This is a genomic window from Betaproteobacteria bacterium, from assembly GCA_016713305.1.
Taxonomy (GTDB): domain Bacteria; phylum Pseudomonadota; class Gammaproteobacteria; order Burkholderiales.
The window spans coordinates 800,980-858,650 of the sequence record JADJPK010000004.1 but is presented as its reverse complement, the minus strand read 5'-3'; the positions used below and the strand labels follow the sequence as shown (position 1 = coordinate 858,650).

The window sequence follows — 57,671 nt, the reverse complement described above, 5'->3', positions numbered from 1 at the left end:
CATCAGGAAGTGCGCGGAGCACGTGAACAACGCGCGGTAACCGGCGACGATCAGCGGTTCCATGTCGTCCGCGATGCCGGCGGGCCGCTGGTAAGGCGGTGTCGCCGACGCGGCACTGCCGAACGACAGCCCCAGGAACAGCGTAAGACCCCACATCCGCTTCGACATCCTGCCTCCGTTCATCGCCGTGATGGCGGTTTCAATCGTGCACGCCGAGACGGCGTGCGAAGGTGGCCTCGTCGAATCCCACCCATACTTCGTTTCCGCTCTCGACGACGGGACGCTTGATAGCGGAGGGGTGCGCGAGGAGCAGCGCGACCGCGCCGGCGGGCGTGTCGGCTCGAGCCTGGACTGCGGCCTCGAGTTTCCGCCAGGTGGTGCCGCGACGGTTCACGACCGTGTCGGCACCCAGACGTTCGCACCAGCGTTCGATCGCTTCCCGCGCAGGCGGCGTCTTCTTGAAGTCGACGAACTCGTAGGCGATGCCGTGCGCGTCCAGCCACGCCCGGGCCTTCTTGACCGTGTCGCAGTTGGCGATGCCCAGCACCCGGATCATGGCGTCAGGCTTTCGGCGCGCTATGGAGGTCGTCCACCCAGTGCACCGTCTCGGGCTGTTCCACGACCGGGATGTCGAGGTTCACCACGACGGGATCCTGGCCGCTGCGGCACAGCACGCACGACAGCGGCTCGGTATCCGACGCGTTGATCTCCTGGTGCGGCACGAACGGCGGCACATAGATGAAATCGCCCGGCCCGGCTTCCGCCGTGAATTCGAGCTTGTCTCCCCAGCGCATGCGCGCCTTGCCGCTCACCACGTAGATCACGCTTTCCACCGGACCATGGTGATGGGCGCCGGTCTTGGCCTTGGCGTGGATCACCACCGTGCCGGCCCACAGCTTCTCGGCACCGCAGCGAGCGTGGGTGATGGCAGCGGCACGGTTCATCCCTTGCGTCTGAGGCGTGTTGACATCCAGGTCCGCGCCATTGACGACGCGCACGCCGTGGAATTTCCAGTCGGAGACTGCGCTGTCGGACATGTTCGATTTCCTCTCCCCGGGGGAATGTGTGATGGATGTGCGCGACCGCGCCGCGGTCAGCCTGGCAACGCGAGCTCCAGCACCCGCGCGACGTGCCAGGCCTGTCTGCCGGCGCCATCGGCGATCTGATGACGGCAGCTCGTGCCGTCTGCGACGACGAGGCAGTTCGCGTCGGCCTTGCGCACCGCCGGGAGCAGCGCGGCCTCCCCCATCGCTCGCGACACTGCCTCGTGCTCCGATTCGTAGCCGAAGCTTCCCGCCATGCCGCAGCAGCTCGATTCCACGACGGACACCTGCAGTTCCGGCACCCACGACAGCACCCGTCTTACGGCGTCGAAAGCGCCGAACGCCTTCTGGTGACAGTGACCATGCACCAGGGCCGCCCGCGGCACGGGCGTCCAGGCTGCAGCGATCCGGTCCGCTTCGTGTTCGCGCACCAGGAACTCTTCGAACGTGGTGGCCAGCAGGGCGAGCCTGCCTGCCTCCGCGCCAAGACCCAGCACCGTGTATTCGTCGACGAGGGTGAACAGGCACGAAGGCTCGAGACCCACGACGGGCAGGCCGCGGTCGAGTGCCGGACGCAATGCCTCGAGCAGCCGGACCGCTTCCGCCTTTGCCTGGTCCACGAACCCGGTCGTGAGGTAGGTCCGTCCGCAACACAGCGGCCTTTCGCCTTGCGGGGCGGCGGCCACCTCGACCGCGTAACCCAGTGCACGCAGTACGCGCAGAGCCGCACGAAGATTCTCCGGCTCGAAATACCGGTTGAAGGTGTCCGCGAACAGGACGACCGCCCGCTCAGGACTCTGGCCGGCACCGGCGGCCTCCTGGTCCCTGAACACGTCCGGACGCCAGCGCGGCAGCGGGCGGCGTGCCGAGAGCCCGACCGCTTTCTCCAGGAGCAGCGCTGCGCCGGGAAGCCAGCGCTGGGCGTTGGCCAGCAGCGGGAAACGCGCCGCCATGGGCGCGTAGCGGGGCAGGTGCGCGACGAGGCCGTCCCGCAGATCGGGTGGCGTGGCGCGGTTGCGCTGGTGGCGCCATTCGATCTTGAGTCTTGCCATGTCCACGCCCGTCGGACATTCGCGCTTGCACCCCTTGCAGCCCACGCACAGCGACATCGCCTCCGCCAGCGCGTGCGCGGTCTGGGCGTCGTCACCGAGCTGCCCCGACAGGGCGAGACGAAGGGTGTTGGCACGGCCGCGGGTCAGGTGCTGCTCGTCACGCGTCACCCGGTAGGACGGGCACATGGTCCCCGCATCGAACTTGCGGCAGTGGCCGTTGTTGTTGCACATCTCCACCGCTCCCCCCAGACCGCCCCACTCCGACCAGTCCAGCGCGGTCTCCCCGGAAAGGAACCGGTAACCCGGCTTGAAGCGGAACATCGAGCGGTCGTCCATCCTGGGCGGACGCACGATCTTGCTGGGATTGAACAGTCCGCCGGGATCGAAGAGATCCTTGATCTCGCCGAGGGCGGCGGCGAGCCGCGAACCGAGGATCGGCTCGATCCACTCGGAGCGGACGAGCCCGTCGCCGTGTTCGCCGGAGTAGGCTCCCTTGAAGCGGCGCACCAGCGCACAGGCCTCCTCCGCGATGGCCCGCATCTTCTCTGCGCCATCGGTCTTCATGTTCAGCACGGGGCGCACGTGCAATGTCCCCACCGAAGCATGCGCATACCAGGTGCCGCGTGTGCCGTGCCGCGCGAAGATCTCGTCGATGCTGCGGGTGTACTCGGCCAGGTGCTCGAGCGGAACGGCGCAGTCCTCGATGAAGGAGACCGGTTTGCCGTCGCCCTTCATCGACATCATGATGTTGAGGCCGGCCTTGCGCACTTCCCAGATGGCTCGCTGCTGCGCCGCGTCCGTCACCTTCACGACGGCCTCGGGCACGCCCAGATCCGCCAGCAGCTCTTCGAGACGATCGAGCTTCGCACGTGGAGCGGCGCCGTCTTCGCCCGCGAACTCCACGAGCAGGATCGCGTCGGGCTGGCCCAGGAAGAACCGCTCCACCACAGGCCTGAATTCGGCGTGCTCGCGCGCGAGGCCGATCATCGTCCGGTCCACCAGCTCCACCGCTTCGGGATCGAGCTTCACGATCTCCTGCGTGAGCGCCATGGCCTGGTGGAACGACGGGAAGTGCGCGACGCCGAGGACCTTGTGGGCAGGAATGGGCGCGAGTTTCAGTTCCAGACGGCGGAACCAGGCGAGCGTACCCTCCGAGCCGACCAGCAGATGCGCGAGGTTGTGCGGCAGGTGCGGCTGCACCATGTCGAGGTTGTAGCCCTGCACGCGGCGGAGCACCTTGGGCCAGCGCGCCTCGATCTCGGCCGCCTCCCTGCGCGCGATGGAATGGATGCCCTCCACGATCTCGCGAAAGCGCGCGGGCCCTGCCTCCGCCTCGTCACCCGGACCGAAGCGGCAGGCGGTGCCGTCCGCCAGCCAGGCCTCGATGCCGAGGACGTTGTGCACCATGTTGCCGTAGCGGATGGAGCGGGCACCGCACGAGTTGTTGCCGGCCATGCCGCCGAGCGTGGCCTGGGCGGACGTCGACACGTCCACCGGATACCACAGCTTGTGGCTGCGCAGCTGCGCGTTCAGGTGATCGAGAACGAGACCGGGTTCGACGCACGCCGTGCGTGCCACAGGGTCGACCTCGATCAGCCGGTTGAGATGCTTGGAGGTGTCGATGACCAGCGCCGCGCCCACGGTCTGTCCGCACTGCGACGTGCCGCCGCCTCGCGGCAGGACGGGCACGCCCGCCTCCCGCGCGATCTCCAGCGCCGCGAGCACGTCTGTCTCCGTCCTGGGCACCACGACGCCCAGGGGTTCGATCTGGTAGATCGAGGCGTCGGTGGAGTAGCGGCCGCGGCTGCCCGCATCGAACAGCACGTCGCCTTCGATGGCGCGGCGCAGCCGCGCGGCCAGCGCGCTGTCGCCGGGAAGGACGGTGCGGACGAGCGGATGCGGTGCATTCATGGGGATTCGGATGATACTCTGCGACCGATCCTTCCAAGCACTTCCAGGAGCGCGCCATGACACACCGCGCCGGCCGTCACTTCCTGCAGATTCCCGGCCCCACCAACGTTCCGGACCGCGTGCTGCGTGCCATCGACCGGCCCACGATCGATCACCGCGGTCCCGACTTCAACCGTCTCGCGCGCGAGGTGCTCGACGGTCTCAAGCCCATCTTCGGCACGCGCGGTCCGGTCGTCATCTATCCCGCTTCCGGGACCGGGGCCTGGGAAGCCGCGCTGGTCAACACGCTGTCGCCCGGCGACCGCGTGCTGATGGCGGAGACCGGACAGTTCGCGTCGCTCTGGCGCAATCTCGCCGGCCGTCTGGGTCTCGTCGTGGAATTCTTGCCAGGGGACTGGCGCCACGGCGCCGACCCGCGGCAGATCGAGGCACGACTGGCCGACGACCGCGAGCGGGACATCAAGGCCGTGTGCGTCGTTCACAACGAGACGTCCACCGGCGTGACGTCGCGCATCCCCGAGATTCGCGGCGCGATCGATGCGGCGGGGCATCCCGCGCTCTTCATGGTGGACACGATCTCCTCGCTCGGTTCGATCGACTACCGGCAGGACGAATGGGGTGTCGACGTGACGGTCGCCGGTTCGCAGAAGGGGCTCATGCTGCCGCCGGGCCTGTCGTTCAACGGCATCAGCCAGAAGGCGCTGGCGGCATCGCGCTCTTCAGGTATGCCGCGCTCGTACTGGTCGTGGGAGGAGATGCTCGCCTCCAACCGCAGCGGCTGGTTCCCGTACACCCCCGCGACCAATCTTCTCTACGGCTTGCGCGAGGCGATCGTCATGCTGATGGAAGAAGGTCTCGAGAACGTGTTTGCGCGTCACGACCGCCACGCCGAGGCAACCCGGCGCGCCGTGCGGGCGTGGGGACTGGAGGTGCTCTGCGCCGACCCTGCCGAATACAGCAGCGCACTGACGGCCGTGGTGCTTCCGCAGGGACATGACGCGGATCGCATCCGTGCGCTGATCCTCGAACACTTCGATCTTTCGCTCGGCACGGGACTGGGCAAGCTGGCCGGGTCGGTGTTCCGCATCGGCCACCTGGGCGATTTCAACGATCTCACGCTGGCAGGCACGCTGGCGGGTGTGGAAATGGGCCTGGATCTGTCCGGCGTACCCATCACGAAGGAAGGCGTGCGCGCAGCGCTGGAGTTTCTTGCGGCGGCCAGGCGTCCCTCCGCGCTTCCCCGGGTTGCAGCGTTACCATGGGGGCGGGCAGCGCGTTGCGTCTCTGTGCAGCCATCGCGCTTGCACTCACGTTTCAACTCGCTCCGGTGATGGGTGCGGATGTCGGCGCGGGGACGGTCTCCCGGACCGAGGCCCTGGAAGGCCTGCGTGCCCCTGATGTGGAAGTTCGCCGCAAGTCCTCCCTGGGTCTGGGCAGCTCCGGCGAAATGGACGACGTCCCCGCCCTGATCGAGTCACTGCGGGATGACGACGAACTCGTTCGCGCCATCGCGCAGCGGTCCATCTGGGCGATCTGGAGCCGGTCGGGCGATGCCCAGACCGATCTTCTGTTCGAACAGGGCGCGGAGGAGATGGCCAACGGCAATCTCAAGGCGGCTGTCGCCACGTTCACCCGGATCATCGAGCGCGCCCCGGCCTTCGCAGAAGGCTGGAACAAGCGGGCGACCGCGCTGTTCCTGCTCGGCGAACTGGATGCGTCGGCCCGGGACTGCGACGAGGTCCTCGCGCTCAATCCGCTGCATTTCGGCGCTCTTTCGGGCTACGGTTTGATCGAGACCCGGCGCGGCAGGCTCGAGAGCGCGCTTGCCTACTTTCAACGCGCGCTGGCACTGAATCCCAATCTGGTGGGCGTATCCGACAACGTGGACTCCGTCCGGCGGGCGCTGGCCAAGCGCCGGATGCAGGACACCTGAGGCGCCCGCCTCTCTATTGGGCGGAACGCGAGAACGTGTCGCACGCCTTGAGCGTTCCATCCTCCAGCCCTTTGCGGAACCAGCGCACGCGCTGCTCCGAACTGCCGTGCGTGAAGCTCTCCGGCACCACGTAGCCCTGTGAACGGCGCTGCAGCCGGTCGTCGCCGATCGCCGCCGCCGCGTTCAGGCCTTCCTCGATATCGCCCGACTCCAGAATCTGCCGCGAGCGGTCGGCATGGTGCGCCCAGATGCCGGCAAAGCAGTCCGCCTGAAGTTCCATGCGCACCGAAAGCTGATTGGCGCGCGTTTCATCGGCGCGTGCCCGCGCCGCCTGCACCTTCTCCGCGATACCCAGGAGATTCTGGACGTGGTGCCCGACCTCGTGGGCTATCACGTAGGCCTGGGCGAAATCGCCCGGAGCGCCGAGCTTCTGGCTCATGTCCCGGTAGAACGAGAGATCGATGTACACGCGCCGGTCGCCGGGGCAATAGAACGGACCCATCGCAGCCTTGGCGCTGCCGCATGCGGATTGGACGGCGCCGGTGAAGAGCACCAGCCGCGGCGCCTCGTAACGGGCGTTGCCCCCGGCGAAGATTCCGGTCCAGGTGTCTTCGGTGTCCGCCAGCACCACCGACACGAAATCCTTGAGTCTCTCCTCGGCGGGATCGGTCCGTACGGGTCCCCGCGCGGTCTCCGAGGGCGGAGGTGCCATCCGGCTCGCGCCTTCGAGCACGATGCGCGGGTCTATCCCGAGGAACATCGCGATCACTGCGACCACGACGACGCCGATGCCGCCGCCGATCGCGCCCCTGCCCAGCGGCAGGCCGCGCCGGTCCTCGACATTGTCACTTCGCCTTCCGCCTTCCCACCGCATGGGTGATCTCCCTGTTCGCCATCCTGGCGCCTGTTTCGTCGCGCGGCTTGCCCGCTTTCCCGCCCTGACCGGCGCCCGAGGCAATCAGCAGACCGTAGTCCGGTTCCGGTTCGTTGGAGACCGCCTCGATGGAATACCTCCGCAGCAGGCGCCGTTCGGCGGCGGTCCAGCCAGGATGGGCATCCAGGGACGCGACGGGATGATTCTGGATCAGTCCCGCCTGCGCCGCCTGCGCCAGTGTCCGCGACGTCTCGATCATCAGCAGGCGCGCGGCATACGGCGCGGCGTGATGCTGCGGATTGTTCTCCGGCAGCACCCCCAGGTGAATGCCCTGGAATGCCGCGAAGGAAGCGGCATCGCACTGCCGCAGGATCGACAGGACGACCAGGTTGGCGCGCACGCTTGTGGCTTCCTCCACGGCAAAGCTCGTGCGGTACTCGGTGAGCCCGATCACGTAGTAGACGTCATCGAGATCGTCGTGGTGGAGGATCGTTCCTTCCAGCACGGCACGCTGGCTCGCGGCGCCGAGGCTGCCCGCGCGGGTTTCGCGGTAACGCAGCATCAGCTCGTCCGCGGTCATCTCCACGAACGACACGTTCACCTGGTGCGGCACGAGATAGCTCCTGCGCAGGCAGAACATGGACCTGGGCAGGGCGCGCCGGAATCTCTCGGGGGCGCGGGTCACTCGCGACAAGGCGCCGATCGCCCTCTGCAGTCCCGATGGAGCGTCCGGTTGCGCTTCTACGAAGCCGGCGCCTTCCAGCACGGTCAGCAGCCGGCTCAACTTGGATGCGCTCAGCTGCTCGAGCGTTTCCTCCCGGGCAGCCCGATAGAAGTCGTCCTTGGTGAGCCCTTCGCGCGAGGCCGGGATCTCCACGGCGAGCAGCAGCCGGGACAGCCTTCCGTCGTGGCGCTCGCGTCCGCGGTGCAATGCCTCGAACACGCTGCGCCGCAGATGACGGGTGCGTTCGGACTGGTCCGGGGATCCCATGGAGCCGCCTTTCTTTCGCAAGGATTCGCATGGTACTGCGAAATCTTGCGAAAGAATGCGGACGAGCGCGCAACCCCTGCGACCACGGCTGCGTCCGGCAGGTCAAGCATGGCGGGCGTCTGACCGCGCTGCAGCACAGGAGCCCCTCGTCACCACCCCATTCTCGATCATCGCAGCTGCCTTCACGCCCTTCCATGCGGACGGAACTCTCGATGCCGGAACCATCGCGAGGCAGGCGGCTGCGCTCGCCGCCGATGGGGTGGACGGCGCCTTCGTCTGCGGCACCACGGGCGAGGGTGCAGCGCTCACGTCGGAAGAGCGCGGGAGGGTGGCCGAGGAGTGGGTGGCGGCGAGCGCGCCCGGGTTCAGGGTGATCGTGCATGTGGGTCATGCGTCTGCTCACGAGGCGCAGGCCCTGGCCCGGCATGCTCAGGATGTCGGCGCGCATGCCGTCGCATCCGTCGCACCGTACTTTCTGAAGCCGCGCAATGCCCAGGAAGTGGTGGATGCGCTTGCGGTGATCGCCGCGGGCGCCCCGAGGCTGCCCTTCTACTACTACCATGTCCCTGCAGTCACGGGCATCGCTGTGCCGGCGGCGGCGGTGATCGCGGAGGCGCGCATGCGCATTCCCAATTTCCGCGGCATCAAGTTCACGGACGGGGATCTCAACGATCTGGGTGCCGTCATCGAAGCGTGCGGCAGCGAACTGGAGGTGTTCTACGGCCGCGACGACTTTCTCTTGCCCGCATTGAGCCTGGGCGTCCGGCAGGCAGTCGGCATGACCTACAACTACACGGGGCCGCTCGTGCGCCGGCTCGTGGCCGCGTTCGATCGCGGCGATCTCCCCTCGGCCCGCGCGGCACAGGCGCCCATTCGCAAGCTGATCGCGGCCAGCCTGCCCCACGGGATCATCAACGCGTTGAAGGCCGTGGCTCCGCACATCGGTGTCGACTGCGGCACGGTTCGGCCGCCGCTCACCCTGCTGACGGCAGCGCAGACGCAGGAGATTCTCGACAGGACCGGTCTGCGGGAGGCGATCGTCTCTCCCTCGATCCAGCGCCGCGCCGCCTGATCGTCCGCGTCACGCCTTGCCGGTGACGGCTTCGGCGAACCGGTCACGCAGCACGTTCTTCTGGACCTTGCCCATGGCATTGCGGGGGAGTTCCGGAAGGACGTGGATGCGCTTGGGAACCTTGTAGTTCGCCAGACGCATACGCAGCAGGGCAATCGCCTCCTGTTCCACGAACGCCGCACCCGGCGCGAGGATCACGACGGCGGTCACGGCCTCGCCGAAGTCGGGATGGGGCACGCCGATGACGGCCGATTCCACCACTCCGGCCAGCCCGTCGAGTTCGATCTCGATCTCCTTCGGATACACGTTGTATCCGCCGCTGATGATGAGGTCCTTCGCGCGTCCCACGATCGACAGATAGCCGTCTGCGTCCCACACGCCGACGTCGCCGGTGCGGAACCATCCATCCATGGTGAATTCTTCGCGGGTCTTCTCCGGCATGCGCCAGTACCCCTTGAAGACGCTTTCCCCGCGAATCTGGACACTGCCGTTCTCGCCCGCGGGCAGCAACCGGTCGCCCTCGCCGGCGACCCGCACTTCCATGCCGGCCAACGGCCGGCCGACGGTCCCGCCCTTGCGATCACCCAGGAGCGGATTGCTCGTGATGACGCCTGCCTCGCTCATGCCGTAGCGTTCGAGAATGCGCTGTCCCGTACGCGCTTCGAATTCGCGGAACGTCTCCATGAGCAGGGGCGCGGAACCCGACACGAACAGGCGGACGTTGCGCGCAAGTTCGCGCGTGAAGGAGGCCTCCGCCAGCAGGCGGGTGTAGTACGTCGGCACTCCCATCATCACTGTCGCCCCGGGCAGCGCCCGCAGTGCGGCGGCGGCATCGAATTTCCGATGAAACAGCATCCGTGCGCCGCTCAGCAGAACGCAGTGCGTCGAGATGAACAGTCCGTGAACGTGGAAGAGCGGAAGCTGGTGCAGGAGCACATCGGCGGACCGGAAGTCCCAGGCACCGGCCAGGGCTTCGCCGTTCGCCCGCAGGTTGCCGTGCGTGAGCATCGCTCCCTTGGAACGTCCGGTGGTGCCGGAGGTGTAGATGATGATGGCCAGATCGTCCGCGCCGACGCAGTGCACGGGCGCTTCGTCGATCGTATGCGTCACGCGATCCCGGAAAGTGCCTCCGCCGGAACCATCCAGCGTGAGCACGGCGGACACGTGGGCTGCCCGGGCGCGCGGCTCGAGCGCCTCCAGGCTCTCCGGTCTGCAGACGAACACCGCCGGCTCGGCATCGCCCAGGAAATACGCGATCTCGGGCGGCTGATAGGCGGTATTGAGGGGCAGGTAGACGAATCCGCCGCGCAGGCAGGCGAGGTAGAGCGCCAGCGCATCGGGGGACTTCTCCACCTGAGCGGCGATTCGATCGCCGGGCCGTGCACCTTGCGCTGCCAGCACGGCCGCCATGCGTCCGGCCCGCTGGGCGATATCGCCGTAGGTGACGATCTCGCCCTCCTCGGTTTCGAGCAGCGGTGCGGAAGGAGCGGGGAACCGCTGGGCGAACAGGGCGTAGAGGTTGTGGTTCATCGGGACAAGAAGAGGTTGGCGGCGGTTCAGCCGGGCAGGCTGGGCGCGGGCCACTCCCCGAATCCGGGCGAGCGGGTCCAGCGATCGATCACCCGCGCCTCGAGCAAGGCAGAAAGCGTGGGCTTCTGTTCCTGCTGTGTACCGACGACGCGGTCGACCGCATGCGCGGGCAGCGTCTGCAGGCGAATGCCAGGCCAGGCGGTGATGGTGGTTGCCGCCGCGGCCAGCGCCACGTAGATGGCGCCCCCCGCCTCGCCGATCAGCCAGAGTTCGACGGTGCGGCCGTTATGCGTCAGCGCGTGAGCTGCTTCGGCGACGCGCGTCACGAACTCGCTGAGCAGGATCTGTTCGTTGGCCTGGTCACCTGCCTGGCCGGGGCAATCGAGCAGCAGGGTCACCGGCACGCTCGCCGGTTCGTTGCGATAGGCGCGCAGGATGTCGATCATGCGCCAGCACGAGAACGCGCCCACGGCGCGTCCGCCCACGAATCCGGCGAAGCAGGTCTCCCGCCCGTCCACCCAGCCGTCACCCCACACGACGCCATCGCCGTAGACCGCGCTCCAGCCCTGAGTGAACAGGTGATCCAGACGCGCCTCGATCTCCTGCGGCGGAGCGAGCGTGGACAATGTGGTGGGGTCGCCCCGGTACATGCGAAGCCGGCGCGTGAGAGCCGTCATCGCGGGCAAGGCCGGCGCTCGCGCGGCAGTGCGCTCTCCCAGCCACGCCTTGACGACGGCAGAGACGGCGTGGGCATCGTCGCTCACCAGCACCGCTTCTTCGTCGTGGCGCGCGCGGCTTTCCGGCCCGTAGACCGCCTGGAGCGCATGCTCGCTTTCCGGCCCGCGATCCGGCACTGCGACGGCGCGCGGGCCCGAGAGCCCGATGCGGCAGCCCCGGGGATAGATCCTGGTGTCGGCGGTGAAGGCGAGCAGGCTCGCACCACCGAAGCAGTTGCGGCCGATCACGGCGACGATGGGCACCCCGAGAGCCCGGGCCTGCAGCAGTTGCCGTTGCAGCACGCGGAACGCGCCGAGCACTCGCACGCCCTCGGTGAGCTTCGCCCCGGCCGAATCGATGAGGAGAGCGATCGGCAACCGGTGGTCGACCGCGTGTGTTATCGCGTGGCAGATCCGCTCGGCATCGCTGCGGCCGATCGCGCCGGAGGCTCTGGAGGGATCGGTTCCGATGACGACCAGAGGCCGGCCCGCGAGCGTCGCGCGCACGACCCGCGCCCCTTCGTCGGTCGCGGAAAGGCCGGGAATCTCGGCTGCCGAGTCGACCAGCGCGGCGAGCCGGTCCTGCAACGGGCTGGCCAGATAGGGCTGCGCCATCGGATCGTCCGCAAGCCCTATCGGCAGCACCAGTCCTGCATGATCTCGACGAAGGCCCGGGTTGCCGTCCGGACGCGTTCCTCCACGCAGTATTCGTCGGTCTGATGCGCCATCTGCGGCTCGCCCGGCCCGAGGATGAGCGTGGGCGGGTTGCCGTAGGCCGGCTTGAGCGCGGCTGCGTCCGTGAAGTGGGTGGCCGTGCGCCCCTCGGGTCGCACGCCCAGGTACGGCTGCATGATGTCGAAGACGCGCTGGACCCAGGCATCGTCCGGATCGGTGTAGACGGATTCCACGTCGAGCAGGGTGTGCAGATCCACGTCGGGACCGAGCACTCGCGACAGATCATTGCGGATGTGCGAGTGCTCCTGTGTCGGAACCGTCCGCATGTCGATGCCGATGACGGCCTGGTCGGGAACGGAATTGATGTTGAGCCCGCCGCTGAAGGTGCCCACGTTGAGCGTGCCCTGGCCCATCAGCTCGTGAGCCGGCGTGTCGAAGTGGTAGTGCTCCAGACAGCTCACGGCCTTCGCCGCCTTGTACACGGCGTTCACGCCTTTGTCCGGCATCGAACCGTGCGCCGTGACGCCTTGCGTGCGCGCCTGCAGCCAGAAGGCGCCCTTGTGTCCGACGTAAGGGAAGTTGCCGGTCGGTTCGGCGACCACGATGGCGCCCGCGCGGCCCAGCGCACCGGGCGTCCGCACGAGGTCGAACGCGCCCTGGCAGCCGGTTTCCTCTCCGGCCGTGATCACGATGGAGACGCCGGCGGTGCGATCGAGGTGGGCAGCGAGTTCGACGGCAGCGCACACGAATGCGGCCACACCCGCTTTCATGTCGCTGGAGCCGCGGCCATACATGCGGCCGTCGTCGGTCTCACCCGCGAAGGGATCGTGCGACCACGCCTTGGCACCGAGCGGCACGATGTCGATGTGCCCGGTGAAACAGATCGGTGGCTTGTCGGCCTGGCCGCCGATGGTGGCCACCAGGTTGGCGCGTCCGGAACCGAATCCGTGGTACTTCACGCGGAAGCCCGCCGCTTCCAGCAAGGCGCCGATGTGTCTTGCGCAGGGCTCCTCGGCACCGGGCGGATTGATCGTGTTGAATCGGAGGAGCTCCTGCGTGAGACGGAGCGCGTCGCTGGCTGCCATGGATGTTCCTGGTCCTTCGTGACTCTGTGGGGAGTATACCGGTGCAGCCTCGCCGAACCGACCGGCGGCACCGCGTTCTCAGTGCGCGGCTCCGGCTTCTCCGAAGTAAGCCGCCACGAGTTCGGGATGAGCCTTCAACTCCGCTGCGGTCCCCTCGGCGACTACCCTGCCTCCGGAGAGCAGATAGCCGCGATGGGCCACGTCCAGCGTCTGGTGGACGTTCTGTTCCACGAGCAGCACCGACACACCGGTCTCGTTGATCCGCCGGATGACCTGGAAGTTCTCCTTCACGAACCTGGGCGAGAGACCGAGCGAGGGCTCGTCGATGATGATCAGCCCCGGAGACCCCATCAGTCCCCGGCCGATGGACAGCATTGCCTGCTCGCCGCCCGACAGCGTTCCAGCGAGCTGACCACGCCGTTCGCGCAACCGCGGAAAGACGCCATACACCGAGTCGTAGCGCTCGGCGATGATGGAGGCGTCGCGCACCAGGTACGCGCCCGTCCGCAGGTTCTCCTCGACGGTCAGCTTGGGAAACACGCGCCGGCCTTCGGGGATCACGCCGATGCCCCGGGTGACCACGAGATGGGTCGCCATGCCCGTCACGTCTTCGCCGCCCAGCAGGATGCTGCCCTGACGCGGAGGCGTCAGCCCGAGAACGGCCCGGACCAGAGTCGACTTGCCGGAGCCGTTCGCGCCGAGAAGGCAGGTGATTTCGCCGGCCTTCGCCACGAGCGACACGTCCCGCAGGACATCCACCCGGTCGTACGCGACGTGGAGGGAGCGCGCTTCCAGTTGCAGGGCCCGGGTCATTCGTCGATGCCCAGGTAAGCACGCCGGACCTCCGGATCCGAGGACACCTGCGCGTAGGTGCCCTCGCAGAGCTTGCGGCCGTAATCGAGGACCACGCAGCGGTTCGTGACGCTCTCGATCACGTTCATGTCGTGCTCGATGAGCACGACAGCGAGTTCCGGGCGTTGCGCCTTCACGCTCTGAAGGTCCTGCATGAGTTCGTGCGTCTCGTCGGGGGTCATGCCGGCAGACGGTTCATCCAGCAGCAGCAGTTTCGGTTGCCCGATCAGCGCCCGGCACACCTCCACGCGCCTGCGGTCGATCATGGTGAGATTGCCGGCCGGCTCGAACAGCCGCGCGGGCAACGCCGGGCTGAACTGCCGCAGCAGTTCGCGGGCAGACGCCGCGTGCCGCTCGATTTCGAGACGCAGACGCGAGCGAGCCAGCAGGTTGGTCCAGACGCCGTGATCGAGAGAAAGATGCAGTCCCAGCACGAGATTGTCGAAGACCGACAGCTCCAGTAGAAGACGCAGGCGCTGGAACGTTCGCGCAATGCCGCGACGGGCGATCTGGCGTGGCGCCAGCGCGGTGACGTCGGATCCGTCGAAGTCGACCGTTCCTCCGGCCGGCAGGACAAAACCGGTGACGGCGTTGAAGAACGTCGTCTTGCCCGAACCGTTGGGTCCGATCAGGCCGACCACTTCGCCGTGGTGGATCGTCAGATCAAGGCCGTCGAGCGCCCGCACGCCGCCGAACCGGACCGATAGTCCCTGTGCTCGCAGCAACGGGCCGGCACTCACTGCGACTCGCCGAAGTACCGCCGTGCACGCCGGGGGACGAGCCCCCCGGGTCGCACCAGCAGGATGAGGATGACCAGCGCCGCGAAGAGGAGGAAGCGGTACTCCTGGATCATCTGGAGCTTTTCGGGCAGCACGACCACGATGACGGCGGCGGGAATCAGACCCAGCGGATTGCCGATTCCGCCGAGAATCACGATGGACACGAGAATCAGCGAGTCGCCGAATGTGAAGCTTGCCGGCGCGATGAACGACGACAGCGTCGCGTACAGTGCTCCTGCCGTTCCCGCAAGAAAGTTGCCGATGGAGAACGCGGCGATCTTCCACGCGGCAGCATTGAGCCCGAAGGCGCTGGAGGCCGTCTCGTCCAGCCGCACGGCATCGAGTGCCAGACCCAGCCAGGATCGCTCGAGCCTGCGCACCGCGGCGTAAGCCAGAAGAAGCACGCCGAGACACAGCACCGCATAGTTCACGTAGAACGACCACTCGGTCTCGTCGTCGATCTCGATCGCCGAATTGAAGTCCCATCCGAACAGGACGAACCCGGGAACCTTCATGCCCTGCGGGCCGCCGAGCCCGTCGTTCACTTCGAGGAAGGTGCGGAACAGGATGCCGAAGGCGATGGTGATCAGCGCGGCATAGTGACCCCGCGTTCGAAGCAGCGGCAGGAGAAGCGCCGAACCTACAAGGGCGCTTGCGAGCCCGGCGATCGGAACGATCAGCAGGTGCGGGAGGGCCGTTCCCGTCATGAGGACCGCCGCGGCATAGCCTCCGGTACCCAGGAAGGCAGCCGCCGCGAAGTTGACCACGCCCGCGAAACCGAACTGCACGGTGAGGCCGAGACCGGCCAGCACGTACAACATCACGGTGCAGAGCATCAGGAGCTCGAAGTTGTGCTCGCGCAGGACGAACACCACTGCGAAGGCGGTCAGTCCGGAGAGAACGGCGAGGGTGCGCGGATGGGCGGCGATGCTTTCATGTACCCGGTCACCCCAGCGGAGCCGGACTCCGGCGACGGCCGCGATCAGGCTGACGGCGAGAACCGCTCCCACCTCCCATTGCTTCTCGGCGAGCAGCAGACCCAACAGGGCCGCGACGCCGGCGACGAGCGCGGCCAGTCCGGGGAAGAGGTTCGCGTTCATCGAGGTTCAGACCCGCTCCGCCGATCTCTCGGCGAGCAGACCACCTGGCTTGATCGCCATCAGCACGATCACGGCACCGAAGGCGAAGACATCCTTGTAAGCGCTGGCGAACGGCAACGCCACCGCCCCGAGCGTCTGCAGCGCAGCGAAGATGAATCCGCCGAGGATCGCGCCGTAGACGTTGCCCAATCCGCCGATGACGGCCGCGGAGAATCCGATGGCACCGAGCAGGAGCCCCATGTTGAAGCTCACTTCACTGTAGTACAGACCGTTCACGACGCCGGCCAGGGCCGCGAGGCCGGATCCGAGCGCGAAGGTGGCGAGTACGGTTCTCCGGAAGGGGATGCCCATTGCTGCAGCGGTCTCGGCGTCCTGCGCCACCGCGCGGACGGCGAGCCCCAGGCGCGTCCGCTGGATGAGCAGATGCACGCCGGCGATCGCTCCTACGCCGATGACCAGCAGGATGGCGCTGTCGTGACGCAGAGTGAAATCACCGAACTCCCAGGCTCCCGCCGGGAGCAGCCGCGGAAACGGCTTGGGGTTGGAACCCTGGGGGTAGAAGAGCCTCACCGCCTCGCGGATGACGGTTCCGGCCATCAGCGTGATGAGAAGCACGTTGAGGGTGGGTGCCTTGCGCAGAGGCAGGACGAGGAATCTCGCCATCAGAGCACCGACGAGCGCCATCGCGCCTATGGCCGTGGCGAGCATCGCGGCCAATACCCAGGCGGAGGGCGCGTTGCCCATGCCCACCGCCGTGGCAAGAGCGGTGAAGGCCCCCAGCATGACGACATCGCCGTGCGAGAACTTGATGACGTCCAGCACGCCGAAGAACAGCGTGAATCCGACTGCCACCAGGGCGTAGATGACGCCCAGCATGGCGCCATTCAGGCCATGCTGGGCAATCAACGCCAGGTCCATGCGCGAGTATCCGGGAGGGTTACTTGCGCAGGAGGGAACGCTTGCCGGAGGCGAACTCGCTGTCCTCCCAGACGATCCACTTGCCGTCCTGGACGACGAACTTGGTGATGACCGGCACGGCGTTCTGCCGGTGGTCGTCGAAGGTGATGCGGCCGACGACGGAATCGTAGTCACGTGTCTTGTTGAGTTCGTTGCGAACCTTCTTCCGGTCGGGTCCCACCTTCTCGACGGCGTCCATGATGAGGTTCGCCGCAGCGAACGCGAAGGGACCATAGGCTTCCGGATCGTCGCTGTACTTCGCTTTGGTGTACTGCTCGAGGAACGTCTTGCCTCCCGGGAGCTTCTCGGCGGGCGCGCCTTCCCGAAAGGCCACCACGCCCTCCGCAAGGGGGCCGAGCCCCTCGATGAAGGCGTCCGATACGATGCCCGAGGTCCCCTGGAACACGGCCTTGACGCCCAGCTTGTCCATCTGGCTGCGGATGCGCACGCCCAGGGGAGTGATGCCGCCGAAGTAGATGACTTCGGGCTTGAGTTCCTTGATGCGCGTGAGCTCGGCGGAGAAGTCCTGCTGGTCGGCCGTCACACCGAAGGTGCCCACGATCTGGCCGCCGTTCTTCTGCAGATATTCGGAGAAGTACTTGTTGTGTCCTTTGCCGTAGTCGGTGGTGTCGTGAATGATGGCCCAGCGCTTGTACTTGAGCCCGGTCATGAAGCGCGCCGCGGTCTCGTTCTGGTTGATCATCGTGCCGTTGACGCGATGGATCTCCTTGTAGTCGTTCGCGTACGTCACGTCGGGCAGAACGGCCCCCCAGACCACCACGGGCAGGCCGAACCGGTGATACACGTCCACGGTTCCCATGGCGACGGTCGAGCAGTAGTGCGTCACGCCCGCGATCACGGAGTTGTCGGACGCCGCCTTGGTCGCGACCTGCACCCCGACGTTCGGCTTGCATTCGTCGTCCAGCACGATCAATTCGTACATGAACCGCGCCCTCGGATCGGCATTGCGCAGCTTCACGGCGAGATCCGCGGAGTTGCGTCCGCCGAGGCCGTTGGCGGCGACACCACCGGTGAGCGGTCCGATGAAGGCGAGCTTGACGGTGTCTTTCGCACTCGCCCCGGTCATTGCGAGCGCCAGGACCAGCGCGCCGATCCAAGATGTGTTCGTTGCGGACATGACGATTTCTCCCCGGGAGCGCGATTGCGTTTCGAGCCGGAGGGTATTGGGGCGGGCCTGGACTGTCAAACGGGCGGGAGGAGACGCTGCCCGTGGTGAAACACGGCCAGTTCTCCCGGCCGCAAGGCGGTCCAGTGTTCGTCGTCGGTCAACGGAACGGTGGCGATCACCGCGACCCTGTCCTCGGGCGTGGTGACCTCGCTGAAGTCCACGTAAATATCTTCGTCCACCAGATGAGCGGTCGTGAAAGGCGCTTCGCGGACGAGATACGCCAACCGGTCGGAACAGTGTGCGAAGAGCGCAACGCCGTTGGAGAGAAGGAAATTGAAAGTGCCATGCGCACGGACGGATTCTGCCCAGCGGGCCACGGCGGCGGTCAATCCGTCTCGTGCAGGCTGCGCGTCCCCGAATTGGATTCTGAGCACGTCCAGCAGGTGACAGAACGCCGTTTCGCTGTCCGTGGTACCTGCGGGCAGGAAAGCGCCGGTCAGGCGGGGAGCGAAATCCTTGAGGTTCCCGTTGTGCGCGAAGATCCAATAGCGCCCCCACAGTTCGCGCATGAACGGGTGGGTGTTCTCCAGTGCGATCGGCCCCTGCGTCGCCTTGCGGATGTGCGCCACGACATTCATCGAGCGGATGGGGTACTCGCGCACGAGTCGCGCAATCGGGGATTGCACGGCGGGCGCCGGGTCGAGGAACACACGGCACCCCTTGCCTTCGAAAAAGGCGATTCCCCAGCCATCGGCGTGCTGGTCGGTGCCGCCCCCACGCTTATGGAAGCCGGTGAAGGAGAAACACACGTCCGTGGGCGTGTTGCAGTTCATGCCGAGGAGTTGACACATGGGAAGCGGGCCGTGATCGCGCGTATGTCCGGCGCAATGATACTCAGGGGAGTGCGCTATCGAGCGATGCCGGAGAACTCGGCGTTGGACCGGGCGTTTGCTGTCGGAGGCTCGTAGTGCCAGGAGAGGAGAGAAGAGACGGCGGCGGCAAAGGATTCCCTCGCCGTGGTTCGGGATGCGCGCAAGCCGCGCGACCAGCGACCGGTGCGAGGGGTGCGAGGGGTGCGAGGGCCTTTGGGAGAACGGGCGTTCGGCTCTGGATCGGCCAGGGCACGGCGAACGTTCTTCGCCGCACCCTGCCGATCGAGACTCAGCGCAAGGCGAAGATGTCGTACTTCACGTACGAACCGGCACCGACCTTGACTTCCACGATGCGACCGGCGAACTGGACGTGGTTGACCCAGGCGTACTTTTCCGCGCTGGTTTGCATGGTGGGTGCGGTGGTGAAGTAGTGATCCTTCGAAGTCAGGGTCTCGCCTTTCATCAGCCGGTCCCAGCTTTCCTTGGTATGACTGATGACGCCGTTGTAGGAGACGTAGATCAGTGCCCCGTCGTCCGTCTTCAGCGTCAACCGGACATCCAGTCTCGCAGCGCCACCGGGCATCAGGCGAAGCCAGTCTCCTGCGGGCGCCACGATGCTCGCGTTCATTCCCGGGCCCTTGAACCATCCCCCTTCCTGAACGTTGTAGATGAACAACGTGTTATCGATGACCTGAGGCGCGTCGAGCGGCGCGTACATGGTACCGACGTACTCCGGTCTGATTTCGGTGGTCTGGGCCGCCACCAGAGGGGAGAAGGTCAGAAGTCCGGCAAGAATTGCAACGGCAGTACTCCACCAGCGAAGTCGTTCAGGGCACATGGGACTCTCCGAGGTTGTTGGACGTGGGTTGCCATGGCAATGCGCGTGGGGACCATGGACCAACAGTCTACGGGGGCGTGGGTAACGGATCCCTTACCGGAGAGCGCAGCAGAAGGTCGCAGAGACGAAAAAGGCGGCCGAAGCCGCCTTTTCGGGTACATGCCGGGACGGATCAGCGCTTGCGCAGCTTGCGGATCGCTGCGAGCTGGGCGGCCAAGGTGGCAAGTTCGGCTTCCACGGAAGCGATCTCTTCCTTGTCCTGGGCTTTGGCGCGCGCTTCTTCGGCCAGGCGGATGGCCTCGTTGGCCTTCGCCTCGTCCAGATCGTGGCCGCGGATCGCGGTGTCCGCGAGAACGGTGACGACCTTGGGCTGCACTTCCAGGATGCCACCGGCCACGAAGATCAGCTGCTCCTCGCCTCCCCCAGCCGGCACGATGCGAACCGATCCGGGCTTGATGCGGGTGATGAGGGGCGTGTGACGCGGATAGATGCCGAGTTCGCCCGCTTCGCCCGGAAGCACGACAAATTCCGCTTCCCCGGAGAAGATGGACTCCTCGGCACTGACGACGTCGACGTGAATGGTGTTGGCCATGATCCCTCAGTGACTCTGATGTCGAACGGACGTGACGGATGTCACTGCAGCGTCTTCGCCTTCTCGAAGGCCTCTTCGATCGTGCCGACCATGTAGAACGCCTGTTCGGGCAGGTGATCGCATTCGCCGTTGACGATCATCTGGAAGCCCTTGATGGTGTCCTTCAGGGACACGATCTTGCCGGGCGAGCCGGTGAACACTTCTGCCACGTTGAACGGCTGGGAGAGGAACCGCTGGATCCGGCGCGCGCGGCCCACGGCCATCTTGTCTTCGGGAGACAGTTCGTCCATGCCCAGAATCGCGATGATGTCGCGCAGTTCCTTGTAACGCTGCAGCGTCGCCTGGACTGCACGCGTGGTGTTGTAGTGCTCTTCACCGATGACGTGCGGGTCCAGCTGACGCGACGTGGAATCGAGCGGGTCGACGGCGGGATAGATGCCGAGCGCCGCGATGTCACGTGACAGCACGACCGTGGCGTCAAGGTGGAGGAAGGTCGTCGCCGGGGACGGGTCGGTCAGGTCGTCGGCCGGCACGTACACGGCCTGGATCGACGTGATGGAACCCACCTTGGTCGACGTGATGCGCTCCTGGAGTCGGCCCATCTCTTCGGCAAGCGTCGGCTGGTAGCCCACGGCGGAAGGCATCCGGCCCAACAGAGCGGACACTTCCGTTCCCGCGAGGGTGTAGCGATAGATGTTGTCGATGAACAGCAGGATGTCTCGGCCATCGTCGCGGAAACGCTCGGCCATCGTCAGACCGGTCAGCGCGACGCGCAGGCGGTTGCCGGGCGGCTCGTTCATCTGGCCGAACACCATGGCCACCTTGTCCAGAACCTTGGACTCTTCCATCTCGTGATAGAAGTCGTTGCCTTCACGCGTACGCTCGCCCACGCCGGCAAACACCGAGTAGCCCCCATAGGACTTCGCGATGTTGTTGATGAGCTCCATCATGTTGACGGTCTTGCCGACGCCGGCGCCACCGAACAGGCCGATCTTGCCGCCCTTGGCGAACGGACAGATCAGATCGATCACCTTGATGCCCGTGGGAAGCAGTTCAACCGAAGGAGAAAGCTCGTCGAACTTCGGGGCAGGCTGATGAATGGCACGGCGCTCGTCGCCCTTGATCGGCCCGGCTTCGTCGATGGGGCGGCCGAGCACGTCCATGATGCGACCTAGGGTGCCTTCGCCGACCGGCACGGAGATCCCCGCGCCTGTGGAACTGACCTTCATGCCACGGCGCAGACCGTCCGACGATCCCAGTGCGATGCAGCGGACGATTCCGTCGCCGAGCTGCTGCTGTACCTCGAAGGTCAGACCCACTTCGGCAAGACCCTTCTCGCCGGTGTTCTCCAGAACGAGAGCCTCGTACACATGGGGCATGTTCTCGCGGGGAAACTCGATGTCGGTAACCGCGCCGATACACTGGACGATGGTGCCTTGAGCTTGTGCCATGTTCATTCCTCGAAGAGCCTGTTTCCGGCCAGGGCCGGTCCGTTCGCTAGGCCTGTTGGAGCCCTGAATTCGTTGTCGATCCCGTTACACCGCGGCCGCGCCGCCGACGATCTCGGAGAGTTCCTTGGTGATCGCGGCCTGGCGGTTCTTGTTGTAAACGAGGGTAAGTTCGTCGATGAGCGTCGCTGCGTTGTCGGATGCCGCCTTCATGGCCACCATCCGTGCCGACTGCTCGGAGGCCATGTTCTCTGCCACGGCCTGGAAGATCAGCGCTTCCACGTAACGGGTGAGCACCTGATCGAGCACGTCCTTGGCTTCCGGTTCGTAGATGTAGTCCCACGTTCCTTCGGGGGTCCCCATCTTTTCGCCAGAGAGCGGGAGCAACTGTTCGAGCACCGGCTCCTGCTTCATCGTGTTGATGAAGCGCGTGTACGCGAGAATGACGCGATCGAAGCGGTCCTGGATGTAGCCGTCGAGCATGACCTTCACCGCGCCGATCAGCTTTTCCATCTGCGGACGGTCACCGAGCTGAACGACCTGCGAGGAAATGGACGCACCCAGCCGTTGCATGAAGCCGAGACCCTTGCTGCCGATGCAGCAGACTTCGATCTCTTCGCCCTCGCCCTGCCACGTCTTGTACTGAGTCAGCACCTGTCGCAACAGGTTGGTGTTCAGCGCGCCGCACAGCCCCTTGTCCGTGGTGACGACGATCAGACCCACCCGCTTGACGGTGTCCCGCTCGACGAGGAACGGGTGCTTGTATTCCGCGTTGGCATGGGAGATGTGTGCGGCGACGTTGCGGATCCGGTCCGAGTAGGGGCGGGCCGCCCGCATCCGTTCCTGGGCGCGCCGCATCTTGGAAGCAGCCACCATCTCCATGGCTTTGGTGATCTTGCGCGTGTTTTGCACGCTCTTGATCTTGACGCGTATCTCTTTGGTGCCGGGCATGGGGAAGCGCCTGTGTAGTCAGGGGACGGCGATTGATCAGTAGCTGCCGTTCTTCTTCCAGTCCTTCAGCGCTTCGCTGAGGGCCTTCTCGTCGTCGGCCGGAAGATCCTTCTTGTCGTCGATGCGCTTGACCAGCTCGGCGTACTTGCCCTTGAGGTAGTCGCGCATGGACTTCTCGGCGGCGAGCGCCTTCTTGACGTCGATGTCGTCGAAGAAACCGTTGTTCACGGCGAAGAGCGTCAGCGCCATCTCGTACACTTCCAGCGGCTGATATTGCGCTTGCTTCATGAGTTCCGTGACCATCCGGCCGCGTTCGAGCTGGCGGCGGGTGGCTTCATCGAGGTCGGAGGCAAACTGCGCGAAAGCGGCAAGCTCGCGGTACTGCGCCAGGGCGAGACGCACGCCGCCGCCCGTGTCCTTCCGTTTCATGATCTTGGTCTGGGCCGCGCCGCCGACTCGGGACACCGAGATACCGGCATTGATGGCGGGACGGATACCGGCGTTGAAAAGGTCGGTTTCCAGGAAGATCTGACCGTCCGTGATGGAGATCACGTTTGTCGGAACGAACGCTGTCACGTCGCCAGCCTGGGTTTCGATGACGGGCAAGGCCGTCAGCGAGCCCGTCTTGCCCTTCACTGCGCCGTTGGTGAGCTTTTCCACCCACTCTTCGTTCACGCGTGCCGCCCGTTCGAGCAAACGGGAGTGCAGATAGAAAACGTCCCCCGGATATGCCTCGCGGCCGGGAGGACGGCGCAGAAGCAGCGAGATCTGACGGTAGGCCCAGGCCTGCTTGGTCAGGTCGTCATAGATGATCAGGGCGTCCTGCCCGCGGTCGCGGAAGTACTCGCCCATCGTGCAACCCGAGTACGGCGCGATGTACTGCATCGCCGCCGATTCCGAGGCCGATGCTGCGACCACGATCGTGTAGGCCAACGCCCCGTGTTCTTCGAGCTTTCGCACCACGTTGGCAATCGTGGATGCCTTCTGTCCGATGGCGACGTAGACACAGAAAAGGTCCTTGCCCTTCTGATTGATGATCGTGTCGATGGCCACGGCGGTCTTCCCGGTCTGGCGGTCACCGATGATGAGCTCGCGCTGGCCGCGGCCGACAGGCACCATGGAGTCGATGGCCTTGAGTCCGGTCTGCACCGGCTGGGAAACCGACTTGCGCCAGATCACGCCCGGAGCCACCTTCTCGATGACGTCCGTCTCCTTCGCGTTGATGGGACCCTTTCCGTCGATGGGCTGACCGAGGGAGTTGACCACCCGTCCGAGGAGCTCGGGGCCCACGGGCACCGAGAGAATCTGTCCGGTGCATTTGACGGTGTCACCTTCCGAGATGTGCTCGTACTCGCCCAGGATAACCGCGCCGACCGAGTCACGCTCGAGGTTGAGCGCAAGGCCGAACGTGTTGCGGGGGAACTCGAGCATCTCACCCTGCATCACGTCGGAAAGCCCGTGGACGCGGCAGATGCCGTCGGTCACGGAGACCACCGTACCCTGCGTGCGCATCTGTGCGCTGGCGTCCAGATTCTGAATCCGGCTCTTGATGAGTTCCGAGATCTCGGATGGGTTGAGTTGCATGCCTGCTCCTAAGCTCTTAGGGCGCTTTCGAGCGCGGACAGCTGAGCACGCGCCGAAGCATCGATCACTTTGTCGCCCATGACGATCTTGACCCCTCCGATCAGCTGGGGGTCGACGGTCACACGGACGGTCACTTTCTTGCCGGTGTGGTTCTCGAGGCGACCGATGAGGTCGGCCTGCTGTTCCGATTCGAGCGGGAAGGCGCTGACGATTTCCACTTCCTGCACGCCTTCCCGTTCGTTCTTCAAGGCCTCGAACTGTGTTCGAATCTCGCCGAGGGCATCCATGCGGCGGTTCTCGGCAAGAATACGGACGAAGTTTTGTGCTTCGCCCGACAGCTTGCCGTCGAGAATCTTCAGATAGATGCCTGACACCTGGGCGGCCGACAGTTTCGGATCGCTGGTGAGTTCCTGCACGGTGGTGTCCTGCGACACCTGGGCAAGGGCTGCCAGGGCGCCCGACCAATCCGCAAGCTTGGCGGTTGCGTCTGCCAGCTTGTAGGAGGCTTTCGCGTAGGGACGCGCGATTGTGCTCAGTTCAGCCATGGCGCCTTAGAGTTGCTTCTTGACCGCATCGAGTAGATCGGCGTGAGCCCGGCTGTCCACTTCGCGCCGCAGGATCTTTTCGGCGCCGGCAACCGCAAGGGCTGCCACCTGTTCCCGCAACTGCTCGCGGGCACGGGAGACTTCCTGCTCGATTTCCGCCTTGGCTGCCACCTTTTCACGGTCGGCTTCGGCCTTGGCGGCGGACTTGGCTTCTTCGATCAGCTGCGCGCCGCGCTTCTCCGCCTGGGCGATGATTTCCGCTGCTCTGCCGCGAGCCTCGCTGATGGCCACATCCGCCTGCTTGGTGGACTTCTCAAGCGCGCTGCGACCTTGCTCGGCTGCCGCCAGTCCGTCAGCGATCTGCTTCTGACGCGTTTCGATGGCGCGCAGCATAGGCGGCCAGACGAACTTGACCGTGAACCAGATGAAGACTGCGAAGGCGATGGCCTGCGCAATCAGCGTGAGGTTGAGATTCATGCCGGCCTCACCGGTGAGGGGTTACGGATCAGCCTGCGGCCTGGACGACGGCGAGAAGCGGGTTACCGAACGCGAACAGCATCGCCAGACCCACGCCGATGATGAACGACGCGTCGATCAGACCGAGCAGCAGGAACACTTTGGCCTGCAGCGAGTTGGTGAGTTCGGGCTGACGTGCGGCCGCTTCGAGGAAGCGGGAGCACATGATGCCCACACCGATACACGCACCCGCGGCGCCAAGGCCGATCATGAGTCCGATACCGATACCGGTGTAGGCCTGGATCATCGCGAGAAACTGCAGTTTTTCCATGGTTGCTGTCCTTCTTTGAACGGAAGTGGAAGTGGAACGGAAACTCAGTGGCTTTCGTGCGCCATGGCGAGGTACACCACGGTGAGCATCATGAAGATGAATGCCTGGAGCACGACGATAAGAATGTGGAAGATCGCCCATCCGGCCCCGAGGATCGCACCGAATACGGTGCCGGCGAGGCCGGTCGCGGCCCACAGCCAGAGGAGCAGGAAGATGATCTCGCCCGCATACATGTTCCCGTACAGACGCAAGGAATGCGAAAGGGGCTTGGAAATGTACTCGACGAGGTTGAAGAGGAAGTTCGCCGGCCACAGCAGCGGATGGCCGCCGAAGGGAGCGCAGAACAATTCGTGGATCCAGCCTCCCAGGCCCTTCACGGAGATGGAGAAATAGATCATCAGGATCCAGACGGACAACGCCAGCGCGAAAGTGGTATTCACGTCGGCGGTCGGAACACCGCGCCAGTTGTGCAGGTGGAAGACGTGCTCGTAGATCCACGCCATGATGTCCACGGGCAGGAAATCCATGGCGTTCATCAGAAGGACCCACACGAAGACCGTCAGCGCCGCGGGAGCGATGAACTTGTGCCGATCGCCGTGGAAGATGCCCTTGACCTGTTCGTCTATGAACTCGAAGGCCAGTTCTACGAAGGCCTGCCGCTTGCCCGGCACACCTGAAGTGGCGCCTCGCGCCACCCACCAGAGGAAACCGATGCCCACGATGCCCATGAGCACGGCCATGAACAGCGAGTCGACATGCAGGGTCCAGAACGAACCTTGCCCGGTCTGCGCCGTGAAGTTTGTCAGGTGGTGCCCGATGTACTCGGTGGGGGTGAGTTGTGATTCCGCAGCCATGACCGAAGCAGCGACTCCGTTATTTGTCCCGTACGAAAAACGCCATCGACTGGATCAGCACCGCGACGATGAACGTCGCAATGAAGATCGTCGGCACCAATTGCGCATATGCCTTCATCACCAGCCACAGCAGAGCGATGATGACGAACACCTTTACAGCTTCGGCCCGAAGGACGGCCAGGAGCGCAAGACCCGCCGAATTCGCCTTGCCGAGCCGGGCAACCGCCATGAAAACGAGGGTTGCCACGACACTGATCGAGCCACCGAGCAGTGCAGAAAGCGCGGCGTTGGATCCAATGACAGCGTACGCCGCGATCGAAAACGTGACAGTGATGATGATCTGCCACCGCAGCACGACTCGCATCGGCGACCGCCCGACGGGTGCCACGTTGTTCTCTCCGCTCGACCTTCAAGCAAAGCCCGGGAGTATATCGATGGGCCCGCGGCGGGTCAACGCGGTTTGTGCAATGCAGCGTGAACTTAGCGCAGGCGCGTCAGAACCGAGTCGAGTTGAGCGAGCGAGGAAAATGCACGACAAGCTTTCCCGAACCCTTGGAACGCGAGAGGATTTCCACTCGCGTTCCGAGCAGATCGGACAACTCTTCTTCAAGTTGGCGAACATCCGTGCTGACTTTTCGCCGGGCCCCGGCCGCCGACGCGGGGGCGAGCGCGGCGGATGCGGCCCTCTCGGCTTCGCGTACCGACAACCCCTTGTGAACCACCTGGTGCGCAACCTCCAGCTGACGGGAGGGATCCAGGGGCAGCAAGGCCCGGGCGTGCCCCATCTCGATACGGCCATCCGACAGCATCGACTGGATGACGGTCGGCAGCGCGAGTAGCCGGAGCAGGTTGCTGACGGCACTTCGGGATCGGCCGACGGCGTCGGCGGCGGCTTGGTGGGTCATGCCAAACTCCTCCACAAGCCGCTGGATGCCGTTGGCTTCCTCTATGGCATTCAGATTCTCCCGCTGGATGTTCTCGATCAGCGCCATGGCCAGCGCCGATTCATCCGGCACATTCCGCACGACGACAGGCACCTCTTGCAGACCTGCCCGTTGAGCGGCTCGCCAACGGCGCTCGCCCGCGATGATTTCGTATCTGTCCTGTCCGATCTGTCGAGCCAGAATGGGTTGGATCAACCCTTGCGCCTTGATGGATTCCGCCAGCTCTGCGATCGCGTCCTCGTGCATGTTCGTGCGCGGCTGGTACTTCCCCGGCTGAAGCGCGGAGAGTCTAAGGCTGAGAAGGCGCTCGCCTTCCCCCTGTGACGGTTCTCCGCCCCCCAGAAGGGCGTCCAGTCCCCTTCCGAGTCCTCTGTTCTTGGCCATTTCGTTCAGTTCTTCGTCTTGGATTGCTTGGAGAGGATCTCGCCAGCCAGGGCCAGATATGCCAGGGCCCCCTTCGACTGGCGGTCGTACCGGAGCACCGGCATACCGTGGCTGGGTGCTTCGGCGAGCCGTACGTTTCGAGGGATGACGGTGCGGTAGACCTTGTCGCCGAAGTGCTGCTGGAGCTGATCCGAAACCTGCTGTGCAAGCGTGTTGCGCGGATCGAACATCGTGCGCAGGAGCCCCTCGATTTCGAGTGTCGGGTTGAGATTGGCTCGCACTCTCTTGACGGTGTTGACGAGGTCAGACAGGCCCTCAAGAGCGTAGTACTCGCATTGCATTGGAATCATCACGGCATCCGATGCGCACAGTGCATTCACGGTCAGAAGGTTGAGAGCCGGAGGACAGTCGATCAGAACAAAGTCGTAGGCCGCACGAACGTCCGCTATTGCCTGCTTGAGTCGCGTTTCTCGATGGTCGACCTGGACCATTTCGACCTCCGCACCTGCGAGATCGCGGTTTGCCGGAATGACGTCGTATCCCGCGGCACTTCGCACCACCACCTTCCCGAGGTCGGCTTCCCCCAGCAGAACGTCATAGATGCTCGAGACGAGCGTCCGCTTGTCGATTCCACTCCCCATGGTGGCATTGCCTTGGGGGTCCAGGTCGACGAGAAGAACACGTTGCCCTGCTGTCGCCAGGCTCGCCGCAAGATTCACCGTCGTCGTGGTCTTGCCAACCCCACCTTTCTGGTTGGTGATCGCCAGCACCCGTGCACCCGAAGTTTTTGAGTTCATTGTTTTTTTTGAAGGATCACGAGGTGTCGGGCAGCAGCCAGACCCGGCACGGACAACGGCCGAACCGCCAGGCAGGCAAAATCGTCGGGAACCTTCGTGAGTTCCTCATGGGGCAGCAGGCCTTTCATGGCAAGCAGCTGGCCGGCTGGTTTGGCAAGATGCCCTGCGAGCCGTACGAAGTCGGAAAGGTCGGCGAAAGCGCGTGAAATCACCGTGTCGAAGGCGACATCGGGGTGGAATTCCTCGACGCGCTGGCGCACGACCCGCACGTTGCGCAGTCCGAGAGTGCCCACCGCTTGGACGAGGAATGCGCTCTTCTTCTGGTTGGATTCGACCAGTACCACCTCTCGCTCCGGTTCGGTCATCGCGATCGGGATTCCCGGAAGTCCAGGACCGGTGCCCACATCAGCGAGCGTTCCCGCAGGAAGCAGTGGCACCACGCTCAATGAGTCGAGCAGGTGGTGAGTCACCATGTTGTTCGCGTCGCGAACTGCGGTGAGACTGTACACGGCATTCCATTTAGTTAATAAATTCAGATAGTTAAGAAGACCACTGCAGAGACGGAAAGAGTACTCGAGCCCTAGCTGCTGCAGGCCTGCGGCTAGAGGCTGATGAAGAGGGTCCATCAACCCACGGTCCGGGTCGAGTCGCGGCCGTACTTGCGCAGATGAACACGCAACAAGGAAAGCGCAGCCGGAGTGATGCCCGAAATTGAAGCAGCATCGCGCAGCGTCGCGGGTCGGTGTTTATTCAGTTTCTGGGTGACCTCATGGGAAAGGCCCCGCACTTCCCGGTAGTCGAGGTCAGTCGGGAGCACCCAATCGCCATGTTCGACCTGCCGTTGCACCTCCTCGCGCTGACGATCGATGTACCCGCGGTACTTGATCTGGATCTCCACCTGTGAGGCTGCTTCTTCGTCCTGAACGGCTTCGTCGGGTGTGGCCCACTGCACCAGTTCGCGGTAACGAACATCCGGACGGCGCAGCAGTTGCTCCAGCGTCGCATCGCGGTCGATGGTCTGGCCGAACAGCGCCTTCGCCTCTTCGGTTTGAAAATGCCGCGGATTGCATCGAGTGCTTCGCAAACGCGCCAATTCGACTTCGATGAGTTCCTGTTTCCGTTCGAAACGCCTCCAGCGAGCGTCGTCGATCAAGCCCAATCGCCGGCCGATGGCGGTGAGTCTCAAGTCCGCATTGTCCTCTCGAAGGCTGAGACGGTGTTCCGCTCGGCTGGTGAACATTCGGTACGGTTCCGTCACACCACGATTGACGAGATCATCGACAAGCACACCGAGGTACGCCTCGTGCCGTGCCGGAACCCACGGATCAAGCTCGTCCACGGCCCGTGCGGCATTGATCCCCGCCAGCAATCCTTGCGCAGCCGCTTCTTCATAGCCGGTCGTTCCATTGATCTGGCCGGCGAAGAATAGTCCCGCTATCGATTTGGTTTCCAAGGACTTTCGCAATTCCCTCGGATCAAAATAGTCGTATTCGATCGCGTATCCCGGACGGGTGAGATGCGCATTCTCGAGACCGGGAATGCTTTGCACCAGCGCCAGCTGAACATCGAAAGGCAGGCTGGTCGAGACCCCATTCGGATAGAACTCGTGGGTCGTCAAACCCTCCGGTTCGAGAAAGACCTGGTGAGAGTGCTTGTCAGCAAAGCGGTGCACCTTGTCTTCGATGGAGGGGCAGTAGCGGGGACCGATGCCTTCAATCACCCCGGTGAACATGGGCGACCTGTCGAGGCCCCTCGAACGATTTCGTGCGTGCGCTCGTTGGTGTGCGCGATCCAACAGGGCAGCTGTTCGGGATGCATTTCGCGGCGCCCCATGTACGAGAACACCGGTTCAGGATCATCACCGGGTTGACGTTCAAGTCGGGAAAAATCGATGGATCGTCCATCGATGCGGGGCGGTGTGCCCGTTTTCAAGCGACCTACGGGAAGGCCGAGTTCGCGCAGCCTTCCCGACAATGCAACGGAGGGGGGGTCACCGGCCCTTCCCGCCTGGTGTTGCGAGAGCCCTATGTGGATAACGCCCGCGAGGAATGTACCGGCGGTCAGAACGACCGAGGTGGTATTGAACTGGACGCCTGACTGGGTCACCACCCCGGTGATCCGATCCCCCTTCAATAGCAGGTCGTCGACCGTTTGCTGAAAGAGACTGAGATTCGGCTGATTTTCCAGAGCGGTTCGAATGCCTTTGCGATAAAGGACCCGATCGGCCTGGGCGCGCGTAGCCCGTACCGCAGGACCTTTGCTTCCGTTGAGGACCCGAAACTGGATACCTGCTTCATCGGTCGCCAATGCCATGGCTCCGCCCAGGGCATCGACCTCTTTCACCAAGTGCCCTTTGCCGATGCCTCCGATGGAGGGATTGCACGACATCTGTCCCAACGTTTCGATACTTTGCGTCAGAAGAAGCGTCGACTTGCCCATGCGGGCAGATGCCAAGGCGGCCTCTGTACCGGCGTGTCCGCCGCCGATCACGACGACATCGAATGTCTTGGGGAAAATCACGGGGTTTCCTGCCACGAAGGGGTCGAAATGATAGTTCAAAAGGCCTCATCTCGAGTGTTTCACGTGAAACATCGATCCCTGTTTCACGTGGAACACTCCAACGAGCGCAAAGATCAGATCGACATAGCGCGAGATCTACAGCGCGTCGCTCCTATCCGCTGGTGACGCCGGGATGCTCGGAATATCGTCGAAAATGCCCGCGCCGGGCCCCCAACCAACCCCAGTTGACTCTATTTTCCTATGCAGAATCTCGAAAAGATCTCGCCCAGAAGATCTTCGGGACTCGTCCTGCCAAAGATGACTTCGAGTGACGACTCTGCATAGCGCAACTCTTCAGCCAGAAGCGACTCGTCCCCCTGAAGCAAAGCGATCGCAGCCTCGATATGTGATCGCGCACGTTCCATTGCGGCCAGATGTCGTTCGCGGGCGATGAACACCCCCTCGCTCTCTCCGGATTCGCCCCAACCAATGAACCGCAGGATCGCATGCCGCAATTCGGCGATCCCGAAGCCAGTAACCGCAGAAACCAAGATTTCAGTGCCCGGCGCAGCAACCCCATCGGCAAGGGCGTCGCCGGCCAAATCACACTTGTTACGCACAATCAACTGAAGCAATGGCAATGCGGCGTGCTTCTTCACTCGGTCCACCGCATCGACCACGGGGTGCGCGCATCCACGACGACAAGTGCAAGGTCGGCGCCCAAGGACGCAGCTCGTCCGCGTTCGATACCTGCCTGTTCCACGAGGTCATCGGTCAGGCGAAGGCCTGCGGTATCGATGACGTGAATAGGGACGCCTTCGATCGACGTTTCCGCCCGAATCGTGTCCCTGGTCGTCCCGGGAATATCCGTCACGATGGCGAGATCTTCATCTGCCAGGGCGTTCAGCAGACTCGACTTTCCCACGTTGGGCTCGCCAACGATGACGATGCGCGCACCCTCCTTCAGCAAAACGCCCTGTCGCGCCACGTTGCGAATGTCCTCAAGTGCCCTCAGTGCATGGCCTAGCCGGCCGGGAATGTCATACTGGCCCAGTACATCCAAACCTTCTTCCGGGAAATCCAGACTCGCTTCGACCAAGGTGCGAAGGTCCCGCAGGCGAGAGCAGAATTCTTCCACCCTCTTGGAGAATGCCCCCGAGAGGGATCGAACAGCCGCCCGGGCCGCCACACTTGAACCTGCGTCGATGAGATCCGCGACCGCTTCGGCTTGGGCAAGATCCAACTTCCCATTGAGGAAAGACCGTTCCGTGAATTCGCCGGGCCGTGCCGGTCGCGCGCCAAGTCTGACGCAGGCCGCAACCAGATCGGCAAGGACGACGGGATTTCCGTGCGCCTGAAGTTCTAGAACGTCTTCCCCGGTAAAGGAAGCGGGCCCTGGAAAGTACAGCGCCAAGCCGGAATCGATGGTCTCGTCGAAAGCAAACCGACACTGGAAGGCCCGGCGGGGTGCCGGGACACTTCCGCAAATACGAGCTGCGATATGAGGAACGAGAGGGCCGGAGATCCGCACAATTCCGATCGCCCCCCGTCCTGGCGCAGTGGAAACCGCGACGATTGTGTCAACGCTTGCGTGCAGCAATCCCCGCCTTCTCCAGCTTTCGGGTGATATACCACTGCTGCGCGATCGAAAGGACGTTGTTGACTACCCAGTACAAGACAAGACCGGCCGGGAAGAAGAAAAAGAAGATGCTGAAGGCGACGGGCATGATCTTCATCACCTTCGCCTGAATGGGATCCGGCGGCTCTGGGTTGAGACGCGTCTGCACGATCATGCTGATACCCATGATGATGGGCAAGATATAAAAGGGATCCGGACTTGAAAGATCCTTGATCCAAAGAGCAAAGGGTGCGTGACGCATTTCCACGCTGCCAAGCAGCACCCAATAAAGCGCAATAAATACAGGTATTTGTACGACAATCGGCAGGCATCCGCCGAGTGGATTGATCTTTTCGGTCTTGTACATCTCCATCATCGCCTGATGGAGTTTCTGCCGATCATCCCCGAACTGCTCTTTGAGCTTCTGTAGCTTCGGCGCGAGGACACGCATCTTGGCCATCGATTTGTACGAGGCTGCGGACAGGGGGAAGAACAGGGCTTTGATAATGACCGTCAGAACGATGATCGCCACGCCCCAGTTCTGGACGAAAAGTTTGTAGATCGACGAAAGTGCCCAGAACAGCGGGGTCGCGATCACCGTGAGCCAGCCGTAGTCGACCGTGTATTGAAGGCCGGGCGCCAACTGTTCCAGCTTCTTCTGCTCCTGCGGGCCCACGTAAAGCGGGACGTCCACCGACCACTCGCCTTGCGCGGACGACGTCGTGGGAACAATGACTCCGGCTGCGTATAGCCCGTTCTCCAGAGACCGCGTGAAGAACTCGCGGCCTTCGGAGGCCTTGGGTAGCCAAGCGGACACGAAATAGTGCTGAACCATGGCAATCCAGCCGTCGTTCGCCGTCTTGACGTGGCTCGCCTTTCCTTTCGCGATGTCGGAGAACGTGACCTTCTGGTATTTCTCCTTTTCGGTGTAGACGGCCACGCCGTTGTACGTCGGCACCCACCGGGAATCTCCCTCAGGCGCCGTGTCGTCGCGCACAAGCTGGAAGTACGCTGCCGGCTTCAACGACGAAGGCGCACCTTCCACGCGAAAACCAACATCGATCACGTGGGAGCCGCGACGTAATCTGAAGGTCTTGAGGACGGAGGGGCCGGATCCCGCTGTACCTTGGGAGAGTTCCAGGATCAGTTCGTCTTTGCCTTCCTGCAACGTCCGCTCGCCGGTCATTGCTGCAAAGACGGACTTGTGTGTCGGAAGTCCTTCACCCAACAGACCGCTTTGCGCCAGATACGTGCGCTTTCCGCCAGTCTCCAACAGTACGAAGTTCTTGGTTGGATCCAAGGTGTCCTTTTGATCCAACAGTTCCACTCGCTGGATATCTCCACCCACCGTGGAGACATGGACCTTCATAACATCCGTTTGAAGAACAACAACCTCGCCTCCCGCGCTGACGGGCACGATCTGCTGCGGAGCCGTCGCCACGGGTGTGGCGGCCCGGGGCGTCTCCTTGCCAGCAACGATGGAGGTGGAGGTCGGCACGTCACTGACGGTCGACTCGATCCTGGAAGACGCGGGCGGGACATCCTTCTTCCCATACTGGTCTACCCACCGCTCGCCCAAGATGAACAAGGTGACACAAAAAATCACCAAGGAAACAAGGCGTATCGATTCCAGGGGCGAGTTCATTCGGATTCAGGGGACAGGATCATGGCCACCGGCATGGAAAGGATGACAACGCAGGAGCCGCTTCAAGGCAAGCCAGCCACCTTGGAACACTCCGTGCCGTTCGAGGGCTTCGATGGCATAGCACGAGCAAGTCGGATGGAATCGGCACCCCTGGCCAAAATACGGACTCAGGGACACCTGATACAGCCGGATCGAACGCTGGAGAAGGATTCGAATCATTCCAGGTTGGCGAGCAGACGCTCGAGTTCTTGACGAACTACTTGCCTGTCTCCCGGCGCAAACATCGTTTTCAGCCTGACCACCACGTTGAGTGGTGATTTGATGGCATCCGACTGCCTGTACACCTCTCGCACCATGCGTTTGACGAAGTTCCGGGCTACACCCGTCCTTGTCAAACGCTTCGGTACTACCAGACCCAGTCGACCCTGCAAGTCATTGGACGCAATCCAATGCACCGCAAAATGCCGCCCGGTCTTTCGGCGGCCGATCTTGAACGCACGATCAAATGCTGAAGCACCACACAACCGCTGGTGCTTCGCGAAACGTGCGGATCGAATCGCCGGAAGTCTTATTGGCTCAGACAGCCAGGCGAGCCCGGCCTTTGGCACGCCGAGCGTTGATCACCGCTCTGCCAGTGCGAGTTTTCATGCGGACACGAAAACCATGCGTACGCTTGCGACGCGTCACAGAAGGCTGATAAGTACGCTTCATGACTTTCCCCGAAAAAGTCTTCGATTAAACCGTTCTTTGGGAAGCTATGTCAACGGGCAGACACCTTGGCGCATAGCCTGTGGATAAGTGACCCTCCTCTTTGGTACACTTCGCGGTCTTCCGAGACGTTGATCGCGACGTCTCCCGCCTGCCGATTCCTCGAGCGAGAGAGACCGTAACCATGCCCGAACTGTGGGAGATGTGTCAGGCGGAACTGCGCCGGACCATCAGCGAACAACAGTTCCAGACGTGGATCCGGCCCCTCCTGGCTGAACAACACTCCGATTTCCTGCGACTGGCGGCACCCAATCGTTTCGTGTTGGAATGGGTGCGGGACAAGTTCCTGAAAAGCATCGAAGACACCGTTCGCCGATCGGGTCAGGAAAACATGTCCGTCGTGCTTGAACTGTCCGACCGCAAGCCTTCTTTGCCCGTTCCGGCCGATACGTCCGGTCCTGTGCAGGTGCTCCCCAAGCTTCCGCCAATCCTGCCCCGCCGGAACGTGGCCGACTGAATCCGTCGTTCACTTTCGAGAACTTCGTCACCGGAAAGGCAAATCAGCTTGCGAGGGCAGCGGCTCTCCAGATCGCCGAACACCCCGGAACAGCCTACAACCCCTTGTTCGTGTACGGCGGCGTCGGTCTCGGCAAGACACATCTGATTCACGCCATTGGAAATCACGTACTGAGAACAAACACAACCGCGAACATTCGCTATACCCATGCGGAGCAATACGTATCGGATGTGATACGCGCTTATCAGCACAAGTCATTCGACTCGTTCAAGAAGTTCTACCATTCCCTGGACCTGCTTCTTATCGACGACATCCAGTTCTTCAGCGGCAAGAACCGTACTCAGGAAGAGTTCTTTTACGCCTTCAATGCGCTCATCGATGCCCGGAGGCAGGTCATCATCACTTGCGACACCTACCCCAAGGAATTGGAAGGCATCGAGGACAGACTGATTTCTCGCTTCGGGTGGGGCCTCACGGTGGCGATCGAACCCCCGGAACTGGAAATGCGCGTCGCCATTCTGTTGAAGAAAGCAGAGGCGGAGCGAGCGGCTCTTCCTGAAGACGTGGCGTTCTTCCTCGCTACCCATATTCAATCGAACGTGCGCGAACTGGAAGGAGCACTGAAACGAGTCCTCGCCTTCACGCGGTTCGCCAACGTCCCGGTCGACATCGACTCTGCCCGCGAGGCGCTGAAGGACCTTCTTGCCGTCCAGACTCGCCAGATCTCCGTGGAGAACATTCAGAAAACGGTTGCGGACTACTACAAGGTCCGGGTCTCGGAGATGTTTTCCAAGAAGCGTTCCCGTGTCATCGCTCGTCCGCGGCAGATTGCCATGGCCCTCGCCAAGGAACTCACGACACTGAGTCTTCCGGACATCGGCGATGCATTCGGTGGCCGCGACCATACGACCGTACTGCACGCATGTCGGAAGGTTGCGGAGCTTCGCACCACCCATGCCGACATCGGTCGGGACTTCGATGCCCTTGTTCAGGTTCTGCGGGGATAACCTGTGAACACATTGTCCATAAGACGCAATATCGCTCCAAGTGAAAAACTGTCCACAGTTGGCACCCGGACTATCCCCAAGTTGTATGCAGCCCTGCATTTCTCGTTTGTCCAACAATGGCGAGGCTTCGTTCAGTTATCCACAGAAATGCCGGCCCTTCATCAATCTTCTCAATTGAATTAATCATGAACAGTCTGCAGATCGATCGCGATATCCTGCTCAAGCCGCTGCAGTCAGTGACTGGCATTGTGGAACGCAGGCAGACGCTGCCCATCCTTTCCAACGTGCTCATCGAAGGCAAAGGTGGCGTTCTCTCCCTGACTGCGACCGATCTCGAGATCCAGGTGACCGCCACGCAGGCGGGGATCTCGGCGGATACGGAGTTTGCCATCACGGTGTCGGCAAAGAAGCTCCTCGACATCCTCCGCGCACTGCCGGAGCAGACTCAGCTTGCCCTCGAGCAGAAAGACTCGAAGCTTCTCGTGAGAGCTGGCAAGAGTCGATTCAGTCTCCAGACGCTACCCGCGGCCGATTTCCCTCGCTTGCCCGAAGGACAGCCCGGGACCGCAGAGATCCGGCTTCCCCAGAGCGCGCTCAAGAAACTGCTCTCGCTCACTCAGTACGCGATGGCGCAGCAGGACATTCGCTACTACCTCAACGGTATGCTGTTCGTCGTCAACGAGAAATCCCTGACGCTCGTCGCCACCGATGGCCATCGGCTGGCACTTGCATCCAGGGAACTCCTGGAAAGCTATATCCGGAACGAGATCATTCTTCCCAGAAAGGCCGTTCTGGAACTGTCCAGGACTCTCGCCGACAACGATGACCAGGTGCTCATCACCTTGATGCCCAACCAGGTCCGCTTCGACCTCGAAGGAATCACTCTGGTCACCAAAGTGATCGACGGCAAGTTTCCCGACTATGGCAGGGTCGTTCCCTCCAACTATTCGAAGATGCTTGAGGTCGAACGGTCGATCCTTCAGGACTCGCTGCAGCGAGCGGCCATTCTGTCGAACGAGAAGTTCCGCGGCGTGCGCTGGATCGTGACACCCAACAGTCTCCGAATCCTTTGCACGAACACCGAGCAGGAAGAAGCTGAGGAGGAGATCGAGGTCTCGTACGGAGCCGATGCCATAGACATCGGATTCAACATCACCTACCTGCTCGAGGTGCTCAGCAGCGTCGACGGACAGTCGATGCAGTGTTCGTTCGGCGATGCGAACACCAGCATGCTGATGACGCTTCCCGGACGGGACGACTTCAAGTACGTCGTGATGCCCATGCGCATCTGACCGGACGGTCCGGTCGAAGCGCCCTCAGCCCATCCCGGAGCTGCGGCTCTCTCAGGAATGCAATGGAAGAAAACAAAGCCTACAACGCCGACAGCATCAAGGTTCTCAAAGGACTGGAAGCTGTCCGCAAACGGCCAGGCATGTACATCGGTGACACGAGCGATGGCACAGGTCTCCACCACATGGTGTTCGAAGTCGTCGACAATTCCATCGACGAAGCACTTGCGGGCCACTGTGACGATATAAAGGTCGTCATCCACGGTGACAACTCCATCAGCGTAATGGACAACGGTCGCGGAATCCCGACCGACATCCATCCTGACGACGAAGAGCATCGTTCCACGGCTGAAATCGTGATGACGGTTCTGCACGCCGGCGGGAAGTTCGATGGAAACTCCTACAAGATCTCCGGCGGTCTTCACGGAGTGGGCGTGTCCGTAGTCAATGCGCCATCGGAAAGCTTGAAGCTCACGATCCGGCGCGACGGCAAGGTCCACTCGATGGAGTTTCGCCATGGAGAGCCGGTCGCGCCATTGGCAGAGATCGGTACGACGGAGCGGCGCGGAACCGAGATCCACTTCAAACCGAGCACCGAGACGTTTGGAAACATCGAGTTTCATTTCGACATTCTGGCGAAGCGCCTTCGCGAACTGTCTTTCCTGAACAACGGCGTCAAGATCGAACTGCTCGATCACCGTGATGGCAAGCAGGAAAACTTCGCGTTCTCAGGGGGAGTTCGTGGCTTTGTCGAGTACTTGAATCGTCACAGGACCGTTTTGCACGGGAATGTGTTCCACGTGAGCTCGGAAAAGTCCGGAATCGGCGTGGAAGCAGCCATGCAGTGGAACGACTCCTATCAGGAATCCGTTCTCGTCTTTACCAACAACATTCCGCAGCGAGATGGAGGTACCCATCTCACAGGCCTGCGCGCTGCAATGACGAGGACCATCACCAAGTACATTGTCGCCAACGAACTCGACAAGAGGGCCAAGGTGGAGGTGTCGGGGGACGACTTGAGAGAAGGGCTCACCTGCGTTCTATCCGTGAAGGTGCCCGACCCGAAATTCTCGTCGCAGACAAAGGACAAGCTGGTGTCTTCCGAGGTGCGTCCAGCGGTGGAAGATGTGGTATCCCGAGCCTTGGATGAGTGGCTGCTCGAGCGGCCCGCCGATGCCAAGATCGTTGTCGGCAAGATTGTCGATGCAGCCCGCGCTCGGGAGGCCGCCAGAAAGGCACGTGAGATGACGCGTCGCAAGGGCGTGATGGACAGTTTCGGACTGCCAGGCAAGCTTGCGGATTGTCAGGAGAAGGATCCGACCCGATGCGAACTGTATCTCGTCGAGGGGGACTCCGCGGGAGGTTCGGCGAAGCAGGGACGCGATCGGCGGTTCCAGGCCATTCTTCCCCTGAAGGGAAAGATCCTCAACGTGGAGAGGGCGCGTTTCGACAAGCTCGTCTCGTCACAGGAGATCGCCGCGCTCATCACTGCGCTCGGGACGAGCATCGGGAAGGAGGAGTACAACCCGGACAAGTTGCGCTATCACCGCATCATCATCATGACGGATGCGGATGTCGATGGTTCTCATATCCGTACTCTTCTCCTGACCTTCTTCTACCGCCAGATGCCGGACTTGGTCGAGCGCGGTCACATCTACATTGCGCAGCCTCCGCTGTTCAAGGCGAAGCACGGCAAGGAAGAGAAGTACCTGAAAGATGAACACGAACTCAAGGAATACCTTCTGCGGCTGGCATTGAAAGACGCCTCTCTTGTGCCGTCCGAAGGAGCGGAGACTCTGAGCCGGGAAGCATTGGAGGAACTCGCCAAGGAACAGTTGTTGAGTGATGCGGTGATCGCCCGCCTGTCTCGCCGCATGGATCCGGTCGTGCTCAAGGCTCTCGAGCGAGGCGTCCGCCTCGAGTTGGCCTCGCAAGATGCCTCACAACAAGCGGCGGCAGAACTCTCGGTCTTGCTGGCGGATGATCGGGTGACGGTGGAGTGCGAGTACGACGAGAGCAGTGAAACGTACCGCCTCAGAATCTCCCGATCTGTCCATGGTCTGGAACGGGTGACGGTCTTGGATCGGGACTTCGCGGACAGCGGCGACTACACACAACTCATGCGAAGCGCGACCCTGCTGCAGGGCCTCCTGGGCGAAGGAGCTTTCGTCATGCGCGGAGAGCACCGGAAATCGATCGGCTCTTTCCGCGCGGGCCTGGAATGGTTGCTCGATGAGGCGCAGCGGGGGGTGTCCATCCAGCGCTACAAGGGGCTGGGAGAGATGAATCCCGATCAGTTGTGGGAGACCACGATGGACCCCGCGTCGAGGCGCCTTCTGCGCGCCCAGATCGAGGACACCATCGCCGCAGACGAGATTTTCAGCACGCTGATGGGAGACGTCGTGGAGCCCCGGAGGGCCTTCATCGAAAGCAACGCTCTTGGCGTTCGCAATCTGGACGTCTGACCCGGGAATCTCAGGAGCCGGCGGCCTTCTTTCGGCCGCCGGTCGCTCTCTTGGGTTTGTCGTCTCCAGCCTCCGATGCCGCAGCCTTGCCCCGAGGGGCGAATTCGAAACCCACTTTTCCATCCTGCCCCCGGACGAGGAAGGCGGAGAAAGGGCGGCCCTTCTTCGAGATGAACCGGTGGAGGAGATCGGTGCGGCCGGTGGCGAGGAGTTTGCGCATCTGTTCCGGTTCGATCTGGCGCTGCAGAATGATCTTTCCCGAACGGAAATCGCAGCTCCTGGCGGGGCCAACCGATTTTTCGCATACGAACGCCATGCCGTGATCGAACACGCGCGCGCCGCATTTGGGACAGGGACCCAGCGTGACCTGGTCGCCGAAGTCCACGGGTTCCTGGTCGGCCGCGTCACCTGAACCCTGCCCGAAATCGAACTCGGTCGTCAGGTCGTCCTTCATCCTCAACATGGCGGCAAAGGGCCGGCCAAGCTTGCTGCGAAAGCCCTGAACCGGACCGATGGATCGCTCGCGTATCAATGTCTCGATCTCCTGAGCTTCCATACGTCTTCCGGCTACCACCTTCCAAAGCGCGAAATCGCACTTCGTGCAGGCAAACTTCTTGTAATTCTCGACAATGGTGCCCCCGCATCTCGGGCACGCTGTGGAAAGCGTGGATATCGGTTCATCCGAGAGGGTTCCCTGCTTCACGCGATCGACGAGATCCTGGGTGGTCTCGACAATGTGGTGCATGAAATCGGCTCGCTTGAGCTGGCCCTGCTCCATCTGCTTCAGCTTGTACTCCCACGTTCCCGTCAGCTCCGGCGACCGGAGTTCGTCGATTCCGAACTTGCCGAGTGCATAGAGCAGGTCGAAGGCCTTGGCCGTGGGAACCAGATCGCGACCGTCGCGCAGCACATACTCCTCGAGAATGAGCCCTTCGATGATCGCCGCCCGAGTGGCGGGCGTTCCAAGGCCTTTCTCGCTCATCGCTTCGCGAAGGTCCTCGTCGTCCACCAACTTGCCGGCTCCTTCCATCGCCGACAGGAGTGTCGCCTCATTGAATCGCGCCGGAGGCTTCGTCCGGTTCGCAACAGCCTGGACCTCTGTCGCTTCGGCTTTTCCCTTGGTGACGGGGACCAAGAGGGAATCACCATCGGACTGCGCTTCCTTGCCGTAGACTTCCAACCACCCCGGATTGACCAAGACCTTGCCTTCCGTCTTGAAAGGCTCGTCGGCAACCCGCGTGATGCGGGTGGTGATCAGGTGTTCAGCAGCGGGATAGAACACCGCCAGAAAGCGGCGCACGACCATGTCGTACAGCTTCTGCTCGATCTCCGTCAGATGCTTCGGCGCTTCGAGCGTCGGAATGATTGCAAAGTGATCAGAGATCTTCTCATTGTTGAAGATACGCTTGTTCGGGCGAACCCAATTGTTCTCCAGAATTCGGGAGGCGAAAGAGGAGTAGCGCTCCACCAGGCCGGACGGCTCGACCGTACGGGATCTGCCCGCCGTGTGCTCTCCCGACAACATGCCGAGAGTGGCTTTCACGGTGTTCGCGTAGTCCTCAGGCAGGGCCCGCGAATCCGTACGCGGATAGGTGAGAACCTTGTGCTTCTCGTACAGCGCTTGCGCCAGGCTCAGCGTCGTCTTGGCAGAAAAGCCGAAGCGGCCGTTGGCCTCCCGCTGCAGGCTCGTGAGGTCATAGAGCAATGGCGGTGTCTGGGTCGATGGCTTCGATTCTTCGGTGACCGTACCCACCTTCCCCGTGCACTTCTGCGCGATCAGCAACGCCTTCGACTCGTCCCAGATCCGGTCGGCGCGAACGTCCGCATCTTCGGACTTCGACGAACGTTCGAAGGACTCGTCGAACCACTTGCCGTCGTAATGCCCGCTTTCTGCGGAGAACGTCGCGCGCACTTCCCAATAGTCGCGGGGTTGGAAAGACTTGATACGGCTTTCACGTTCCACCAGCACGGCCAGCGTTGGAGTCTGTACGCGCCCGACCGTCGTCTTGTAGAACCCTCCATCCTTCGAGTTGAACGCAGTCATGGCCCGCGTTCCGTTGATCCCGATCAACCAGTCGGATTCGCTGCGACATGCGGCAGCGTCGGCAAGAGGCTTCATGGAAGCGTCCTCTCGCAGAGACTGAAAGCCGTCACGGATGGCGGCCGGTGTCATCGACTGAAGCCACAACCGCTCGATGGGCTTGGAAGTATCCGCGTGCTCCACGATGTAGCGGAATATCAGTTCGCCCTCGCGCCCCGCATCGCAGGCGTTGATCAAACCGGTGACATCCTTTCGCTTGATGAGACGCTTCAACAGCTTGAGCCGCTCCTCGGTCCTCTCGATCGGCCGCAGATCGAAGTGAGGAGGAATGACGGGCAGATGAGCAAAAGACCACTTGCCCCGCTTGACCTCGTATTGCTCCGGTGCCACCAGTTCCAGCAGATGACCGATCGCCGAGCAGACGACAAACCCGTCGCTCTCGAAGTAATCCCCTTGCTTCGTGAATCCGCCGAGAGCCCGTGCAATGTCGGCAGCGACGGAGGGCTTTTCAGCGATCACCAAACGCTTGCCGGCCCCGGTGTCCTGCGGATCCGGAGCGCTGCTGCGCGCGGGTTTCTTGGCGGAGGAGGTGCGTGACGTCGTCTTGGCGGCAGCACGCTTCTGGGTCGGCATCGATGGGAACTCTGCAAAAAAGGGCCGCGAATGATAAGGGGGCGAAATTGCGCCGTGCAAGCGAACGAACCAAAAGTTCCGATCAAAGCGGGCAGGAACATGCGAGACGTCACCGCATGCGGAGCATCTTTCCTCCTGGTAGTCGCGAGACATCTCCTGCGAGCTCCAGTTCCAGCAAACGGCCAGTCACCTCGGCGATTGCGAGTCCAGCTCTTTCTGCAATCGTCTCCGCGTCGCAGGGATCGTACCCCATTGCGTTCAATACCGGATCGGATGTCCCGGGGCTTTCAACCTGCCTTGCTTCCTGGGCAGGCGCCAGCATTCCGAACTCTTCCAGCACGTCGGCAGCACTCTCGACGAGTTTCGCCCCCTGTTTGATGAGCGCGTGACACCCTTTGGAGAGGGGAGAGTGAATCGACCCCGGGATGGCGAACACCTCGCGGCCCTGTTCCGCGGCGCATCGCGCCGTCGTCAAGGATCCGCTCTTGAGGGCGGCCTCCACGACGAGCACACCCTTGCTGAGCCCGCTGATGATGCGGTTGCGGCGAGGGAAGTTTGCGGCCATTGGCCGCGTGCCCAGCGCGAACTCCGAAACGATGGCGCCCTTGTCTGCGATCCTGTGGGCCAGGCTGCGATTCCGGGCTGGATAGACGAGATCGAGGCCGGTACCGACGACCGCAACCGTGCTTCCGGTTCCATCGAGACCTCCAGCATGAGCCGCCGCGTCTATGCCCAGCGCGAGTCCGCTGACTACGGTCAGCCCCGCGTCGCTCAGCGATCGAGCGAACTGGGCCGCCGTCTCGGTTCCCAGGGGAGTTGCGTTGCGGCTCCCGACGACGGCGATCCCTGGCCGGCCGAGGAGATCCGCATGCCCTTTCACATACAGCAACGGGGGTGGATCTTCAGTGAGGAGAAGTTGAGGCGGATAGTGCGGATCGCCCAGCGAGACGACGTGATGTCCTGACTTTCCGGCCCACTCGAGAGCAGAGGCAACAGCTGCAGCATCCGGACCTCGTGCCCAGGCTTCCCGCTGCTGGGAACTGAGAAACCTTGCAAGGTCACCTGGAGAGGCGCTGAGCGCTTCTCCAGGTGTTCCGTAGACGGTGAGCAGCTTGCGCTGGGTTGCGCCGCCAACTCCGGAGATGAGCGTGAATCGAAGCCAATCCTCGATCCAGCGATCTATCCCCATGCAGTGATGCTGCGCCGCGCGGGTCAGGGAGCCTTTGCGATGTCGAGCAGGTTGACGGACCGGGTGGTGTTCATGACCAGTGCGTACGACACCTTCTCGAACGAGCGGAAAACGAATGCCACGCCATAGCGCTCGGGCGGTGTCAGTACGGTTTCCTCTTCCCTCTTGTACTCCGAATGAACCGACTTCACTTCCTTGCGGGCCGGATCGTTCGACGCACTGGAAGGCAGTCTGCGAGGCGTCACCAGGCGGGCAGATCTGTACAGCGCAAACACGTGGCCCGGCTCCACGCCGTTTCGAGCTCCCATGTTGAGCACGATCACCTGATACTGTCCGATCTCCGACACGGCCGTGTCCGGTGCAGAAATGACCAGTCCCTCCAGCTTCGGGTCTGCCGACCGGGGCGCGTACGCGAGAATATCGGAGGGCGGCGAGGCCACGAGCCGGTCGCCAACACCGATTTCCTGACGGGCCCTGAGCACCCGCATGCTGGCGACTTCACCTGCCTCCTGAATCTGCACGTCGCCAAGATAGATGACTTCGTAGCCAAGCAACTCGTCCGTCACAGGGTCATACAGAGGTTTGCTGGCACGGTATGCCTGCCACACAGGAGCGGACTCCGCCGTGAGACCTTTGACGTAGACGGAGTCTCCGGGCCCGGCAAGCACGCGGCTCTCCGGAGTGGCGACCACCCTGGGAGCTTCGTCGAACTGGTCCGATGAAACGATCAGCGGCCTGTTCAAGAACGGGTCGATGGAAGACGCCGGGATGCTTGAAATCGGCGCGGCCGTGAGCTGCTGCGAGCGTACTCGAGGTTTCAACTTGACCGTGGCGCCGACACTGCTGCCCTTCCCGGCTTCCACCAGCCCTCCGGGGCCGTCGCCTTCCAGCCGGAGCCGAGGGGTTGCACCGCTGCGGTCCAGAACGATCACGTTGCCGGGATAGATCAGATGGGGATTGCGGACCTGCTCCTTGTTCATGCCCCAAAGGTCGGGCCAGAGCCATGGATTCTTGAGGAAACGCTTGGATATGCCCCAAAGCGTGTCGCCTTTCACCACGATATGCCGCTCAGGTGGATTGTCCTGCAACTCCGGGGCCGTGGCCGGCTTGTCCTCTGCCGAGAGCGGCGCCGCTGCAGCGGCAAGCAGCGTTAGCCCGGCGAGCATCGATATGGTTGAATTGCGCATCACAGTCCCCAAAAAGATGCCAAGAGGATACGGCGGCCGTGTCCGCAAGGCCCCGAATTTCCTATATTCTGGTTTAGATTCTGCTCGTAATTCTCTAACTTAGCAAGCATTTATGGCCATCCTGACGATTCTGCAGTATCCGGATCCACGACTTCACAAGGTAGCGGAGCCAGTGATCCGGTTCGACGAAGAGCTACAACGGCTCGTTCGGGACATGGCTGAAACGATGTATGCCGCCCCGGGGGTGGGTCTGGCGGCGACACAGATCGATGTGCACCGCCAGATCATCGTGATCGACGTCTCCGAAACCCATGATCGACTGCAGGTTCTGGTGAACCCGGTCATCGACGGGGGTTTCGGCGAATCCGCTCTGGAGGAAGGGTGCCTTTCCGTACCTGGAATCTACGACCAGGTTCCCCGATTCGATCGGATCCGGGGTCGCGCACAAGATGCCACCGGCAAGTCCTACGGATTCGAGGCAGAAGGACTTCTCTCCGTCTGCATTCAGCACGAGATGGACCATCTTAAGGGTCGTGTCTTCGTCGAGTACCTTTCTCGTCTCAAGCAGAACCGTATCGCCGCCAAGTTGCGCAAGCAGCAGAAAAAGGCAGGTTGAAGCGGTGAAGCTCGTTTTCGCGGGAACGCCCCGTTTCGCGGCGGAGGCATTGGCTGGCATCCTGACGACCCGTCACGAAGTCGTGCTCGTGCTGACTCAACCCGACCGGCCGGCAGGGCGGGGAATGCGGCTCGCTGCGAGCGACGTCAAGAAACTGGCGCTGGAGAAGGGCTTGCGGGTGGAACAGCCGGCAACCCTGAAGGACGCAGGCGTCCCCGACATGTTGCGCGCGACGGGCGCAGACGTCATGGTGGTGGCAGCATACGGCCTCATTCTTCCTGCGAAGGTGTTGAATGCGTTCGATCGTGGCTGCCTGAACATCCATGCTTCCCTGTTGCCCCGCTGGCGTGGCGCGGCGCCTATCCAGCGGGCGATTCTGGCAGGGGATGAGCAGTCGGGTGTCTGCATCATGCGAATGGAAACCGGTCTGGACACCGGTCCGGTGCTGCTTTCCGAGGCCCTGACCATCGATTCTCGCGAGACTGCCGGATCGTTGCATGACAAGTTGGCCTTCCTCGGGGCCCGGCTCATTGCGGAAGCGCTTGACCTGCTCGAGCAAGGTACGCTGAGGGACATGGTCCAGGATCATGACGCGGCCACCTACGCGGCCAAGATAAGGAAAGAGGACGCGTTTCTGGATTTCTCTCTCCCGGCGTTGGACCTTGACCGTCGCGTTCGTGCATTCGATCCGGTGCCGGGGTGCCAGGTGGTGGTCTGCGGGGAACCCGTCAAGATATGGAGAGCACACGTGTCGCAGGAGCGGACGACCGCGGTGCCGGGAACCGTCGTCAACGTGTCGGAGCGCGGGATCGGCATTGCGTGCGGGGCGGGCACGATTCTCATGGCAGAGGAACTCCAAAGGTCCGGCAGCCGCCGGATAGACGCGGGAGCGTTTCTGCGTGGGTTGCCAGTGGTGGCCGGAGATCGATTCGAATCTCCGAGACGCTCCGGCAATGCGTGACGCCCAGTCCGCAGCCGCCGGACTGATTGCGGATGTTCTGGCTGGAAGAAGCGTCTCGGAGTCGGACCTTGCCTCGGCCAATGCGGGCCCTGCCGCCAGGGATCTCACCTTCGGCACGTTGAGACGTCTGGGAACCCAACGGGCGATTGCTGCGCGGCTTGCCAGGCGGGGCATCCCGGATCCCTGGGTCGAAGCTCTCCTCTGCGTTGCGCTGTACCAGTTGCAGCACACGCGGGCTGCGCCCCATGCGATCGTGGACGAGGCCGTTCGGGCCACCCGCATGGGTGGCCATTCCCACGCGGCGGCCTTCATCAACGCGTCATTGCGCCGTTTTCAAAGGGAGTCGACGCCGCTTCTCGAGGCAGCGGCCAAGACGCCCGAGGGTCGATGGAATCACCCCCGCTGGTGGGTCGAGCGGCTCCAGCGAGATCACGGCGAATACGCGAGCCACATCCTGGACTCAGGTGTTGGACACCCTCCCATGGGTCTTCGAGTCAACCAGCGGCACTCGACGGTCGAAGATTATCTCGCCCGATTGCGTGGCGATGGCATCGATGCGAGCCGCCTCGAGAACGATGCACTGGTGCTGGACAAGCCCAGGGCATCCCGGGAACTGCCAGGATTCGGCTCCGGGGACGTATCGATCCAGGATGCAGGCGCACAGTGGGCCGCGCGTATCCTGGACGCACAGCATGGCATGCACGTGCTGGACGCCTGTGCAGGCCCTGGCGGCAAGGCCGCGCATCTTCTCGAGACGGCTGATATCGAGCTGACCTGCCTGGATTCGGCGCAGGATCGACTGGCCGCTGTGCAGGGTCAGATGACCCGCCTCGGTCTTGCCGCCTCGCTGCGATGCGCGCGCGCCGAAGACCTGGGGGCTTGGTGGGACGGGCGGCCGTTCGACCGAATACTTCTGGACGCCCCGTGTTCGGGCTCTGGTATCGTCCGTCGGCACCCGGATGCGAAGTGGTTGAGACGGGCGGCCGACATCCCGTCATTCGCGCGGCAACAGAAGACCCTTCTTTCAGCGCTTTGGCAGGCCCTCGCACCGGGTGGTAAATTGCTCTACGTCACTTGCTCGGTATTCGCGGAGGAGAACGTCGATGTGGTGCGCGACTGGCTCGGCAAGGCCTCCGATGCAGCCGAATTGCCCATCACGGCCTTCTCCGGGCGCGATGGCGTCCTGCTGCCCTCCAGCGTCCACGATGGATTCTTCTACGCCCTGTTCGTCAAGCTCCCTGCTCCTGCCGCACCTGCGCCATGATCTTTCCTTCGGAATGACCGCCGCGCCGGGCATGGTCTTCCCATGACCGCTGCCTGGCGATGGTTCGTGCTCCTGGCTGCGTTGATCGCAGGCATGAGCCTTCCACCCAGCGGTTCGGCGAGCGAACCTTCGATTCACATACGCTCCGCCGATATCGTTACCAACGGCGATAGCTACGTGCTCGACGCCGCCTTCCAGATCGATCTGGGCGAGACGCTCGAGGAAGCCCTCCACCGCGGTCTCACGCTGCACTTCGTCACCGAATTCGAGGTTCTCTACGAACGCTGGTACCTGCTCAATCTCTGGAACAAGTCGGTCGCCTCGTTCGAACAACGCTACCGGCTCAGCTTCAACGCGTTGACCCGGCAGTATCGGTTCACATCTGGCTCGCTCACCCGAAACGTCGAAAGCCTGGCCGAGGCGCTGAACATGATGGCCCGCATCAAGGCGCGGCCGATCGCCTCGAAGGAGGACATCGAACCGGGTGTCGCCTACGTCGCACAGCTGCGTCTGCGGCTCGACTCGTCGCAGCTACCCAAGCCGTTCCAGCTGAGTTCGATCGGATCGAAGAGCTGGAACGTCTCCTCCGACTGGTATCGCTGGACGTTTCGGCCATGACGAGCCGGATGCTGCGATGGCAGGCGGCGTTCTCCTCCAGAGGCGGACGAATCGTCACGGCCCTGGTGATCGCAAGCGGCGCCCTTCTCATCTATCTCCTCTCCACGGCAAGCAGCAACTCGCCTGCTTTCGCCGGCGGGCTGGTTTGGCTGCTCGGCGCTGGGGTGGCGGTGGTGCTCATCCTCATGATGCTGGCCGGATACCAGTTGCTGCTCCTCCGGCGACGATTGCAGCAACGGGTGTTCGGTTCGAAGCTCACGTTGCGGCTGGTATCGCTGTTCGCTCTGGTGGCAATGCTCCCCGGCGCGCTGGTCTACGCCGTTTCCGTTCAGTTCCTGACGCGCTCCATCGACACCTGGTTCGACATCAGGGTGGAAACGGCGCTCGAGGGGGGGCTCTCTCTCGGGCGCCGCACGTTGGAAGTCATGCAGCGCGAACTTCGCGACAAGGCCGAGACCATGGCGCTGTCGCTTTCGGACCAGCCTCTTGCCAGACAGAGAACATCCATCCACTCGCTTCGCGAACAGGCGGCCGTGCACGAAGCCGCTGTGTTCGATCTCAACGGCAACGTTCGAGTTTTCTCCGCTGCATCGAAAACTTCCCTCGCTCCACGAATTCCGACAGGCGAGATGATGCAGGGCTTGCGGCGGCAGCAGGCCTATGCGCGCGTGGTCGCCGAGCCCTCCGGTTCCCTCGTGGCCCGGGTTCTGGTACCGCTCAACACGGCTTCGAACGAAGTGCAGGGTCTGCAGCTTGTCCAGGTCGTTCCTGAGGACATTTCCCGGGATGCCGATGCGGTGCAGCACGCATACGGCGAGTTCCAGGAGCTCATGTACTCTCGACCCGGGCTCAAGCGCCTCTACGGCCTTTCCCTCACGCTTGCGCTGCTGCTCGCCCTGTTCTCGTCGCTGCTGATCGGCATCTTTTTCAGCGAGCGCCTTTCGGCGCCCCTGGGTGTCCTCGCAGAAGGGACTCGCGCCGTCGCGCAGGGCGACTTTCGCGAGCGGACTCCGGTCAAGAGCTACGACGAGCTGCGGATCCTGACGCGTTCGTTCAACGCCATGACCCGCGACCTGGCCGAGGCGCAGGCTGCTTCGCAGCGATATCAGCTGGAACTGGAGACCGCCAAGGGATCGCTCGAGGGGATTCTCTCCAACTTGTCCGCCGGGGTCCTGGCCCTGGACGCGGATGGACGGCCGCGATCGGCCAATCCGAGTGCGGGACGAATCCTCGATGTGAACTTCGACGAACTGGAGCAGGTACCCCTGGATCACTGGCCGGATGTTCATTCGAAGCTTGCCGCGATTGCAGAGCCGCTCGCACAGATGCTGGCGCTGCCAGGCCGTCACGTGCAGGAACGGGAGATCCAGTTTCCCTCGACGAGAGGCGAGCTCACGCTGCTCGTGAAGGTGTCCGAGATCGCTCATTCCAGCGAGAGCGGCTTCGTCGTCGTGTTCGACGACATCACGAATCTTCTGCGTGCGCAACGGCAGGCGGCATGGGGTGAGGTCGCCCGGCGGCTTGCGCACGAGATCAAGAACCCGCTGACGCCCATTCAGCTCTCGGCTGAACGGCTGCAACAGCGATTGCACTCCCGGCTCGACGGGGGCGACGCCGATCTGCTTTCCCGGCTCACGCAGACGATCGTCAACCAGGTGACCGCGCTGAAGGGAATGGTGGATGCCTTCAGCCGCTACGCCCGCGCACCAGAGGTGGATCTGAAGGCTCTGGACCTGGGTCAGCTCGTGCGCGAGGTGCTGAGTCTGTACGAGGCTCAGAGCCACTCCATCTCGGTCAGGATCGATCACGACGCAAGCCTGGTACTCGGTGATTCCACCAAGCTTCGGCAGGTCATCCACAACCTGCTCGCGAATGCGGAGGATGCCGTGTCCTCGACGACCATGCCCCGCATCGTCATCAGCGTGGAACAGGCGGAACGGTTCGTCGCGCTTCGGGTGGCCGACAATGGCGCAGGCTTTCCTGCGGAGATCCTCGAACGGCCTATCGAGCCTTACGTGACGACGAAGGTGAAGGGAACGGGGCTCGGTTTGGCGATCGTGAAGAAGATCGTGGATGAACACGGCGGAACCATCCATCTCGAGAACACCGTTCAGGGGAGGTGCCCGGGTCAGCGTTCTCCTGCCGGCGGCGGTGCCGGCGGGAGCTCGAACGGCAAGTCCGCCTTCTGCGGTGACAAGCGGGTGAGGGGTCGGAGACAATGAGCCAGATACTGGTGGTGGACGATGAGGTCGGCATCCGGGAACTCCTGTCGGAAATTCTCTCCGACGAGGGTTATCAGGTGCGACTCGCACAGAACGCCGATGAGGCCCGACAGCAGCGCTCACGTTCGCGACCGGATCTTGTCCTGCTGGACATCTGGATGCCCGACATGGACGGCATCACGCTGCTCAAGGAATGGGCAGCCAAGGGCCAGCTGACCATGCCGGTGGTCATGATGTCCGGGCACGGGACCATCGACACGGCGGTCGAAGCCACCCGGATCGGCGCTTACGCGTTCCTGGAAAAGCCGATAGCACTGCAGAAGCTGCTATCCACCGTGGGCAAGGCTCTTACCCAGCCTGCGCAGGGTCAGACGGCCTTTTCGCCGCTGTCGCTCTCTGTGCTGGGCGGCGCTCCGATCATCGTCGATCTCAAGGCACGCCTGGAGCGGGCCAGGGAATTGCGCTGTCCGGTCCTGCTCTTGTCCGAACCCGGCAGCGGAGAGGAACTGTGTGCAAGATTTCTCCATCGTGCCAACACTCCCTGGATTGCTCTGGAAGACGGCGCCTTCGGGGCAAGCCTGGAAGGTCCTGGCGCCCTTTCCGGTGAAGGCACGCTGTTCATACGGCAGCTGGACGAGATGCCGCGCGAACATCAGCGCCAGCTGCTCGGCCGCATCGCCTTGTTGACGTCCGGCGGCACGCGCGTCGTTTCCACCGCCCGGCACACCCTCCCCCAGCGCGTTGCCGACGGATTGTTCGACCCTCGGCTGTACGCTGCACTGTCAGGGCTCACGGTGAGGATCCCTCCTCTGAGAGATCACGCCGATGACATTCCGGTGATCGCCACGCAGCTGCTGGGGCAGATGGTGGAAGCGAAGGAAACTCCGGTGCGATCGCTGACGACGGCCGCCCTCAACGCCCTGCGTCTGTACCCGTGGCCGGGCAACCTTTCGCAACTGGAGGCAGTGGTCAAGTCGGCGGCCCTCGGCGCGACTTCCGCGGAGATCCGTCCGCAAGACGTCGGTGCGGTCCTGGGAGCCCTGGATACCTTGCCCAGTTCCAGCCTGGGCGGCATTTCGCTCGATGCCGGGCTTCGGGAGGCCCGCGATGCGTTCGAGAAGGCCTACTTCGAGTACCACATCGCCCGCGAGGGCGGAAACATGAGCCGTGTGGCCGACAAGGTGGGTCTGGAGCGTACGCACCTTTACCGCAAGCTGAAGCAACTGGGTATCTCGTTGCCGCGACGTGCCGAGTGAACGGGTGCACCGTTCCCATCGCTCCGCATCGATTAGAATTGGGGTGCCCGCGCAGCCGTTCGCGCGGGCTTTTCGTTCTTGGGATATCGACAAAACATGGTAACGAGCAACGATCTGGCCAACGCGCTGAGGGCGCTGGCGATGGATGCGGTTCAGAAGGCAAATTCCGGCCATCCCGGCATGCCGATGGGAATGGCCGATATCGCCGAAGTGCTTTGGCGACGCCACCTGGTCCACGACCCCGCGGATCCGCATTGGGCGGACCGTGACCGCTTCGTGCTCTCCAATGGCCACGGGTCGATGCTCCTTTATGCCCTGTTGCACCTGACCGGCTATGCGCTGCCCATGGAGCAGCTTGCCGCGTTCCGCCAACTGCACTCCATGACGCCGGGACACCCGGAATTCGGCTGTGCCCCGGGGGTGGAGACGACCACCGGTCCGCTCGGGCAGGGAATCGCGAACGCGGTGGGCATGGCCCTTGGCGAGCGTTTGCTGGCCGCAGAATTCAACCGGGCCGGCCATGAGATCGTGAACCATCGGACCTGGGTCTTTCTTGGGGACGGCTGTCTCATGGAAGGCATCTCGCACGAGGCGTGTTCCCTTGCGGGGACCCTTGGACTGGGCAAGCTGGTCGCCCTCTACGACGACAACGGGATCTCCATCGACTCTGAAAAGGGATCGATGGACAGCTGGTTCACGGACGATACTCCGCGCCGGTTCGAAGCCTACGGATGGAATGTCATTCGCGACGTCGATGGACACGATGCTCAGGCGATCGACCGCGCCATCCAGGCAGCAAAGTCGGGGGGAGATCGACCCACCCTCATATGTTGCAGGACCGTCATCGGCAAAGGCTCACCGAAGAAGGCCAATACGGGCGGAGCGCATGGGGCACCCCTTGGACCGGATGAAGTTGCCGCCACACGGGCGAACATCGGCTGGGCTCATGAACCATTCACGATACCCGCCGACGTCCGGGACGCCTGGGATGCGCGGGCCGAGGGTGCAAAGCGTCATGCGGAATGGCGGTCGCGGTTCGCAGCCTATCGCGAAGCGTACCCTGAACTAGCCAGGGAATTCGAACGACGACTCGAAGGCACGCTGCCCGCCACGTGGGCGGCCGATGCGGACGCCCTGCTCAATCGTGTGTGCGACAAGGCGGAGTCGATCGCAACTCGCAAGGCCTCCCAGAATGCCCTTGAAGGGCTTGGAGCGCTCCTGCCGGAACTCATTGGCGGCTCGGCCGATCTCGCCGGTTCCAATCTGACGATGTGGTCGGGCTCGAAGCCAGTCGGACGCCAAGGGGGGGGGAACTATCTCTTCTATGGCGTGCGGGAGTTCGGTATGGCGGCAATCATGAATGGAATCGCGCTGCATGGAGGATTCATTCCCTATGGCGGTACGTTCCTCGTCTTCAGCGACTATGCCCGCAACGCGCTGCGGCTGGCCGCGCTGATGAAGCAGCGTGTCGCCTACGTTTTCACGCACGACTCCATCGGCCTGGGCGAAGACGGTCCCACGCATCAACCGGTCGAGCATGCCGCCAGTCTTCGGATCATTCCTCGACTGGACGTCTGGCGTCCCTGTGATGCTGTGGAGACGATGGTCGGCTGGCAATTCGGCATCGAACGCAGCGACGGACCCACCGCGCATCTGCTCAGTCGTCAGAATCTTCCGCATCAGGCACGAAGCGCGGAGCAGATCGCAGCCATTCGCCGAGGGGGATACGTACTCCGCGAAGCCGCTGGGCATCGTATCGACGCTGTCCTTATTGCCACGGGATCCGAGGTTGCCATCGCGTTGGCGGCGCACGCCGTGCTCGCGGCGGAGGGAATCCAGTGCCGCGTCGTATCGATGCCTTCCACGAATGTGTTCGATCGCCAGGACGCATCGTGGAAGCGGTCCGTGCTTCCGCCGGGTACGGTTCGCGTGGCTGTCGAGGCGGGCGTTTCGGACTTCTGGCGAAAATACGTGGGTCTCGAAGGAGAGGTGGTGGGGATCGACCGCTTCGGGGAGTCGGCTCCCGCAGGAGAACTGTTCAAGTACTTCGGCTTCACAGCCGAGAACGTTGCGGCAGCCGTCCGCAAGGCGATGGCCGCGCGCCAATGAGCTGACAGGGGTCTGCGGGTGTCCTGGGAACGCGTGGCGGGTAAGAAACGGGCGCTGACAAGCCGGGGGCTTACTCTGTCGACACGGGCATTGTGCGGCAGCGCGCGGTGGCGCGAACCTTCGCCTCTGCCGCCGGCGGGGCGACCTGCATTGGTCAGCTCTTTCCCGGGAGTCGCGTGAAACTTGTCGGAGACATCGGCGGCACGAATGCCCGGCTGGCGCTGTGGAACGACTCGTCCGGGTCCCCACAGGAGGAAGAGACCCTCGCCTGTGCCGACTACCGCGATCTTGGCGCCGCCATTGAAGACTATCTTGCGCGCAAGGGCGGAAAGCGCATAGACGAGGCCGCCGTGGCGGTTGCAACCCCCATTCTCGGGGACCGTATCCGTTTCACCAACAATCCGTGGGATTTCTCCGTCGACGAAACGCGCGATCGTCTTGGATTGCGACGCTTGCTGGTTCTCAACGACTTCAAGGCCCTTGCACTTGCGCTGCCACGGCTCAGATCTGACGAGTTGCGGCAGGTGGGGAACGGACAGTCGGAAGCTGACCGGCCGATTGCCCTGCTGGGTGCGGGGACCGGACTGGGGGTCTCCGGACTGGTACCGTCGGATGAAGGCTGGATCGCCCTCGAAGGCGAAGGAGGCCACACCACGTTTGCGCCGGCCAATGCGCGGGAGTCGTCGATTCTTGGCGCCCTGTGGCAAAGGCACGATCACGTGTCGACCGAGCGGCTCGCCAGCGGCCCCGGAATCACGGCACTGTATTGGGCGCTCTGCATCGTGGACGGTCTTGTTCCGGAGGAGCCTTCACCGGAAGAGGTGAGTGCGAGGGCCGCCATGGGAGACGTCCGGGCAGGCGAAGCGCTGGAGATCTTCTGTCAGATTCTGGGCACGGCGGCAGGCAATCTATGTCTCACGCTCGGCGCGCGCGGAGGCGTCTATATCGGTGGAGGAATCGTTCCTTCGCTGGGGGAGCGCTTCGACCGGTCCGGGTTCCGCGGCCGCTTCGAATCGAAGGGCCGGTTCAGCAGCTATCTTGCCGCAGTTCCGACCTATGTCATCACCGCGCGCAACCCGGCCCTGCGCGGGGTGGCGCAGGCGTTCGGGGAAGCGGAGACTTCGTGACGTCCACCGACTGGCTCGGCACCTTGGCCGGAACGTTCACGACGGTGGCGTTCGTTCCCCAAGTGCTGCAGATCTGGCGGACCAAGTGCGCCCGCGACATTTCCCTGCTCATGTTCGGGATTTTCAGCGTTGGCGTGATGCTCTGGCTCGTCTATGGCATCGCCATGGGAGCGCTGCCGATAATCCTCTTCAATGCGGTGACCCTGATCCTCGCCGTCGCCGTGCTGGCAATGAAATTGCGATATCGGAACTGAAGGCGCGGACGAGCGGCGCAGGGACGTCCGGCCCGTGATGCAATTGGCCGGATCATGGCGAGCAGCCAATCCTCGCCCGGCCGTGGACTTGGCCCCGTCCCGATGCGATTTCAGCCGTGGGCTAGAATTTGAACTTTGACATATCCAGGAGAACAGCATGCCCATCCGTGTAGCGATCAACGGTTTTGGTCGTATTGGCCGGAATATTCTTCGTGCGCTCTATGAATCCGGTCGCAACGGCGAGATCCAGATCGTCGCGATCAACGACCTCGGCAGTCCCGAGACGAACGCGCACCTCGTCCGCTACGACACCGCGCACGGAAAGTTTCACGGCAAGGTCGAAGTGGAAGGCGACAGCCTCGTGGTGAACGGTGACAGGATCAAGGTGTTTGCCGAGCGCGATCCTTCCAAGCTGCCGTGGAAGACGCTGGATGTCGATGTGGTCGCCGAATGCACCGGAATCTTCACGAGCAAGGAAAAGGCAGGATTGCACCTGCAGGGCGGCGCGAAGAAGGTGATCATTTCCGCTCCCGGCAAGAACGTCGACGCGACCATCGTCTATGGGGTGAACCACCAGACGCTCAAGTCATCGCACACGGTAATCTCCAATGCATCGTGCACGACCAACTGCCTCGCGCCGATGGTCAAGCCGCTGAACGACAAGATCGGTTTGACCTGCGGCCTGATGACCACCATCCACGCTTACACGAACGACCAGGTTCTCACGGACGTTTACCACGAGGATCTGCGCAGAGCGCGCTCCGCCACGCAGTCGATGATTCCCACCAAGACCGGCGCGGCCGCGGCCGTCGGTCTGGTTCTGCCGGAACTGAACGGAAAACTGGACGGCTACGCCATCCGCGTCCCGACCATCAATGTCTCCATCGTGGACCTTTCGTTCGTCGCCAAGCGGCCCACGTCCGTCGAGGAAGTCAACAGCATCCTCAAGGCAGCTTCCGAGGGCGAACTCAAGGGCATTCTGGGATATACGACGGAACAGCTGGTGTCCGTGGACTTCAACCACGATCCACGTTCGTCCATCTTCGACGCGACGTTGACGAAGGTATCCGAAGGCACCCTCGTAAAAGTCAGCTCGTGGTATGACAACGAATGGGGCTTCAGCAACAGGATGCTCGATACGGCAGTGGCGTTCATGAACGCGAAATGAATGAGTTGAGGGCGAGGGCTGACCGGGTCGGAACCCGGTCATGCCGAAGCCACAACGGCCCGATCAGCAACAGGATGCTCGATACGGCAGTGGCGTTCATGAACGCGAAGTGAATGAGTTGGGGCGAGGGCTGACCGGGTGGGACCCCCGCCCACAGGATGCCGATACGGCAGTGGCGTCGAACGCGAAGGAAGGTTGGGGCGAAGGCTGACCGGGTCGGAACCCGGTCATGCCGAGCCGCAACCGCTTGTGGCAGGAGGTTTCCGTTGAGTGTGGTGATCATGAACATCACCTTCTGTCGTACCGGCTCCCGCTGGGGGTGGACGACACACAGAGATGCGGGGCATCTGCCCCGCTTGTTCTTTCAACGAAAGCGATGTAGACGATCCCATGGCAATCCTTCGAATGACCGACCTCGATCTGCGCGGCAAGCGAGTCCTGATCCGCTCGGATCTCAACGTTCCCCAGGACGACACCGGGAAGATCACCGACGACACGCGCATTCGCGCGTCTCTTGGCGCCGTACGGGCCGCACTGGAGAAGGGGGCACGGGTCATGGTGACTTCGCATCTGGGCCGGCCCAAGGAAGGACAGCTCAACCCCGAAGATTCCCTCGCTCCGGTGGCGAAGCGGCTGGAGGAACTGCTGGGTCAGCCGGTCAGGCTCAAGGCCGGATGGGTCGATGGCGGGGACGTAGCGCCTGCAGCGGGCGAGGTGGTCATGCTGGAGAACTGCCGCGTGAATGCAGGGGAGAAGAAGAACGACGAGGGACTCTCCCGCCGAATGGCCGCCCTGTGCGACGTCTATGTCAATGATGCGTTCGCGACCGCGCACCGCGCGGAGGCCACGACTCATGGTATCGCCCGATTCGCACCGGTCGCTTGTGCCGGTCCGCTGATGGCCGATGAAGTGGAAGCGCTGGGCAAGGCGCTCGAGAAGCCTGCCCGCCCTCTCGTGGCGATTGTCGGCGGATCGAAGGTCTC

At 63.0% G+C, this 57,671-nt stretch carries 50 protein-coding genes and 4 pseudogenes (2 of these 54 only partly in view); 17 read left to right on the top strand and 37 right to left on the bottom strand.

Translation table 11 applies throughout. From position 1 onward, the window contains the following. The 4 genes in view from IPK20_04700 to IPK20_04685 are tightly spaced (at most 56 nt apart) and all read right to left on the bottom strand, a layout consistent with a single transcriptional unit that may run on beyond the window. Nucleotides 1-168, bottom strand: partial view of a beta-lactamase family protein gene (locus IPK20_04700; GenBank protein MBK8016074.1) — the beginning only. It extends 1,245 nt beyond the left edge of the window; the window shows 168 of its 1,413 coding nt (coding positions 1-168); its start codon is at nucleotides 166-168; its stop codon lies beyond the left edge, outside the window. Between the two features lie 31 nt (nucleotides 169-199). Next, nucleotides 200-556, bottom strand: a complete 357-nt coding sequence (locus tag IPK20_04695; protein ID MBK8016073.1) for an arsenate reductase — start codon at nucleotides 554-556, stop codon at nucleotides 200-202. Nucleotides 557-560: 4 nt separating this feature from the next. Beyond that, the gene (locus tag IPK20_04690) at nucleotides 561-1,037 is read right to left on the bottom strand and encodes a cupin domain-containing protein (protein MBK8016072.1); all 477 of its coding nucleotides are present in this window, start codon (nucleotides 1,035-1,037) and stop codon (nucleotides 561-563) included. Nucleotides 1,038-1,093: 56 nt separating this feature from the next. Further along, nucleotides 1,094-4,006, bottom strand: coding sequence for an FAD-binding protein (locus tag IPK20_04685; protein MBK8016071.1), 2,913 nt, complete (start codon nucleotides 4,004-4,006; stop codon nucleotides 1,094-1,096). Nucleotides 4,007-4,062: 56 nt separating this feature from the next. Here IPK20_04685 and IPK20_04680 point away from each other — a divergent pair, with 56 nt between their 5' ends. Continuing rightward, nucleotides 4,063-5,337 carry an aminotransferase class V-fold PLP-dependent enzyme gene (locus IPK20_04680; GenBank protein MBK8016070.1) on the top strand — a complete coding sequence of 425 codons (1,275 nt, stop codon included), beginning with the start codon at nucleotides 4,063-4,065 and terminating at the stop codon, nucleotides 5,335-5,337. Beyond that, nucleotides 5,334-5,939 carry a tetratricopeptide repeat protein gene (locus IPK20_04675; GenBank protein ID MBK8016069.1) on the top strand — a complete coding sequence of 202 codons (606 nt, stop codon included), beginning with the start codon at nucleotides 5,334-5,336 and terminating at the stop codon, nucleotides 5,937-5,939. Before IPK20_04680 ends, IPK20_04675 begins: the two co-directional genes overlap by 4 nt. A gap of 13 nt (nucleotides 5,940-5,952) precedes the next feature. On the opposite strand, the gene IPK20_04670 is transcribed toward IPK20_04675, so the two are convergent. Next, entirely contained in the window at nucleotides 5,953-6,813 is an 861-nt protein-coding gene (locus tag IPK20_04670) for a neutral zinc metallopeptidase (GenBank protein ID MBK8016068.1), read from the bottom strand. After that, nucleotides 6,785-7,804, bottom strand: a complete 1,020-nt coding sequence (locus IPK20_04665; GenBank protein ID MBK8016067.1) for a hypothetical protein — start codon at nucleotides 7,802-7,804, stop codon at nucleotides 6,785-6,787. The genes IPK20_04670 and IPK20_04665 overlap by 29 nt, the downstream gene beginning before the upstream one ends. A gap of 55 nt (nucleotides 7,805-7,859) precedes the next feature. Here IPK20_04665 and IPK20_04660 point away from each other — a divergent pair, with 55 nt between their 5' ends. Continuing rightward, on the top strand, nucleotides 7,860-8,876 hold the full coding sequence (locus IPK20_04660) for a dihydrodipicolinate synthase family protein (protein MBK8016066.1): 1,017 nt from the start codon (nucleotides 7,860-7,862) through the stop codon (nucleotides 8,874-8,876). Nucleotides 8,877-8,885: 9 nt separating this feature from the next. Here the strand turns inward: IPK20_04660 and IPK20_04655 are convergent, their stop codons facing one another. The 28 genes and pseudogenes from IPK20_04655 to rpmH form a co-directional block, all read right to left on the bottom strand. Then, nucleotides 8,886-10,406: a malonyl-CoA synthase gene (locus IPK20_04655; protein ID MBK8016065.1), complete on the bottom strand. Its 1,521-nt coding sequence runs from the start codon at nucleotides 10,404-10,406 to the stop codon at nucleotides 8,886-8,888. 26 nt (nucleotides 10,407-10,432) lie between these two features. Further along, nucleotides 10,433-11,737, bottom strand: a complete 1,305-nt coding sequence (locus tag IPK20_04650; protein MBK8016064.1) for a hypothetical protein — start codon at nucleotides 11,735-11,737, stop codon at nucleotides 10,433-10,435. 17 nt (nucleotides 11,738-11,754) lie between these two features. Continuing rightward, on the bottom strand, nucleotides 11,755-12,882 hold the full coding sequence (locus IPK20_04645) for a M20 family metallopeptidase (GenBank protein ID MBK8016063.1): 1,128 nt from the start codon (nucleotides 12,880-12,882) through the stop codon (nucleotides 11,755-11,757). Nucleotides 12,883-12,960: 78 nt separating this feature from the next. Continuing rightward, entirely contained in the window at nucleotides 12,961-13,695 is a 735-nt protein-coding gene (locus tag IPK20_04640) for an ABC transporter ATP-binding protein (GenBank protein ID MBK8016062.1), read from the bottom strand. Then, nucleotides 13,692-14,474, bottom strand: a complete 783-nt coding sequence (locus tag IPK20_04635) for an ABC transporter ATP-binding protein (GenBank protein ID MBK8016061.1) — start codon at nucleotides 14,472-14,474, stop codon at nucleotides 13,692-13,694. The genes IPK20_04640 and IPK20_04635 overlap by 4 nt, the downstream gene beginning before the upstream one ends. Next, nucleotides 14,471-15,613 carry a branched-chain amino acid ABC transporter permease gene (locus IPK20_04630; protein MBK8016060.1) on the bottom strand — a complete coding sequence of 381 codons (1,143 nt, stop codon included), beginning with the start codon at nucleotides 15,611-15,613 and terminating at the stop codon, nucleotides 14,471-14,473. Before IPK20_04630 ends, IPK20_04635 begins: the two co-directional genes overlap by 4 nt. Nucleotides 15,614-15,619: 6 nt before the next feature. Then, entirely contained in the window at nucleotides 15,620-16,525 is a 906-nt protein-coding gene (locus IPK20_04625) for a branched-chain amino acid ABC transporter permease (protein MBK8016059.1), read from the bottom strand. Between the two features lie 25 nt (nucleotides 16,526-16,550). Further along, a complete protein-coding gene (locus IPK20_04620; protein MBK8016058.1) occupies nucleotides 16,551-17,708 on the bottom strand; it encodes a branched-chain amino acid ABC transporter substrate-binding protein in 1,158 nt (385 codons plus the stop codon). Nucleotides 17,709-17,773: 65 nt separating this feature from the next. Further along, nucleotides 17,774-18,550: a class II glutamine amidotransferase gene (locus tag IPK20_04615; protein ID MBK8016057.1), complete on the bottom strand. Its 777-nt coding sequence runs from the start codon at nucleotides 18,548-18,550 to the stop codon at nucleotides 17,774-17,776. A gap of 310 nt (nucleotides 18,551-18,860) precedes the next feature. Next, entirely contained in the window at nucleotides 18,861-19,409 is a 549-nt protein-coding gene (locus IPK20_04610) for a DUF3237 domain-containing protein (GenBank protein MBK8016056.1), read from the bottom strand. Between the two features lie 172 nt (nucleotides 19,410-19,581). Then, the gene (locus tag IPK20_04605) at nucleotides 19,582-20,001 is read right to left on the bottom strand and encodes a F0F1 ATP synthase subunit epsilon (GenBank protein MBK8016055.1); all 420 of its coding nucleotides are present in this window, start codon (nucleotides 19,999-20,001) and stop codon (nucleotides 19,582-19,584) included. Nucleotides 20,002-20,042: 41 nt separating this feature from the next. Next, nucleotides 20,043-21,452, bottom strand: coding sequence for a F0F1 ATP synthase subunit beta (gene atpD / locus IPK20_04600; GenBank protein MBK8016054.1), 1,410 nt, complete (start codon nucleotides 21,450-21,452; stop codon nucleotides 20,043-20,045). A gap of 84 nt (nucleotides 21,453-21,536) precedes the next feature. Next, entirely contained in the window at nucleotides 21,537-22,400 is an 864-nt protein-coding gene (gene atpG, locus IPK20_04595; GenBank protein MBK8016053.1) for a F0F1 ATP synthase subunit gamma, read from the bottom strand. Between the two features lie 36 nt (nucleotides 22,401-22,436). After that, nucleotides 22,437-23,984: a F0F1 ATP synthase subunit alpha gene (locus IPK20_04590; GenBank protein MBK8016052.1), complete on the bottom strand. Its 1,548-nt coding sequence runs from the start codon at nucleotides 23,982-23,984 to the stop codon at nucleotides 22,437-22,439. Between the two features lie 8 nt (nucleotides 23,985-23,992). Next, a complete protein-coding gene (locus tag IPK20_04585; GenBank protein MBK8016051.1) occupies nucleotides 23,993-24,529 on the bottom strand; it encodes a F0F1 ATP synthase subunit delta in 537 nt (178 codons plus the stop codon). Between the two features lie 6 nt (nucleotides 24,530-24,535). Beyond that, nucleotides 24,536-25,006 (bottom strand): F0F1 ATP synthase subunit B, encoded by a 471-nt coding sequence (locus IPK20_04580; protein MBK8016050.1) that lies wholly within the window; start codon nucleotides 25,004-25,006, stop codon nucleotides 24,536-24,538. A 28-nt stretch (nucleotides 25,007-25,034) separates the two neighbouring features. Then, nucleotides 25,035-25,316, bottom strand: coding sequence for a F0F1 ATP synthase subunit C (gene atpE, locus IPK20_04575; GenBank protein ID MBK8016049.1), 282 nt, complete (start codon nucleotides 25,314-25,316; stop codon nucleotides 25,035-25,037). 44 nt (nucleotides 25,317-25,360) lie between these two features. After that, nucleotides 25,361-26,170, bottom strand: a complete 810-nt coding sequence (gene atpB / locus IPK20_04570) for a F0F1 ATP synthase subunit A (protein MBK8016048.1) — start codon at nucleotides 26,168-26,170, stop codon at nucleotides 25,361-25,363. A 19-nt stretch (nucleotides 26,171-26,189) separates the two neighbouring features. Continuing rightward, complete coding sequence (locus tag IPK20_04565) at nucleotides 26,190-26,558, bottom strand: ATP synthase subunit I (GenBank protein MBK8016047.1); 369 nt, start codon at nucleotides 26,556-26,558, stop codon at nucleotides 26,190-26,192. Nucleotides 26,559-26,664: 106 nt separating this feature from the next. Next, nucleotides 26,665-27,498, bottom strand: a complete 834-nt coding sequence (locus IPK20_04560; protein MBK8016046.1) for a ParB/RepB/Spo0J family partition protein — start codon at nucleotides 27,496-27,498, stop codon at nucleotides 26,665-26,667. Between the two features lie 5 nt (nucleotides 27,499-27,503). After that, nucleotides 27,504-28,295 carry a ParA family protein gene (locus IPK20_04555; protein ID MBK8016045.1) on the bottom strand — a complete coding sequence of 264 codons (792 nt, stop codon included), beginning with the start codon at nucleotides 28,293-28,295 and terminating at the stop codon, nucleotides 27,504-27,506. Next, a complete protein-coding gene (gene rsmG / locus IPK20_04550; GenBank protein ID MBK8016044.1) occupies nucleotides 28,292-28,921 on the bottom strand; it encodes a 16S rRNA (guanine(527)-N(7))-methyltransferase RsmG in 630 nt (209 codons plus the stop codon). Before rsmG ends, IPK20_04555 begins: the two co-directional genes overlap by 4 nt. Beyond that, nucleotides 28,921-30,815, bottom strand: a pseudogene (gene mnmG / locus IPK20_04545) (tRNA uridine-5-carboxymethylaminomethyl(34) synthesis enzyme MnmG). The gene rsmG and the pseudogene mnmG overlap by 1 nt, the downstream one beginning before the upstream one ends. 230 nt (nucleotides 30,816-31,045) lie before the next feature. Next, nucleotides 31,046-32,391: pseudogene (mnmE, locus tag IPK20_04540) on the bottom strand (tRNA uridine-5-carboxymethylaminomethyl(34) synthesis GTPase MnmE). Continuing rightward, on the bottom strand, nucleotides 32,375-34,057 hold the full coding sequence (gene yidC / locus IPK20_04535) for a membrane protein insertase YidC (GenBank protein ID MBK8016043.1): 1,683 nt from the start codon (nucleotides 34,055-34,057) through the stop codon (nucleotides 32,375-32,377). Before yidC ends, mnmE begins: the two are co-directional and overlap by 17 nt. 6 nt (nucleotides 34,058-34,063) lie before the next feature. Then, nucleotides 34,064-34,276, bottom strand: a complete 213-nt coding sequence (gene yidD, locus IPK20_04530) for a membrane protein insertion efficiency factor YidD (GenBank protein ID MBK8016042.1) — start codon at nucleotides 34,274-34,276, stop codon at nucleotides 34,064-34,066. Beyond that, the gene (gene rnpA / locus IPK20_04525; protein MBK8016041.1) at nucleotides 34,273-34,665 is read right to left on the bottom strand and encodes a ribonuclease P protein component; all 393 of its coding nucleotides are present in this window, start codon (nucleotides 34,663-34,665) and stop codon (nucleotides 34,273-34,275) included. The genes yidD and rnpA overlap by 4 nt, the downstream gene beginning before the upstream one ends. Continuing rightward, nucleotides 34,634-34,768, bottom strand: coding sequence for a 50S ribosomal protein L34 (rpmH, locus tag IPK20_04520; protein ID MBK8016040.1), 135 nt, complete (start codon nucleotides 34,766-34,768; stop codon nucleotides 34,634-34,636). Before rpmH ends, rnpA begins: the two co-directional genes overlap by 32 nt. Before the next feature lie 181 nt (nucleotides 34,769-34,949). Between rpmH and dnaA the strand changes: the two are divergent. The 3 genes and pseudogenes from dnaA to gyrB all read left to right on the top strand — a co-directional run bounded on the left by dnaA (nucleotide 34,950) and on the right by gyrB (nucleotide 40,043). Further along, nucleotides 34,950-36,289: pseudogene (gene dnaA, locus IPK20_04515) on the top strand (chromosomal replication initiator protein DnaA). 185 nt (nucleotides 36,290-36,474) lie between these two features. Further along, nucleotides 36,475-37,581 (top strand): DNA polymerase III subunit beta, encoded by a 1,107-nt coding sequence (locus tag IPK20_04510; GenBank protein ID MBK8016039.1) that lies wholly within the window; start codon nucleotides 36,475-36,477, stop codon nucleotides 37,579-37,581. A 62-nt stretch (nucleotides 37,582-37,643) separates the two neighbouring features. Beyond that, the gene (gene gyrB, locus IPK20_04505) at nucleotides 37,644-40,043 is read left to right on the top strand and encodes a DNA topoisomerase (ATP-hydrolyzing) subunit B (GenBank protein ID MBK8016038.1); all 2,400 of its coding nucleotides are present in this window, start codon (nucleotides 37,644-37,646) and stop codon (nucleotides 40,041-40,043) included. A 10-nt stretch (nucleotides 40,044-40,053) separates the two neighbouring features. Here the strand turns inward: gyrB and IPK20_04500 are convergent, their stop codons facing one another. From IPK20_04500 to IPK20_04490, 3 genes are all read right to left on the bottom strand, one after another. Then, nucleotides 40,054-42,717, bottom strand: a complete 2,664-nt coding sequence (locus IPK20_04500) for a DNA topoisomerase III (GenBank protein MBK8016037.1) — start codon at nucleotides 42,715-42,717, stop codon at nucleotides 40,054-40,056. A gap of 109 nt (nucleotides 42,718-42,826) precedes the next feature. Further along, a complete protein-coding gene (gene dprA / locus IPK20_04495) occupies nucleotides 42,827-43,906 on the bottom strand; it encodes a DNA-protecting protein DprA (protein ID MBK8016036.1) in 1,080 nt (359 codons plus the stop codon). A 23-nt stretch (nucleotides 43,907-43,929) separates the two neighbouring features. Next, on the bottom strand, nucleotides 43,930-45,093 hold the full coding sequence (locus tag IPK20_04490) for a LysM peptidoglycan-binding domain-containing protein (protein ID MBK8016035.1): 1,164 nt from the start codon (nucleotides 45,091-45,093) through the stop codon (nucleotides 43,930-43,932). Nucleotides 45,094-45,205: 112 nt separating this feature from the next. Here IPK20_04490 and def point away from each other — a divergent pair, with 112 nt between their 5' ends. The 11 genes and pseudogenes from def to IPK20_04435 form a co-directional block, all read left to right on the top strand. Further along, on the top strand, nucleotides 45,206-45,709 hold the full coding sequence (gene def / locus IPK20_04485) for a peptide deformylase (protein ID MBK8016034.1): 504 nt from the start codon (nucleotides 45,206-45,208) through the stop codon (nucleotides 45,707-45,709). Nucleotides 45,710-45,713: 4 nt separating this feature from the next. Beyond that, entirely contained in the window at nucleotides 45,714-46,670 is a 957-nt protein-coding gene (locus IPK20_04480) for a methionyl-tRNA formyltransferase (protein MBK8016033.1), read from the top strand. Further along, on the top strand, nucleotides 46,663-47,934 hold the full coding sequence (rsmB, locus tag IPK20_04475; protein MBK8016032.1) for a 16S rRNA (cytosine(967)-C(5))-methyltransferase RsmB: 1,272 nt from the start codon (nucleotides 46,663-46,665) through the stop codon (nucleotides 47,932-47,934). The genes IPK20_04480 and rsmB overlap by 8 nt, the downstream gene beginning before the upstream one ends. Nucleotides 47,935-47,976: 42 nt before the next feature. Next, nucleotides 47,977-48,552, top strand: coding sequence for a DUF4390 domain-containing protein (locus tag IPK20_04470; protein MBK8016031.1), 576 nt, complete (start codon nucleotides 47,977-47,979; stop codon nucleotides 48,550-48,552). Between the two features lie 8 nt (nucleotides 48,553-48,560). Then, a pseudogene (locus IPK20_04465) lies at nucleotides 48,561-50,757 on the top strand (HAMP domain-containing protein). 13 nt (nucleotides 50,758-50,770) lie between these two features. Further along, nucleotides 50,771-52,030, top strand: coding sequence for a sigma-54-dependent Fis family transcriptional regulator (locus tag IPK20_04460; protein ID MBK8016030.1), 1,260 nt, complete (start codon nucleotides 50,771-50,773; stop codon nucleotides 52,028-52,030). 96 nt (nucleotides 52,031-52,126) lie between these two features. Continuing rightward, nucleotides 52,127-54,139: a transketolase gene (gene tkt, locus IPK20_04455; protein ID MBK8016029.1), complete on the top strand. Its 2,013-nt coding sequence runs from the start codon at nucleotides 52,127-52,129 to the stop codon at nucleotides 54,137-54,139. Nucleotides 54,140-54,288: 149 nt separating this feature from the next. Next, nucleotides 54,289-55,266: a glucokinase gene (glk, locus tag IPK20_04450; protein MBK8016028.1), complete on the top strand. Its 978-nt coding sequence runs from the start codon at nucleotides 54,289-54,291 to the stop codon at nucleotides 55,264-55,266. Beyond that, nucleotides 55,263-55,520 (top strand): SemiSWEET transporter, encoded by a 258-nt coding sequence (locus tag IPK20_04445; protein ID MBK8016027.1) that lies wholly within the window; start codon nucleotides 55,263-55,265, stop codon nucleotides 55,518-55,520. Before glk ends, IPK20_04445 begins: the two co-directional genes overlap by 4 nt. Nucleotides 55,521-55,677: 157 nt before the next feature. Continuing rightward, a complete protein-coding gene (gene gap / locus IPK20_04440; protein ID MBK8016026.1) occupies nucleotides 55,678-56,688 on the top strand; it encodes a type I glyceraldehyde-3-phosphate dehydrogenase in 1,011 nt (336 codons plus the stop codon). Nucleotides 56,689-57,078: 390 nt separating this feature from the next. Further along, nucleotides 57,079-57,671, top strand: the start of a protein-coding gene (locus tag IPK20_04435) for a phosphoglycerate kinase (GenBank protein ID MBK8016025.1). It continues 595 nt past the right edge of the window; only the first 593 of its 1,188 coding nucleotides appear in the window; it begins with the start codon at nucleotides 57,079-57,081; its stop codon lies beyond the right edge, outside the window.

Bases quoted from the DNA above. Each gene is read 5' to 3' on its own strand.
- IPK20_04695 (MBK8016073.1), bottom strand. From the start codon at position 556: ATGATCCGGGTGCTGGGCATCGCCAACTGCGACACGGTCAAGAAGGCC.
- IPK20_04690 (MBK8016072.1), bottom strand. From the start codon at position 1,037: ATGTCCGACAGCGCAGTCTCCGACTGGAAATTCCACGGCGTGCGCGTC.
- IPK20_04685 (MBK8016071.1), bottom strand. From the start codon at position 4,006: ATGAATGCACCGCATCCGCTCGTCCGCACCGTCCTTCCCGGCGACAGC.
- IPK20_04680 (MBK8016070.1), top strand. From the start codon at position 4,063: ATGACACACCGCGCCGGCCGTCACTTCCTGCAGATTCCCGGCCCCACC.
- IPK20_04670 (MBK8016068.1), bottom strand. From the start codon at position 6,813: ATGCGGTGGGAAGGCGGAAGGCGAAGTGACAATGTCGAGGACCGGCGC.
- IPK20_04665 (MBK8016067.1), bottom strand. From the start codon at position 7,804: ATGGGATCCCCGGACCAGTCCGAACGCACCCGTCATCTGCGGCGCAGC.
- IPK20_04660 (MBK8016066.1), top strand. From the start codon at position 7,860: ATGCGGACGAGCGCGCAACCCCTGCGACCACGGCTGCGTCCGGCAGGT.
- IPK20_04655 (MBK8016065.1), bottom strand. From the start codon at position 10,406: ATGAACCACAACCTCTACGCCCTGTTCGCCCAGCGGTTCCCCGCTCCT.
- IPK20_04650 (MBK8016064.1), bottom strand. From the start codon at position 11,737: ATGGCGCAGCCCTATCTGGCCAGCCCGTTGCAGGACCGGCTCGCCGCG.
- IPK20_04645 (MBK8016063.1), bottom strand. From the start codon at position 12,882: ATGGCAGCCAGCGACGCGCTCCGTCTCACGCAGGAGCTCCTCCGATTC.
- IPK20_04640 (MBK8016062.1), bottom strand. From the start codon at position 13,695: ATGACCCGGGCCCTGCAACTGGAAGCGCGCTCCCTCCACGTCGCGTAC.
- IPK20_04630 (MBK8016060.1), bottom strand. From the start codon at position 15,613: ATGAACGCGAACCTCTTCCCCGGACTGGCCGCGCTCGTCGCCGGCGTC.
- IPK20_04620 (MBK8016058.1), bottom strand. From the start codon at position 17,708: ATGTCCGCAACGAACACATCTTGGATCGGCGCGCTGGTCCTGGCGCTC.
- IPK20_04615 (MBK8016057.1), bottom strand. From the start codon at position 18,550: ATGTGTCAACTCCTCGGCATGAACTGCAACACGCCCACGGACGTGTGT.
- IPK20_04610 (MBK8016056.1), bottom strand. From the start codon at position 19,409: ATGTGCCCTGAACGACTTCGCTGGTGGAGTACTGCCGTTGCAATTCTT.
- IPK20_04605 (MBK8016055.1), bottom strand. From the start codon at position 20,001: ATGGCCAACACCATTCACGTCGACGTCGTCAGTGCCGAGGAGTCCATC.
- atpD (MBK8016054.1), bottom strand. From the start codon at position 21,452: ATGGCACAAGCTCAAGGCACCATCGTCCAGTGTATCGGCGCGGTTACC.
- atpG (MBK8016053.1), bottom strand. From the start codon at position 22,400: ATGCCCGGCACCAAAGAGATACGCGTCAAGATCAAGAGCGTGCAAAAC.
- IPK20_04590 (MBK8016052.1), bottom strand. From the start codon at position 23,984: ATGCAACTCAACCCATCCGAGATCTCGGAACTCATCAAGAGCCGGATT.
- IPK20_04585 (MBK8016051.1), bottom strand. From the start codon at position 24,529: ATGGCTGAACTGAGCACAATCGCGCGTCCCTACGCGAAAGCCTCCTAC.
- IPK20_04580 (MBK8016050.1), bottom strand. From the start codon at position 25,006: ATGAATCTCAACCTCACGCTGATTGCGCAGGCCATCGCCTTCGCAGTC.
- atpE (MBK8016049.1), bottom strand. From the start codon at position 25,316: ATGGAAAAACTGCAGTTTCTCGCGATGATCCAGGCCTACACCGGTATC.
- atpB (MBK8016048.1), bottom strand. From the start codon at position 26,170: ATGGCTGCGGAATCACAACTCACCCCCACCGAGTACATCGGGCACCAC.
- IPK20_04560 (MBK8016046.1), bottom strand. From the start codon at position 27,498: ATGGCCAAGAACAGAGGACTCGGAAGGGGACTGGACGCCCTTCTGGGG.
- IPK20_04555 (MBK8016045.1), bottom strand. From the start codon at position 28,295: ATGAACTCAAAAACTTCGGGTGCACGGGTGCTGGCGATCACCAACCAG.
- rsmG (MBK8016044.1), bottom strand. From the start codon at position 28,921: ATGGACCCTCTTCATCAGCCTCTAGCCGCAGGCCTGCAGCAGCTAGGG.
- yidC (MBK8016043.1), bottom strand. From the start codon at position 34,057: ATGAACTCGCCCCTGGAATCGATACGCCTTGTTTCCTTGGTGATTTTT.
- yidD (MBK8016042.1), bottom strand. From the start codon at position 34,276: ATGATTCGAATCCTTCTCCAGCGTTCGATCCGGCTGTATCAGGTGTCC.
- rpmH (MBK8016040.1), bottom strand. From the start codon at position 34,768: ATGAAGCGTACTTATCAGCCTTCTGTGACGCGTCGCAAGCGTACGCAT.
- IPK20_04510 (MBK8016039.1), top strand. From the start codon at position 36,475: ATGAACAGTCTGCAGATCGATCGCGATATCCTGCTCAAGCCGCTGCAG.
- gyrB (MBK8016038.1), top strand. From the start codon at position 37,644: ATGGAAGAAAACAAAGCCTACAACGCCGACAGCATCAAGGTTCTCAAA.
- IPK20_04500 (MBK8016037.1), bottom strand. From the start codon at position 42,717: ATGCCGACCCAGAAGCGTGCTGCCGCCAAGACGACGTCACGCACCTCC.
- dprA (MBK8016036.1), bottom strand. From the start codon at position 43,906: ATGGGGATAGATCGCTGGATCGAGGATTGGCTTCGATTCACGCTCATC.
- IPK20_04490 (MBK8016035.1), bottom strand. From the start codon at position 45,093: ATGCGCAATTCAACCATATCGATGCTCGCCGGGCTAACGCTGCTTGCC.
- def (MBK8016034.1), top strand. From the start codon at position 45,206: ATGGCCATCCTGACGATTCTGCAGTATCCGGATCCACGACTTCACAAG.
- rsmB (MBK8016032.1), top strand. From the start codon at position 46,663: ATGCGTGACGCCCAGTCCGCAGCCGCCGGACTGATTGCGGATGTTCTG.
- IPK20_04470 (MBK8016031.1), top strand. From the start codon at position 47,977: ATGACCGCTGCCTGGCGATGGTTCGTGCTCCTGGCTGCGTTGATCGCA.
- IPK20_04460 (MBK8016030.1), top strand. From the start codon at position 50,771: ATGAGCCAGATACTGGTGGTGGACGATGAGGTCGGCATCCGGGAACTC.
- tkt (MBK8016029.1), top strand. From the start codon at position 52,127: ATGGTAACGAGCAACGATCTGGCCAACGCGCTGAGGGCGCTGGCGATG.
- gap (MBK8016026.1), top strand. From the start codon at position 55,678: ATGCCCATCCGTGTAGCGATCAACGGTTTTGGTCGTATTGGCCGGAAT.